The organism is Nocardioides sp. (assembly GCF_030150155.1).
GTDB lineage: Bacteria > Actinomycetota > Actinomycetes > Propionibacteriales > Nocardioidaceae > Nocardioides.
In genome coordinates, this window is the sequence record NZ_JASLGR010000026.1 from 56,700 (window position 1) to 112,420 (window position 55,721).

Consider the following 55,721-nt stretch of genomic DNA (forward strand, 5'->3'; position numbering starts at 1 on the left):
ACGCTGCTCGGCACTGCCGTCCCCGCCGCTGCCTCCCTCGACGCCGCCTCCTGGTTCTGGTCCGACCGCTACCACCGCCACGTCGAGGGCGTCGGTGTGATGCGGGCCGCCGACGCCGAGCACCAGGTGCTGCGCCGCGGCGAGCCGACCGTGGACGAGGGCCCCGGCTTCTCGCTGTGGACCCTCACCCCGACCGACGCCGAGGGCCGGGTCCGGGTGCTCGGCTGCGCGGCGGTCGACGACCCCAACGCCGTCCGTGCCGCCCGGCGCCTGATCGATCGCGGCACCGCCGTCGACCCCGCCCAGCTGGCCGACCCGAACGCCAACCTCCGCGCCCTGCTGCGCGGCTGAGACCGAGAGCACGAGGGAGAGACCCATGACCCACTCCGTGATCGACGAGCCCGACACCGCCTCCGACGGCCGGGCCGGACAGCGTGCCGATCGTGACCTGCACTTCGAGGTCGAGCAGTTCTACTACGAGGAGGCCGAGCTCCTCGACGACGGCCGCTACGTCGACTGGCTCGACCTGCTCGCCGAGGACCTCGACTACTGGATGCCGACCCGGACCAACCGGCTGCGTCGCCAGCAGGGGCTGTCCATCGCCGCCCGCGGCGAGGCGGCGTTCTACGACGAGACCCGTGAGTCCCTGGCCTGGCGGATCCGCCGGTTCGACTCCGGGATGGCCTGGGCCGAGGACCCGCCCTCGCGCACCCGGCACCTGGTCACCAACGTGCGGGTCCGGCACGCCGACCCGGCCCTCAACGAGGGGTTCAGCGCCGACGACCTGGTGGTGAAGTCGAACTTCCTGGTCTACCGCACCCGGCTCCAGCGCGAGGAGAACCTCTTCGCCGGCCAGCGCACCGACGTGCTCCGCCGACTGCCCTCGCCCGAGGGCGCCACCACCGGCCGTCTCCAGGTGGCGCGCCGCGAGATCCTGCTCGACGTCAACGTGCTGGCGTCGAAGAACATCTCGACCTTCTTCTGAGCCCCTCTCCCGAGCTGAACCTCGATCCTGAAAGAGCATCACGTGACCATCACCCAGCACACCGTCGCCACGACGTACGGCGAGGTCGTCCTGCACGACGCCGCTGCCGCCCCCACTGCAGGACCCGATGCCCCGGTGCTGGTGATGCTGCACGGCGGGGGGCCGGGCGCCTCGGGCCTGGCCAACTACGAGCACAACCTGCCGGCCCTGACCCAGGTCTTCCGCGTGATCCTGCCCGACGCCCCCGGCTTCGGCGGCTCGGTGCGGCCGACTCAGGAGCAGCTCGACGCCGAGTCGATCACCCAGATCCACGTCAACGCCACCATCGCCGCGCTCGACGGTCTCGGCGTCGACAGCTTCGTCCTGCTCGGCAACAGCCTCGGCGGCGCCGCCGCGATCGCGATCGCGCAGCAGCACCCCGAGCGCGTCTCCCGCCTCGTCCTGATGGCGCCCGGCGGCGGCTGGCTGCCCTTCGGCCCGACCCCGACCGAGGGCCAGAAGGAGATGTGGAAGTACTACAACGGCGAGGGTCCGACGCTGAAGAAGATGAAGTCCTTCATCGGCGTGATGACCGCGCAGCCGAAGAAGTGGGCCGAGACCGCCCAGGCGCGCTACGAGGCGTCGCTGGAGGAGTCCCACATCGAGTTCTACCACCGGCTCAACGACCACTTCGCGAAGCGTCGCGGGATGGACCCGCTGTGGATGCAGCTGCACAAGATCAAGGCGCCGACGCTGCTGCTGTGGGGCCGCGACGACCGCACCATCACGCTGGAGGGGTCGCAGATGATGCTCAAGTACATCCGCGACGTCCAGCTGCACGTCTTCGGCACCTGCGGGCACTGGGTCCAGCTCGAGCGCCAGGCCGAGTTCGAGCACCTCGTCACCACCTTCGGCGCCCGGTCATGACCGGCTGGCTCGAGGGCGACGTCGCCCTGATCACCGGCGGCGGCTCGGGGCTGGGCCGCAAGGTCGCCGAGCGGTACGTCGCCGAGGGCGCGTCGGTGGTGATCGTCGGGCACGACGCCACCCAGCTCGAGGAGACCATCGCGGCCCAGCCCGACCCGTCGCGGTGGATGGCCGCGGTGGCCGACGTACGCGACACCGAGGCGCTGCACGCCGCGGTGGACGCCTGCGTGGAGCGGTTCGGGAAGCTCGACACGCTGGTCGCCAACGCCGGCATCTGGGACTTCCAGCGCCAGCTCACCCGGCTGTCCGGGGCCGAGCTCGGGGCACTCTTCGACGAGCTGATGAGCATCAACGTCAAGGGCTACCTGCTCTCGGCCGAGGCGGCCTGGCGTGAGCTGGTCAAGACCCGTGGCTCGATCGTGATGACGCTGTCGAACGCCTCCTTCTACGTCAACGGCGGCGGCCCGGTCTACACCGCGGCCAAGCACGCCGCCCTCGGCCTGGTCCGCGAGCTCGCCTACGAGCTGGCGCCCAGCGTCAGGGTCAACGGCGTCGCGCCGGGCGGGATGAACACCGACCTGCGCGGCCCCGCCGCCGTCGGTCTGGAGACCCGCTCGATCGGGGCCTCGTTCGCCAAGAACGCCGGCTCCAAGGCGGTCATCCCGCTGCACGACAGCTCCACCGACCCGGGGGAGTTCGTGGCGCCGTACGTCCTGCTGGCCTCGCGCCAGGCCTCGGTGATCACCGGTGAGGTGATCTCCGCCGATGGTGGCATCGGTGTGCGTGGCTTCGCCTCGCCCGCCGGTGGGGACCATCTGTCCGATCTCGTCAACGCCGACACGGCCGACACGTCAGTCACGGGAGAGAACGCATGACGGTCAACATCAACCCCGCTGCCGCGGTCGCCACCAACGCTCAGTACTTCGGTGACGACCTGGTGCTGCGCTACGAGGGCGGCGACCTGACCTACGCCGAGCTCGACGACCGCGCCGCGCGGCTGGCCACCGTGCTGGCCGAGGGTGGCCTCGGCACCGGTGACCGGGTCGCCTACGTCGGCCTGAACTCGTCGTCGTTCGTGCTCACCATGCTGGCCGCGTTCCGGCTCGGCGCGATCTACGTGCCGGTGAACTTCCGTCTCGCCGGTCCCGAGCTGCAGGCGGTCCTGGAGCGCTCCGGCGCGATCGCCGTGGTGGCCGAGGAGGGGCACCGCGAGCTGATCGACCACGTCGCCGGCCAGACCGCGCTGCGTCGCTTCCTCCTGGTCGACGACGACCCGTCGGTGCCGGCTCCGGCCGAGCACGACGGCTGGGAGGGGACCTCGGGTCTGATCGCGGCCGCCGAGCCGATGGCGACCGTGATCGACCGCGGCTTCGACGACCCCGCCGCGCTGCTCTTCACCTCGGGCACCACCGGTCTGCCGAAGGGCGTCGTGCTGACCCACGGCAACATCTGGTGGAACTCGGTCAACGTCGACACCCGGCTCGACGCGCGTCGTGGCGACGTGACGTACGCCGGCGCCCCGCTGTTCCACATCGGCGCGCTCAACTCCTTCGCGCTGCGGATGATCGTGCGCGGCGGCACCGTGGTGGTGGCCCGCACGTTCGACCCGGAGCGATTCCTGGCCGACCTGGTCGAGTTCAAGGTCAACACCATGTTCGTGGTGCCGGCCATGCTCAACGCGGTGGCCCACGTGCCGCACGTCTTCGAGACCGACTTCAGCGCGCTGCGCTCGGTCGTCGTCGCCGGTGCCCCGGTGCCGCCCGCCCTGATCGCCGAGTTCGCCGCCCACGACGTCCTGCTGCAGCAGGCCTGGGGGCTGACCGAGACCGCGCCGTTCGCCACCCACCTGCCCGCCGAGATGACCCTGACCAAGGTCGGCTCGGCCGGGATCCCGATGCCCTACACCGAGGTCCGCGTGATCGACGCCGCGACCGAGGAGGAGGCCGAGCCGGGTGTGCCGGGCGAGGTGATCGTCCGCGGTCCGAACGTCACCCCGGGCTACTGGAACAACCCCGAGGCGACGGCTGCGGCCTTCGACGAGGCGGGCTGGTTCCACTCCGGTGACATCGGCTACCTCGACACCGACGGCTACCTCTACATCGTCGACCGGCTCAAGGACATGATCATCTCCGGCGGCGAGAACGTGTACCCGGCCGAGGTCGAGCGGGTGCTCTCGGCGATGCCCGGCGTCGCCGACGTGGCCGTGATCGGCACCGCCGACGCGCAGTGGGGCGAGACCGTCGTCGCGGTGGTCGCGCTGACCCCCGACGCCGACGAGCTGACCCTGGAGCACGTCCGGGAGTTCGCCGCCTCCGGGCTGGCCCGCTACAAGCTGCCGCGCCGGCTCAGCATCGTGCCGGCCGTGCCGCGCAACGCCTCGGGCAAGCTCGACAAGGTCGCCATCCGGGGGCTGGTGTCATGACCGGCCGGGACGGCTTCGGTGTGGTGGTGGAGCCGACGTTGGTGGGGCGGCTCGGGTCGACGTACCCGGCGTCGAAGCACGACGTCGAGCTCCGCCTCGACCTGGCAGCCGTCCCCGCCGGTGGGCTGGCGGGGGTGCTGCGGACCGAGTCCGACGCCGTCCTCGCCGCCGACCCGACGATCCGCAAGGTCGTCTTCGCCGCTCCGGCCGGCGACCTGGAGGTGATCGGCGCCGCCGAGCAGGCCGGATTCCGGTACGTCGTCGACGTCGACCTGCCGGGCCTGGAGCTCTCCCTCCTGGTCCGCGAGCCGGGCTGGGTGACGCAGGTCGACATGGACCTGGACCGCGTCCCCACCTGACCGACTTCCGGGTTCACCACCGCCCACTTCCGGGTTCGCCACCGTCGACTTCCGGGTTCGCCACCGCCGACTTCCGGGTTCGCCACCGTCGAGTTCCGGGTTCACCACCCGGCGTCGATCAGAGCGCGAGGGTGCGGGCTCGGCCGCGCCCGACCGGGCGGGCCGTGCTCAGCGCGTGGCTCGCCGAGGACGCGATCTGGCGCAGCAGCGGCTCCAGCCGGGCCTGGTCGAGCCGACCGGCCGGGACGCTGACCGAGATCGCTGCGACGGCGATGCCGTTCGGGCCGAAGACCGGGGCGGCCAGGCAGGCGAGGCCGGGGACGACCTCCTCGTCCTCCCGCGCGATGCCGGTGGAGCGGACCGCGATCAGCTGCTCCTGGAGCCGGTCGTGGTCGGGCACCGTCGCGGTGGTGAACCTGACGATCTGGCGGGCCAGGGTGAGCTCGAGACCGTGCGGGTCGAAGGCGAGCAGGGCCTTGCCGACCGCCGTCGCGTACGCCGGCACCCGACCGCCCACCCGGGTCGGGCTCTTCACGTGCCGGTGCCCGAACAGCTTGGTCAGGTAGACCACGTCGGTGCCGTGCAGCGCGGCGAGGTGGACGGTCTCGTGGGTGGCCTCGTAGAGGTCGGTGACGAACGGGGTGAGCTGGTCGCGGAGCCGATCGTGGTCGGCGGCGTAGACCGAGCGGCCGAGCTCGGCGAGCCGGGTGCCCAGCCGGTAGCTGGTGCCGAGGCGCTCGACGACGCCGTTGCGCTCCAGCATCTGGAGCACCCGGAAGGCGGTCGACTTGGACAGCTGGGCGCGGCGGGCGAGCTCGCTGACGCCCACGCCGGTGGCCGACTGGTCGCCGAAGGCCACCAGCAGGCTGATCGCCTTGTCGACCGCGGCGCGGTCGTCACGGGCGGAGCCGACCTGGTCCGTCGCCGCGGGCCCTGTCGCCTCTGGCGCCCCTGTCCGCTCCGTCGCCGACGAGGGCGCGGAGCGCTCTCGAAGCGCGGTGTCGGACGTCACCGTTCGAGTGTCCGCCCCGCCCCAGGGTCTGTTCAAGGAGACACGAGTCCAACATAATGGACGTCGTGGGAGAGGTGGAGAGGGTCGGGGAGCAGCGCGATGAGTGACCATCAGCAGCTCGTCGCCCGCAACATCAAGCGATTCCGGGCCGAGCGCGGCCTCACCATGTCGGAGCTGGCGCGCTCGGCGGGTCTGTCGAAGCAGACGCTTTCGACCATCGAGGCCGGTGGCGGCAACCCCACGGTGGACACGTTGGCCCTGCTCGCCCGGGCGCTGGACGTCTCGATGCGCCGTCTGCTCACCGAGTGGGGGACACCGGTCTTCGTGCAGCGCCGTGACGATGCCGAATGGGTCGACCATCAGATCTGGACCGAGCGGCTGATGTCGGAGGTCTACGGCTCGGGCTACATCCGCACCCTGCTCACCCGTCTGGAGCGGACCTCGGAGAAGCCGGGCGTGGTCGACAGCCACGTACCCGGCACCCTGCATCACCTGTACGTCGTCACCGGCCGGGTCCGGGTAGGGCCGGTGCGTGAGCCCGTGGACCTCGGTCCGGGCGACTTCGCGCGGTACCCGGCCGACGTGCCGCATGTGCTGGCGGCGCTCACCGAGCGTGCCACCGCTGTGATCGTCAGTTCCGAGCCGCAGCTGCGCCAGACCCGGCCCGGGAGCAGGTAGCCCTTCGAACGCCGAACGGGACGATGGTCGATCGACCACCGTCCCGTTCGATCAGGCTCGGATCGGCTCAGCGCGACACGGCCGTCATGACGCCGAACCCGGCGATGTACTCGCGGATCGGGCGGTAGTACGTCGAGGTGACGTCGTACGGACCAGCGGCGGCGAGCGCGGAGAAGGCCGCCACCCAGGTGCGGACCTCGTGCGAGGAGTTCCCCGCCTCCTCGGTCATCTGGGCCGGGTTCATCGCGTCGATCGGGCTCAGGTCGCCCGAGGCGAGGACCGCCATCAGGGCCTGGTCCCACTCGGGGTTGATGTCCTTGATCGTCGCGGTGCCGGCGGCGAACGCCTTACCGGTGCGGATCACGTTCTGCTGGCGGGCGTCGCGGGCCTCGGCGGTGGGGTGGCGGCCGTTGAGCAGCAGCGCCCGCTGCGGCTCGGTCGCGGTGGCCCACTGCGGCACCGGCGGGTCGTGGGAGAGACCGCCCGAGCCGATCACCAGCACCCGCTCGTCGGGTAGCGTGGCCAGGAAGGAGCCGATCGCCTCGCCGAGCTTGCGCACCCGCGACATCTTCACGAACGGCTTGGCGACGCCGTTGACGAAGACCGGGATGGTCGGCACCGTGTCGATCCCGTCGAAGAGGATCTCCAGCGGCTGGATCGCGCCGTGGTCGACCTCCATCTTCCGGGAGATGGCGATGTCGAGGTCGCGCTCGGCGACCCATTCGGCCATCGCCTCGGAGATCGAGGTGGGCACGTCGAGGGGGCCCTCGGTGGTGTTGTAGTCACCGACCCCTTCGGCCTGGTAGCCGATGCAGAACGGCGGCATCAGGTCGTAGAAGAAGCCGTTGTAGTGGTCCGGAGCGAAGGAGACCACCAGCGTGGGCTGGTAGTCGGCGACGAAGGCACGCGCGGTGGCGAACGCACCGTCGACCTCCGCCTTGATCTCCGGTGCGGGGTCGTTGAACTCCAGCAACGGGCTGTGGGACATCGTGACCAGAGCGAGGGTCATCGCAGGGCACCTGCTTCTCGGACGGCGGCCAGCGTGGCCGAGGACTGCTGGGTCAGCGCCGCGGCGGCGATGAAGTGGTCGGGTCGGAGCACGACCAGGCCGCAGGCGCGGACGTCGAACCAGCGCTTGAGAGCGCCCGAGGTGTCGCCGACGACCGTCACCGGGGCGGCGGAGTCGGCGTACTTCTTCTCGGCCCAGTGGCGCTGGGTCTCGGGCATGAAGGAGACCAGGCGGATCCGGTGGCGCCGGACCAGCTCGAGGTCGTCGGCAGTGAGGTACGCCGTGGGGTCGGTGCCCCAGGTGGCCAGCGTCCACCAGTCGCCGGTGACCTCGTCGAGGAGCACGTCACGGCGCTCGTCGACGTTGACCCGCGGCTGGATGAACTGCAGGCCCACTGGCGAGGTCTCGCCGGCCGAGTCCACGAACGGGGCGAAGCGGGACTTCTTGAAGCCGGCCTCGGCCGTGCCCGGGGTGAGCGTGACCTGGTCGACGACGACGCCGGCGGCGTAGCGCGGCATCGGCTTGAAGCGGAGCTCGGTGAAGTACGACTTCGCCTTCGGCAGCAGGTTGAGCGCCGAGGCGGAGACGTCGCGGACCTTGCCGCCGAAGCGGCCCATCTTCATGATCGTGCCGGCGGCCATGTTGACGTCGATCATGTCGGCGACGTGCTGGTAGCGCTCGGCGGTGTAGGTGTCGAGCAGCGCGTCCTCGGCGTCGCCGGCCAGCACGGCGGTGAGCTTCCAGGCCAGGTTGGTGGCGTCGCGCATCCCGGAGTTCCAGCCCTGGCCGAGCCAGACCGGCATCAGGTGGGCGGCGTCGCCGGCGATGAAGACGTTGCCCTTGCGGAAGCTCGACGCGACCCGGCCGTGGTGGGTGAAGACCCGCTGGTTGATGATCTCCAGGCTGTCGGGGTCGGGCACGAACCGCTCCAGCAGCGAGCGCCGGAAGTCGGCGTCCTCGACCAGCGCGCTGTCCTCGTCGTCGTGCAGCATGAACTCCCAGCGCCGGATCCCCTGCGGCAGTCCGATGGAGACGTACGGGCGACGCGGATCCGCGCCGAGGTAGACGTTGGGGGCCCCGATCGGGTCGTTCTCGACGTCGAAGACGACCCAGCGGGTCGAGGGGGACTTGCCCTCGAACTCGACGCCCATCCACTTGCGGGTCGGCGAGCTACCGCCCTCGCAGCCGACCACGTAGCGCGCGGTGAAGGTCTCGGTGCCGCTCACGGTGCCGTCGGGGGCAACCAGCTCGGCGGTCGCGGTGACGTGGGTGCCGTGGTCGGTCAGGTCGACCACCCGGTGGCCGAAGCGCAGCTCGGTGCCGTCGAACCGGTCCAGGCCGGCGGCCAGCTCGCGGTCGACCAGGGGCTGGATGAAGCCGTGCTTACGCGGGTAGCCGAACTCCTGGGTCTGCGGGTCGTTCGTGGCCAGCACCTGGCCGGTGCCGTTGACCAGGCGTACGACGTGGTGCGGCACGGTGAACTGCTCGATCTCGCTCCACAGGCCGGCGGTGGCCAGGGTGCGGATCGCCTCGTCGTCCAGGCCGACGCCCCGGGGGTAGTCGATCAGCTCGGAGCGGGCCTCCAGCACCAGGGCGCGGTGGCCGCGGGTGCCGATCAGGTTGGCCAGGGTGAGGCCGACCGGGCCGGCACCGATGACGAGGACGTCAGTGTCCAGCGACGTCCGGGTTTCCCCCGCGCGAGTTCCGGGTTCGCCACCGTCGAGTTCCGGGTATGTCACGGTCGCCGTCCTCAGTTGTTCGTCACGAAGTCGACGACGAGCCGGTTGAACTCGTCAGCGTGCTCGATCATCGCCCAGTGGCCGCAGCGGTTGAGCAGCACGAGGCGTGAGTTCGGGATGTCGGCGAGCAGGCGCAGGCTGACCTCGTAGGGGAGCACGCGGTCGTCGCGGCCGTGGATCAGCAGGGTCGGGGCGGTGATCGAGGGGATCAGCGAGCGGTCGACCTTGATCGGGATCGGCGCGCCATGCGGCAGGCCCTCGACGTAGTTGGTCAGGTGGTCGGGGCGTGAGAGCGCGCCCTCGGAGCGGGCGGCGGTGAGCTCGGGGGTGGCGAACCGGGCGTTGTCGTAGGTCATCACCTCGACGAGCGCCTTCATGTTCTCCGGGGTGGCGTCCTTGTAGGCCTTGATCAGGACCTTGAGGCCCTCGCTCGGCGCGCCGGCGGGGGAGAAGAGGCTGGCCGGGCCCTTGCCCAGCGAGGCGCCCATCGTGATCAGGTGCGAGACCCGCTCGGGGTGCAGGGTGGTGAACCAGACGGCGGTGTGGGCGCCCATCGAGTTGCCCACCAGGGCGGCCTTCTCGATGCCGAGGGCGTCGAGGATGGCGAGCAGGTCGGCGGCGTGGTTCATCTCGACGGTCTTGACGGCGTCGGACTCGCCCCAGCCGGGCATGTCGGGGGCGATCACGTGCAGGCCGGCAGCGGCGAGCACCTCGATGTTGCCGGAGAAGTTCGACCAGCCGTGGGCACCGGGGCCCGAACCGTGCAGCAGGACGACGGGGGTCGCACCCTGCTCACCCGCCTCGTAGTACCGGACGTGAACGCCTGAGGGGAGGGTGAGGTCGCGGGTCGCGGCTTCCTTGGTGAGCGCCATCTTCGTCTCCTAGGTGCTGTATTTGCACTACCTCAAGCGATAGTTACACGATGTGACGTAGACCATGCCACCACCGGACCGGGTGAGTGTCAAGTCTTCTGTGCTGTCAGATGGCCCGGAATCCGCACCAGATTCCGGGCGCGGGCGCGGAGGGGCGCGACGCGGCGCGGGCGCGCGAAGGCGCTCCGAGGCGTGGTTGAGCGGATCGGAGGGTGGTGTGCCAGGGTGTCTAGTGCGCAGGGTGCGCCGGGTGCGTCGAGTGCGCCGGGGGTGCCGGCGCGACCTGCGGGCGGATCAGCCCAGCAGACCCGCGAGCCGCTGGGCGGCCTCGGTCAGGGCCGGCACCGCGGCGTCGGCGATCTCCTCGCGGTGGGTGATCAGGTTGAGGCAGGCCCGGGGAAGGCCCTCGGGCAGGTCGATGGGTACGGCGACGCCGTACGCGCCGGGCTCGACCTCGCCGAAGGTGCTGGCGAATCCCTGGGCGCGGGCCTCGGTGACGCGCGGGTCCTCAGCAGGCAGGGCGGGTCCGGCGGCCAGCAGCGCGACCCCGCCGGCGGCCCGCCGGATCGGGTGACGGCCGCCGGTATTGAAGGCGAGGTGGTACTGCGAGGTGGCTGGCGAGACCACCGAGAGGGCGACCGCCTCCTCGCCCTCGGCGATCAAGAGGGTGACGGTGGCGCCGAGCCGCTCGGCCAGGTCGCGCAGGATCGGGTCGGCGGCGACGCGCAGGGTGCTGTGCACGCCGGAGGCCAGTGCGGCCACGCCGCTGCCGATCCGGTAGCGCCCGTCGGGCATCCGCACCAGGAACTTGAAGTCGGCGAGTGTGGTCAGCAGCCGCGAGGCGATGGTGCGGTGCACGTCGAGCTGGGTCGCGATCTCGCCGATCGCTGCGCCCTCGGGTGCCAGGGCGACGAGCTGGAGGGCACGCAGTCCGCGCGCCAGTGTCTGGGCCCCGGGGGCGGGTCGTGCCTCGCTCATGGGGGCTCAGCGTAGACCGCTCGTCGCACCAGCCGGTCGGCGTACCGAATTGTTGCTGTCGAGGGGGTTGACAGTTCTGTGTCGCAGAACACACTCTTGCCCAAGCAAAAATCGCACTTTGTAGTGCGTTATTTACACACCGAGAGTTGAGCAATGGACCTGACCGAGGCGATCCGCCGCAATCCGATGAACCGCTACCAGTGGCTGATCGTCGGCCTCTGCATCGTGCTGACGATGATCGACGGCTACGAGATCCTGATCTCGTCGTACACCCTTCCGGCACTGACCGAGCACTGGAGCCTGGACAAGGGTCAACAGGGGCTGGTCGCCTCGATCGGTACCCTCGGCATCGGCGTCGGTGCTGTCGGCCTGAGCCCGCTCGCCGACCGGATCGGTCGTCGCCCGCTCACCCTGGCCGCCCTCGTCGTGATCGTGGTCGCGATGACGCTGGGCGGTCTGGCGCAGAGCTTCGACGGCTTCCTCGCCTTCCGCTTCTTCGCCGGCCTCGGCCTCGGCGCGATCATCGCGTCGATCTCCGTGCTGGTCTCGGAGTACGCCAACGCCGACCGGCGCGGTCTCGTGATGGGCGTCTACGGCATCGGCCTGCCGCTCGGTGCCGCGCTGGGCGGCTTCCTGTCCAGCACCCTGATCGACGCGTTCAGCTGGCGCGGGCCGTTCTTCTTCTCCGCGATCCTCACCGCCGTCGTCGCCGTGGTGGCCTTCGTCGCGCTGCCCGAGTCGGTCAGCTTCCTGGTGCAGCGTCGCCGCAGCGGTGACCTCGCCACCTACAACCGGATCGCCGCCCGGATGGGCGTCGCGGCCGCCGCCGAGCTGCCCGCGCCGCCGGCCCGCATCCAGGAGGGCGGCTTCGTCCGCCAGGTCTTCTCTGGCGCGATGCTGCCGCGGACCCTGCTGCTGTGGATCTCCTACGCCACCCTGATCGCGGCGTTCTACTTCGCCAACGGCCTGACCGCCAAGCTCGTCACCGAGACCACCGGCAACCCCGACTTCGGCATCCGCGCCCAGGCGATGGTCGCCGCCGGCGGCATCCTCGGCGCGCTCGCCTTCGGCCTGCTCGCCCGCCGGATCCCGGCCCGCCTGGTCACCGGCATGATCATGGCCTTCGGCGTGATCGTCTTCTTCGCCTTCGCGGCGTTCTTCACCGACAAGACGATGGTGCTGATCCTCGCCGTCCTGGTCGGCTTCGCCGTCAACGGTGGCGTCGCCGCCTACTACGGCATCAGCCCGTCGATCTACCCGGTCGCCATCCGCGCCGCCGCGGTCGGCCTGATGATGGGCGTCGGCCGGATCGTCGCCTTCTTCGCCCCCAACATCGCCACCTTCCTCCAGGAGCACGGCTTCACCCCCGAGGACCTCTATCGGCTGTACGGCGGTGTGCTGGTCGTCTCCGCGATCGCGGTGACGGCCCTCCACCTCACGTACCGGGGCTCCAAGGACGCGATGGACACCGAGGCCGAGGCTGCTGAGGCCGCCAGTGCTGCCGTCGAGGTGCCCGCGCGCTGAACGCTGTGCGGAACTGAGCACTGAGGCTCGAGTGCGGACTCGAGCAGCGGGCGGTCAGACGCGACGCCGGGCCAGCGTGGAGCCCAGTGCCGCCGAGACCGCCCGCAGGGCCGTCACCTGGGTCTCGGGGCGGAAGCGGCCCACCGGCCCGGTGACCGAGATCGCGGCGACCGGGCTGCTGCCGTCGGGCTCGAAGACCGGCGAGGCCACGCAGAGCAGGCCGGCGGTGGACTCCTCGCGCTCGAAGGCGACCCCGGTCTCGAGCACCCGATCCAGCTGCTGGCGCAGCACGCCGGGGGCGATGATCGTGTGCGGCGTGCGGCGCTCCAGGGGCTTGCTCAGGACCTCCGCGCGCAGCTCCGGGGTGGCGTGGGCGAGCAGCACCTTGCCCAGGGCGGTGCAGTGCATCGGCATCCGGCCGCCGGTGCGCGAGGGGGTGCGGGCCTGGCGGTGGCCGCCGATCTTGGCGATGTAGACGACCTCCTCGCCCTCGCGCACCCCGAGGTGGACGGTCTCGTGGGTGCGCTCGTAGAGGTCCTGCAGGAACGGCATCGCGACCTCCAGCAGGGTCCGCTCCGCCGAGGCGCGCAGGCCCAGCTCGAAGAGCCCGCCCGAGAGCCGGTAGCCCTGCGCGGTCTTGTCCATCAAGCGGTGCTCGACCAGGTCGCCCGCGATCCGGTGCACGGTGCCCTTCGGCAGGCCCGTACGCCGGACCAGCTCGGCCAGGGGCAGCACCCGGTCATGGGCGCTGAACGCCCGCAGGATCGCCACCGCCTTGCCGAGGACCGTGTCCAGAGCCGCCGTACTCATGAAATCAGCGTACCGGTGAGTGGAACATCGGCGTGGTCGCGGCCACATCGACGGGGGACAGTTGGCACTATGACCGAGACCCTCACGAGCAGCGTCAGCGCTGACGCCATCGCGCAGGCTGCCGAGCGCCTGCGCACCGCGGCCGAGACCGGGGTCGCCACCTCGCCGGTGCGCGACCTCATCGGGCGCGACGACATCGCGGCCGCCTACGCGGTCCAGAACGCCAACATCGCGCTCCAGCTGGAGGCGGGCCGGGTCGTCGTCGGCCGCAAGATCGGCCTCACCTCCGACGCGGTCCAGAAGCAGATCGGTGTGGCCACCCCCGACTTCGGCTGGCTCACCGACGACATGGCCTTCACCGACGGTGACGACATCCCGTTCGACAAGGTGCTCCAGCCCAAGGCCGAGGCCGAGGTCGCCTTCGTGCTCAAGGCCGACCTCGCCGAGGGCGACCTGGACTACGACCAGGTCAAGGAGGCGATCGACTACGGCGTCGCCGCCATCGAGGTCTGCGGCAGCCGCGTCGCCAACTGGGACATCAGCTTCGGTGACACCGTCGCCGACAACGCCTCGGCCGGCGTCTACGTGCTCGGCACCGAGCGCAAGACGCTCGACGAGTTCACCCCGGTCGACGTCGAGATGACGATGAGCATCGGTGGCGAGCAGGTCTCCACCGGCAACGGCGCCGCCTGCCTCGGCGACCCGGTCAACGCCGTGGTCTGGCTGGCCAAGTACGCCCGCGACTTCGGCGAGCCGCTCCGTGCCGGCCAGGTCCTGCTCTCCGGCGCGCTCGGCCCGATGGCGCCGATCACTCCCGGCGCCACGGTCGAGGTCTCGATCACCGGTCTCGGCACGGTCGCGGCCACCTTCCCGGCCTGAGACTCGCCCCGAGCGACTCGCAAGCCTCCTCAACCCTCTGCATAAGGACTGAAACCCATGACTGGAAAGACCAAGGTCGCCATCATCGGGTCGGGCAACATCGGCACCGACCTGATGATCAAGGTGATGCGCACCTCCGAGAACCTCGAGATGGGCGCGATGGTCGGCATCGACCCCAACTCCGACGGCCTCGCCCGCGCGGCCCGCTTCGGCTTCGCGACCACCCACGAGGGTGTCGACGGCCTGATGGCGCTGCCGAACTTCGACGAGATCGAGATCGTCTTCGACGCCACCTCGGCCGGCGCGCACAAGTACAACGCCGGCAAGCTCGAGCCGCTCGGCAAGATCATGATCGACCTGACCCCGGCGGCCATCGGCCCCTACGTCATCCCGGCGGTCAACATCGAGGAGCACCTCGACAAGTCGAACGTCAACATGGTCACCTGCGGTGGCCAGGCCACCATTCCGATCGTCGCCGCGATCTCCCGCGTCGTCCCGGTCGAGTACGCCGAGATCGTCGCCTCCATCGCGTCGCTGTCGGCCGGCCCGGGCACCCGCGCCAACATCGACGAGTTCACCGAGACCACCTCGGCCGCCATCACCGCCGTCGGTGGTGCCAAGCGCGGCAAGGCGATCATCATCCTCAACCCGGCCGAGCCGCCGCTGATCATGCGCGACACCGTGTTCGCCCTGGTCAACCTCGGTGGCGCCGACGCCGCCTCGCTCGAGGCCGAGATCAAGGCCTCGGTCGACAAGATGGTCGCCGACGTGTCGGCGTACGTCCCGGGCTACCGGCTCAAGCAGCAGGTCCAGATCTTCCCGATCGACGACGACCAGCCGGTCGAGACGCTGCTCACCGAGGGCGCCGAGCGCCCGACCCACCAGGTGTCGGTCTTCCTCGAGGTCGAGGGTGCCGCGCACTACCTTCCGGCGTACGCCGGCAACCTCGACATCATGACCTCGGCCGGCCTCCAGGTCGCCGAGCGCATCGCACAGAAGAAGGCGAACGCATGAGCACCCCGATCTTCGTCCAGGACGTCACCCTCCGCGACGGCATGCACGCCGTCCGCCACCGGATCAGCCCGGCCGACGTCAAGCGCATCGTCTCGGCCCTCGACGAGGCCGGTGTCGACGCCATCGAGGTCGCCCACGGCGACGGTCTCGCGGGTGGCTCGGTCAACTACGGTCCCGGCTCCAACACCGACTGGGAGTGGATCGAGGCCGCCGCGAGCGTGATCAAGAACGCTCGCCTCACCACCCTGCTGCTGCCCGGTGTGGGCACGATCCACGAGCTCAAGCACGCCTACGACCTGGGTGTTCGCTCGGTCCGGATCGCGACCCACTGCACCGAGGCCGACGTGTCGGCCCAGCACATCCAGGCCGCGCGTGAGCTCGGCATGGACGTCTCCGGCTTCCTGATGCTCTCGCACATGGCCGCCCCGGAGAAGCTGGCCGAGCAGGCCAAGCTGATGGAGTCCTACGGCGCCCACTGCGTCTACGTCACCGACTCCGGCGGCCGCCTGACGATGAACGACGTCGCTGCCCGGGTGCGTGCCTACCGCGACGCCCTCGACCCGCAGACCGAGATCGGCATCCACGCCCACGAGAACCTCTCGATGTCGGTGGCCAACTCGGTCGTCGCCGTCGAGAACGGTGTCTACCGCGTCGACGCCTCGCTCGCCGGTCACGGTGCCGGTGCGGGCAACTGCCCGATCGAGCCCTTCATTGCGGTCGCCAACCTCAGCGACTTCAAGCACAACTGCGACCTGTTCAAGCTGCAGGACGCTGCCGACGACATCGTGCGCCCGCTCCAGGACCGTCCGGTCCGGGTGGACCGCGAGACGCTGACGCTGGGCTACGCCGGGGTCTACTCCTCGTTCCTGCGCCACGCCGAGAACGCCTCGAAGCGGTACGGCGTCGACGTCCGCGACATCCTGATGGAGTGCGGCGAGCGTCGTCTGGTCGGTGGCCAGGAGGACATGATCATCGACATCGCCCTCAACCTGGTCGCTGCCCGCGAGGCCGCCTCCGCCTGAGGGTGACCCGGGGTCGGTGACCCCGTGAGCCTGGTGAGCCGGGGAAGGCAGCCGCTGTTGCGGTTGCCGTCCCCGGCTCGCTGTCATTTCAGGGTCACGTCCGTGGCTCGCGCGGGCGATGCGCGGGACCGTGCCGCTCGCACAGGATGTGCAATAAAGTTTGCGAAGCCCCTGGTTGTGGAAGGTTTATTTACCTAGAGTCGACGTATGCCGAAGAAGCCAGTGTCGCCTCGCCCTGAGGTGAGCGATGCGGTCCGTGCGCTGGGGGCGATGATCCGTCGCGCCCGGATCGAGCGCGGACTGACCGCCGAGGAGTTCGCCGGGAGACTGGCCGTGTCGCGGCCGACCCTGGCTGCCATCGAGCGAGGGGAGCCGACGGTGGCCATCGGCACGACCTTGAACGCCGCGGCGCTGCTGGGGATCCCGCTGTTCTCCACCACCGACCCGGTCGAGGTCGCCCGGCTGCGTCGCTCCGCCGAGCGCGATCTCGGCCTGATCCCGTCGCGCGTCGACGTCACGGAGGCGAGCCGCGATGACAGCGACTTCTGAGGGGCAGGATCGTGTCTTCGTGTGGACGTGGCTCGCTGGCGCGCCGGTCGGTGCCACCTTCGGGTACGCGCCGTCCCTGCGGCGCGCACCCGAGGGAGGCTAGAGCGGCAGCGGCCGCTTCGGCAGTACGACGGCCAGGACCGTCGCCACGGCGGTGAAGCCGATCGCCCACCAGAACGCTTCCTGGAACCCTGCGGCGATGTCGCTCGGACCGGAGGCGGAGGCCATCGAGCCCGACAGGATCGTCGCCAGGACCGCCGTACCGAAGGAGCCACCGAGCTGCTGGGTGACGCGGGTCAGGATGCTGGCGTCGGGCATCTCGTGGCGCTCCAGGCCGTTGTAGGCCACCGCCATGATCGGGGTCATCACCATGCCCAGGCCGAAGCCGCGGACCAGCAGGACGGCCATCAGGAGCCACTGGGCGGTGTCGCCGTCGGAGAACGCGAACGGGATGGTGCCGACCATCGCGATCGCGAAGCCGACCATCGCGACCATCCGCGGGCCGATGGTGTCGGTCCAGTGTCCGCCGATCCGGCGGGACAGCAGGGTGCCGACGCCCTGGGGGACCAGCAGCAGGCCGGCGCGCAGCGGGGTGGCGCCGTCGAGGGTCTGGAAGAAGAGCGGCATCAGGAACATCGAGCCGTAGAGCACGAAGCCCATCAGGAACATCAGCGCGCCGCCGACGGCCAGCGGGCGGTGCCGGAAGAGCTTGACGTCGATCAGGGCGCGGTCGCCGCGCGAGATCGCCCACGGCACGAAGGCGGCCAGCAGGATCGCGCCGACCAGGAGGAACGGCCACACGTCGGTGCGGCTCAGGCCGCCGTCCTCGCTGACGTTGGCCAGGCCGTAGATCACGCCGACGGTGCCCGGTGCCATCAGGCAGAAGCCCAGCCAGTCGAAGGCGCGGCCGGTGCCGGGGGCGGGTCGGTCGTGGTTGAGCACCTTGATCGCGGCGGTGACGCCGACGATGACGAACGGGATGTTGACCAGGAAGAGCCAGTGCCACGACCCGAAGTGCAGGATCACGCCACCGAGGACGGGGCCGAGGATCGGGCCGAGCGAGATCGGCAGGCCGATCACGGCCATCACCCTGCCCAGCGGCTGGCCCTGGGAGGCCTGCATCAGCAGGGTGATCATCAGCGGCATCATCACGCCGCCGCCGAGGCCCTGGACGACGCGGAAGGCGACCAGGCTGGGGGTGTCCCAGGCGCAGGCGCACAGCACGGAGCCGAGGCCGAAGAGGATCTGGGCCCAGATCCACAGGTGCTTGCCGCCCAGGCGGGACTGGAGCCAGCCGGTGGCGGGGATGGCGACGAACATCGCCAGCAGGTAGCCGGTCGAGACCCACTGGATCTGGCTGACACCGGAGTTCAGCTCGCGGCCGAGGTCGCGGATGGCGACGGAGACGATGGTGGAGTCGAAGATGACGGCGATACCGCCGGCGATGATCGCGAAGGCGGTGCGCAGAAGATGGGGGTCCAGTCCGGAGGAGCTGGACGGGCCTGCCGCGTCGGCAGGAGCGGGAGAGGTCGCTGTCACGTTGATAGGGTACATATATGTCTCTTAAGGGAGAGGCGGGGTCCAAGGTCGACACCCGTCGTCGCGGCGAGGCCCTGGAGGCCGCGCTGCTCGACGCCGCCTGGGCCGAGCTGACCGAGCACGGGTACGTCGGCTTCGGCATGGACCGCGTCGCCAAACGCGCCTCGACCTCGCGTGCGGTGCTCTACCGCCGCTGGGACGACAAGTACGCGCTGGTGCTCGACACCCTGCGCTGGAGGCGCGCCCAGGTGGCGTTCGCCGCCCCCGACACCGGCAGCCTGCGCGGCGACATGCTCGCGATGCTGGATCTGGCGGGCGAGGTCGGCTTCGACATGGTGCGGATGCTCACCATCGGGATGGCCGCCTCGGTCGAGACCGGCGTCCCGCTGGCGCAGTTCCGGGCCGACCTGCTGCGCGACTCGACCAAGCGGATCCGGCCGATCCTGGAACGTGCCGTGGCTCGTGGCGAGATCGACCCGGACCGGCTCACACCCCGGATCGCCACGCTGCCGATGGACCTGCTGCGCCACCACGCCCTGATGACCGGTGAGATCCCGGACGCGGCGAGCATGGAGGAGATCCTGGACACCATCTACCTGCCGCTGGTGGGGTTCGCCCCGGAGTACTGAACCGGAGCGCTGAGCCGAGGCGCAGAAGCGAGGGGCCGAGGTTCGCGGCCCGGGTGTTTGGTGCCGCGGGGCTAGTGTCGGCGACAAGGACCAGTTCGGAGGAACGGCAGGTGGCCGGACACCACGCGAACGTCCTCGGGGGTGGAGCATGGGACTGACCGGTTCGCTGTTGCCGTGGGTCGTGGGGCTGGTCCTCGTCGTCCTGCTCGTCCTGATCGTGTGGGGCCGGCCGCGGTGGCGCTCGGAGATTGCCCAAGGGGCGACCCGTGGCCTGCTGGCGATGCTGCTGGCCGTCGTGGTGCTGATGCAGGTCGGCATCGCGGTCAACAACAAGTACGTCTGGTACTCCAGCTGGGGCGACCTGGTCGGCAACCACAGCTCGTACACCACGATCACCGGCGGCGGGAACGCGCCGGAGCCGACCAAGGTGGCCGGCGCCGGCATCCCGGCCCCGACGGCCGCGGCGAACTACGCACTGCCGGCGGCCGGCCAGCAGGAGCAGATCTACACCGTCAAGGACGAGGCCTCGAACCAGAACATGGAGGTCGAGGTGCACCTGCCGGCGGGCTACGACCCCACCTCGACCCGGAAGTACCCGATCCTGCTGGGTCTGCACGGCTACCCGAGCTCGCCGCACGGCTTCATGGCGACCTCGATCGTGAGCTCCGTCGACAAGGCGATCGCCAGCCACAAGATGGGTCCGGCGATCGTGGTGGTGCCGCAGATCAACAACCCGACCAGTCGCGACACCGAGTGCCTCAACGGCCCGGCGGGGACGCCGCAGACCGAGACCTGGCTGAGCAAGGAGCTGCCGCAGTGGATCGTCAACCACGTCCACGCCTCCGACGTGCGCACCGGCTGGGCGGCGATCGGCTACTCCTTCGGCGGCTGGTGCGCGGCGTTCCTGACGATGAGTCACCCCGACGTCTACGGCGCGGGGATCTCGTTCTCGGGGTACTTCGTGCCGTCGTACGAGGGCTCCTTCCACCCGTACACCACGGCGCAGCTGCAGCGCTGGAACCTGATCACGATGGCCAAGGAGAAGCGGCCGCCGGTGAAGGTCTGGCTCTTCGCCTCCAAGCAGGACTCGATCGCCTGGCCGACCTCACGCGACTTCATCGCCGCGGCGAAGGCCCCGACCGAGGTGAAGGCGGCCGTGATCTCGGTCGGCGGGCACCGCAACTCCGTCTGGGAGCCGCTCGTGCCCGATGCCCTCAGCTGGCTGGCGGCAGGGCTTCCTGGCTTCGCGGCGTGAGCTCCTCGGCACCCGAGAGCGACACCACGCAGGCGGCCACCACGGCGGCGGCGATCGCTGCCGCCGTGGGCACGCCCCAGCCGGGCCGGACCCGATCGCCGAGCGCGGCCAGGCCGACCACCGACGGCACCACCAGCTCGACCGCCCACAGCCAGGCGGTGGCCTCGTTGACGGCGTGCGGGCCGGTCTCCAGCGAGCGGGCGAACATCACCGCACCGATCAGGTTGAGGGCCAGCAGCAGCCAGACCAGGGGATCGGTCAGCAGGTGGGCAGCGCCACTGCCGTGCACGGCACGGGCCGCCACCGCCGCCCCCGAGTAGGCCAGCCCGGCCAGGGCCGCACAACGGGCCGTCCCCGGGGAGCGGTACGCCCACGCCGACGCCACCGCGACCACGAGCAGGCCGACGCCGAGCAGCGGGGTCAGCGCCCCCGGCACCGCCCCCACCCGACCGGTCTCGGCGGCCAGCGCCACCAGGCCGGTCGCGACCAGCAGCACCGCCACCCCGCCCCACACCCTGGTGCCGGGCCGGGTGCCCAGCACCACGGTGCCGAGCAGCACCGTCACGCACAGCGAGGCCGCTAGCGCGGTCTGCACCAGCAGGATCGGCAGGTGGCGCATCGCCAGCACGCTCAGCAGCCAGCCGCCCAGGTCGCAGGCGGTGCCGAGCAGGTACCAGGGCTGGACGAGGACCCGTAGGCCGCTGGTCCGGGCCGCACCGATCGCCTGCGCCACCGCGGCGACCCCGAGCAGCAGCGACGCGGCCGCCAGCATCCCCAGCGCCAGCGGCGTGCTCACGCGCTCTCCGCGGGGCCGTCTCCGGACGCCGTACTCGCGGCGCCGCCCCGCCGTCGGGTGAACTCCAGACGGCCCTCGGCACGGGCCATCGCCAGGGCCTGGGTGAGCACCTCGTCGGTGGCGCCCCAGACCAGGTAGCGCGGCTCCCAGCGCGGCCGGTACTTGGCGTTGAACCGCTCCAGCGACCCGACCTGGGAGTAGCGCGCCACCAGGTCGAGCAGGTAGCGGCTGACCTTGCCCTTGAGTCCCGGCGGCGGGTCGTCCAGGGTCCGGCGCATCACCGCGAAGTTGAGGCCGAGGCCGGCCGCGCCCTGCGGCGCGATGTGCTCCAGGGTGCGCACGATCAGGTAGTCCGTCAGCCCGTTGGGTACGTCGTCACCGGTGTCGCGCCGCATCACGTCGAGGGACCACCCGGGAAGCAGGGTGGCCGGGGTCCACTGGATGAAGCCGAGCACCCGGTCCTCGGCGTCGAACGCGACGGCCATCAGCAGCCCGGTGTCACGCGGGTCGAAGAGCCGCGACAGCGTCATCGAGAAGCCCCGCTCGGCCTCGCCCTGGCGCGAGCGCCCGGCCATCGCCAGCACCGACTCGACCAGGGCGGGGGAGGCGTGCGCGGGGTCGATGAACTCGACCCTGACCCCGGCCCGGGCGACCCGATTGACGGCCTGGCGCAGGCCCTTGTTGGCCGAGCCCTCCAGGGTGAACGACGGCACGTCGACGATCGCCTCGTCGCCGTAGTACCAGGCCCGCAGCCCCGAGCGCTGGTAGACCTCCAGCCAGGGCGAGGAGCCGGCCAGGACGGCGACGCCCCAGCCGCGGTCGCTGGCGAACTCGAGGAAGTCGGCCCAGACCTGGAAGCGCTCCTCGGGCGGCCCGACCGGATCGGGGGAGACCAGGCAGACCGGTCCGCGGACGGCGTACGCGACGAACGAGCGGCCCGAGAAGAACCACTCCCGGTCGTCGCGCAGCGCGAAGTAGGCCAGCGTGTCGCCGCCGGTGGTGTCGAGCAGGTGCCGGGCTGTCTCCAGGTCGGCCTCGTGCTGGTTGGGCTGGTTCGCGGTGCGCCAGCGCGAGAGCACCCACCAGAGCAGCAGCAGCGCGACCGCGACCCCGAACTCGATCAGGAGCGGCGTCGGGATCGTGGTCGGCCTGCCGATCAGGTGGCTGCGTCCGAGCCGGTGGGCGGCCAGATGGCGCGTCTCGCCCTGGTGCTCGTAGCGCACGAGGAACGAGACCGCGGTGGGGATGACCAGGGCCACCAGGCCGACCAGGCCGCCCCACTTCAGGCTCCAGACCAGCTGCCCGCGGGTCGGCATCACCCGGAACGCGTTGGCCGAGACCAGCAGCCACAGGGCGACCACGGCGCTGACCGTGGCGACCTCGGCGTCGAGGCCCTTGAGCAGGTTGAGGCCGAGCGAGACCGCCAGCAGGGACACCGTGGAGACCCAGGCGACCCACTGGCCGTGGCGCAGGCCGCGGGCGGTGATCAGGAGGGCGGCGCCGACGAAGAGGGTCGCGCCGGTGGCGATGTGCAGCGCCTGGAAGGGCAGGAACTCCAGCAGGAACTCCAGTCGGCGGTGGATCGGCCGGGTCAGGGCCGAGGCCATCGTCAATGCCCCGGCCGCCAGCGCCAGCCAGCTGGCCCAGCGCCGGGTGCGCTGGTTGGTGCGGACCCGCCGCAGCTGCCGGTCGGTGTCGCGGTCATGACCCGACACTGTCATCGTCGCCACGCCTGTGCCTCCCCCGAGTGGGACCGCGGTGTCCTCCGCGACGTCCACCTGTGACTGTAGGAGCCTGATGGCTAGAAGTGGTGGACGATCGACACGATGTTCACACTGTTGTCAGGAACTCATCCCGGCTCACATTAAGGTTGCGCACGTGGGATTCGTAGGGTCGGTCGATCGGGCGCAGCGGCGCTTTCCGCCGATCGGGTTTCCCCTCGGGGTGATCTACAAGTTCTTCGACGACCAGGGCAACTACCTGGCGGCCGTCGTGACGTACTACGCCTTCATCGCGATCTTCCCGCTGATGCTGCTCGCCACCTCGATCCTCGGCTTCTTCCTGCAGGGCAACCCGAAGCTCCAGGAGGAGCTGCTCAACTCCGCGCTGAGCCAGTTCCCGATCATCGGTGACCAGCTCGGCCGCCCGGAGTCCATCCAGGGCTCGACCGGCGGTGTGGTGGCCGGTTCGCTGGCGGCCGTCTACGGTGCGATGGGCCTGGGCCAGGCGATCCAGAACACCCTCAACACCGCCTGGTCGGTGCCGCGCAACAGCCGGCCCAACCCGATCCTGCTGCGGCTGCGCAGCCTGATCTTCCTCGGCACCGCCGGCCTGGCGGTGCTGGCGATCTCCGTGGTCTCCACCCTGGGAGCCAACACCCAGGTCTTCGGGCCGCACATCGACGCCAACCTGCGCTGGCTGATCGTGCTCGCCACCGTGCTGCTGGTCGGCACCATGCTGACCCTGCTCTTCCGCCTCGGCACCGCCCGCAACCACCCGTTGCGCTCGGCCGCACCGGGTGCGTTCACGATGGCGGTGCTGTGGCAGATCCTGCAGTGGGGCGGGACGGTCTACGTCGACAAGGTGATCAACGGCGCCTCGGGGATGAACCAGACCTTCGCCACGGTTCTGGGTCTGATCGCGTTCATCTACGTCGCTGCGGTGATGGGCGTGCTCTCGATCGAGGTCAACGTCGTGATCGTGCGGCACCTGTGGCCGCGTGCGCTGCTGACCCCGTTCACCGACGCGGTGGACCTGACCGATGCTGATCGCCGCGCCTACGCGTCGTACGCGCTGATGAATCGGCACAAGGGCTTCCAGACCGTGGCGGTCAGCTTCGACGGCCGTGACGGGGACACCCACGAGATCGTGATGGACCCCAGCTGGGCGCGGAAGCCGAACCGTCGCCGTGACCAGAGCGACCCCTTCCTGAACCCGCAGGAGGCCGAGTCCACCGACCCGCACGCGGTCCGCGAGCGGCGCTTCAACGACACCTTCTGAGGCGTACGCCGCAGGCCCCGCCACGGTGGCCGCGACACGCCTCCGCATCCGGGGTTCGGCAACGTCGTGCCGGGGCATTCCCGGGGGTAGAGTTGACTGCTCGGTCGGCGCGGTTGCCGGCCCGTGGTGATGGGGACAGTGAGACGTCGTTGAACGACCAGAGCGATCAGTCGCAGACCGATTCCGCTGCTGTGGCACAGCGTGAGATCGCGGCCGAGCAGGCCTTCGTCGATCGGGTGTACCGCCAGCTCGTGACCTCGGCCCAGGCCGCCAAGGCGCTGGAGTCCGAGGGGCACGCCCGTGGCCGTCTGGGCCACGAGGGTGGCCTGGTCGAGCGCGACGCGATGCTCTTCCAGGCGGCCAAGCGGATCGCCCAGCTCGACGCCGCCCACGAGGGCCTGGTCTTCGGCCGGCTCGACCTCGACGCCGACCTCGACCCCGAGCCGCGCTACATCGGCCGGATCGGGCTGCGTGACGACAACCGCGACTCGCTGCTGATCGACTGGCGTGCCCCGGCCTCGGCCGTCTTCTACCAGGCCACCGCTGCCGCGCCCCAGGGCGTCGTACGTCGTCGGGTGCTGCGCTCGAAGGCCCGTGACGTGATCGGGGTGGAGGACGAGCTGCTCGACGCCGAGGCGTACGCCGGGCGCGAGGAGGAGCTGCCGATCGTGGGCGAGGGCGCCCTGATGGCGCAGCTGTCCCGGGCCCGTGACCGCACCATGCACTCCATCGTGGCGACCATCCAGGCCGAGCAGGACCAGGCGATCCGCGCGCCGGGCAAGGGCGTCGTGACGATCTCCGGTGGTCCCGGTGTCGGCAAGACCGTGGTCGCGCTGCACCGCGCGGCGTACCTGCTCTACAACGACCGTCGGCGTTACGAGGCCGGCGGTGTCCTGATCGTCGGTCCGTCCGGCGTCTTCATGAACTACATCGGCCGGGTGCTGCCCAGCCTCGGCGAGACGGCCGTGGCGCTGCGCTCGCTGGGTGAGGTCGTCGACGGGGTGAAGGCCTCGCGGCAGGACGACCCCGCGGTGGCGGCGGTCAAGGGCGCCGCCCGGATGGCCGAGGTGCTGCGGCGCGCCGCACGCCAGGCCGTGCCGGGGGCCGCGCGCGAGTACAAGGTCTTCTACCGCGACAACGTCCTCACCCTGGACCGCAACCGCCTCGGCGACCTGCGTCGTCAGCTGCTCAGCCAGGGCCGGCGCAACCGACAGCTGCCGCGGGTGGCGCAGACCCTGCTGGACGCGCTGTGGCGCCAGGTCCGCTCCGAGCGTGGCCGTGAGCGTGGCCGCGACGCGTTCGAGGACGACATCGTCTCCGACGACAAGTTCCTCGCCTTCGTCGCCGACTGGTGGCCGCCGCTGGACGCCGCCACCGTGCTCGGCTGGCTGCGCGACCCCGACTTCCTGGCCCGGGTCAGCGACGGCGTCCTCTCGGCCGAGGACCAGAGCCTGCTGCTCAAGTCCTGGACCGGCGGTGCCACCGACCCGAGCGTGCAGGACGTGCCGCTGATCGACGAGCTGCGCTACGCCCTGGGCGATCTGCCGGAGAAGCCCGAGGACTCCCGCGACATCGACCCCGAGCTGGGGATCAACGTCACCGAGCTGCTCACCGCCTCCGACCGCGAGTACGCCACCGGCCCGTCCTGGCGTCCGCCGACGAACCGGATCGAGGACGACCCGTACGCCCACGTCCTGATCGACGAGGCCCAGGACCTGACCCCGATGCAGTGGCGGATGGTCGGGCGGCGCGGTCGGACCGCGTCGTGGACCATCGTCGGTGACCCGGCGCAGTCCTCGTGGCCGGTCCCCGCCGAGTCCGACGCGGCCCGGGCCGAGGCGCTGGAGGGCAAGCAGGTGCACGCCTTCCACCTGGCCACCAACTACCGGAACTCCTCGGAGATCTACGAGTACGCCGCTGCCTACGCCGCCCGCGTCGGCCTCGACGCCGACCTGCCCCGCGCGGTCCGCTCCACCGGCGTCGAGCCGGTCGAGATCACCGGCCGGGCCGACGGCGCCGCGCTGGAGGCGGCGGTGCGGGCCGAGGTGGTCCGCCTGGCCGGCGAGGTCGGCGGCACCGTCGGCATCGTGGTCCCGGTCTCGCGTCGCTCCGAGGTCAACACCTGGCTCGCGGGCTGGCCCGAGGTCGCCGACGACGCACCGCACGCCCGCGCCGCAGCCGCCGACTCGTCGGGCTCGGCCTCGGCCGAGGACCGGGTCGTGGTGCTGACCGGACTGGACACCAAGGGGCTCGAGTTCGACGCCATCGTGGTGGTCCGTCCGCAGGAGATCGAGGACGAGTCGCCGACCGGTCGGGCGACGCTGTACGTCGTCCTGACCCGGGCCACTCAGCTGCTCACCACCATCTCCTGAACGAGGACCTGAACGCGGGGGAAAACTGATCGACACCGCTCGTTAGGGTTGTCCCATGACTGAGACGCCCCGTTCTGCCGCTGATGCCATCGAGGCCATCCGGGAGCACGAGGCGTGGGCCCTGATCCGGCGTTCGACGCGGGCCGGGGAGCGCGAGTCGATCGGTGCCGTGGGCGGTCGCCGGTGGATCGCCGAGTCGCTGCTCGACATCCCGCTGGAGTCCGGCGTCCCGGCTGCGGGGCACGTCGCCGACCGGCTGGTCGCGGTCCCGTTCCGGCAGATCACCGAGCGCGGCTTCGAGGCCCACGACGACGGCACCCCGCTGGTCGTGGTCGACATCGAGACCGAGTTCGAGCTGAGCGTGGCCGAGGTGCTTGCGGCCCTGCCCGACGACGAGATCGGCTTCACCGACCGGGGCGGCTTCGGTACCTCCGACGAGGCCTACGAGAAGGTCGTCGAGCAGATCATCAACGACGAGATCGGCGAGGGCCAGGGCGCCAACCTGGTGATCGGGCGGCACTACCGGGCCGTCGTCGCTGACTGGAGCGCCGAGAAGGCGCTGACCGTCTTCCGACGTCTGCTCGAGCGCGAGCGCGGGGCCTACTGGACGTTCTGCTTCTTCACCGGTGACCGCTACCTGATCGGTGCCACCCCCGAGCGCCACGTCTCCATGTACGGCGGCGACGTCCGGATGAACCCGATCTCGGGCACCTTCCGGCTGCCGCGTGAGCTCGACGCGACCACGGCCGAGGAGGCCGCCGCGCTGCTCAAGCCGCAGCTCCTGGACTTCCTCAAGGACGAGAAGGAGATCTACGAGCTCTACATGGTCGTCGACGAAGAGCTCAAGATGATGTGCGAGATCTGCAACGAGGGCGGCCAGGTGCTCGGGCCGTTCCTCAAGCCGATGTCGCGCCTGATCCACACCGAGTACCTGCTCGCCGGCCGTTCCTCGCGGGACCCGCGCGAGGTGCTGCGCGACACCATGTACGCCGCCACCGTGACGGGTTCGCCGGTGGAGAACGCCTGCCGCCTGATCAAGGAGTACGAGACCGAGGGGCGGGGCTACTACGCCGCAGCCCTGGCGATCTTCGGCCGCGACGCCGCCGGTGCGCCGGTGCTGGACAGCCCGATCACGCTGCGGACCGCCGACGTGTCGATCGACGGTCACCTCAAGGTCTCGGCCGGTGCGACGCTGGTGCGTGACTCCGACCCGGCGTACGAGGTCGCCGAGACGCACACCAAGGCCGCCGGCATCCTCGGCGCCTTCGGTCTGGTGCCGCCGGCTCCGGCCGCCAACCAGCTCGGTGTCCCCGAGGTCGTCACCGACGAGGACGTGCTGCTCGAGCTCAACCGACGCAACCGGCGGCTCTCCTCGTTCTGGCTCAACGACCAGGGCGAGGGCGACGGCGTCGACGACCTTGACAAGGCACCCGACCCGGCCCTGACCGGCAAGCACGTCGTGATCCTGGACGGCGAGGACGACTTCGCCAAGATGATCCGGCACATCCTCGGTGTCTTCGGGATGACCTCGACGCTGGTGCGGCACGAGGACTACACGCCCGAGGCGTTCGACGGTGCCGACCTGGTCGTGGTCGGGCCCGGCCCGGGCGACCCGCGCGACGACGCCGACCCGAAGATGGCGCAGCTGCGCTCGGCGGTGGGCCACCTGCTGGCCACCGAGCGTCCCTTCCTCGCCGTCTGCCTCGGGCACCAGGCGCTGTGCCACCAGCTCGGCATCGACCTGGCGGTCAAGGACATCGTCTTCCAGGGCACGCAGTCGGCGGTGCCGTTCACCCTCGGTGGGCGGACGCGCACCGAGCGGGTCGGGTTCTACAACACGTTCGTCGGGCGGGTCGGCGAGGCCGGTCTGCCCGAGGGCGTGAGTGTCGACGTCGACCCGACGTACGGCGACATCCATGCTGTCCACGGGCCGCACTTCCAGGGCATCCAGTTCCACGCCGAGTCGATCCTCACCGAGCGCGGCTTCGACCTGCTGCACGAGCTGGTGCGCACTCTTCTGGACTGACCTGGACCACCGCTCTGGAACGATCCAAGTGGCATCCATTACGGTTGACTCATGGTGTCGTCCGACGAATCAGTGCAGCCGCATGTCATCGTGCTTTTCGGTGCGACGGGCGACCTCGCCCGACGCAAGCTCCTGCCCGGTCTGCTCCGCCTGCACGAGGCCGGCCTGCTGACCAGTGCCCGGATCATCGGCACGTCCCTCGACGAGCTGGACAACGACGCGTTCCTCAAGCTGGCCCGCCAGGCCTGCGAGGAGTTCGGCAAGGGTGAGATCACCGACGCGCGCTGGGCGCCGTTCGAGGCGATGCTCTCCTACGTCCCGACCACCAAGGGCGCCCCGGCGCTGAAGAAGCTGGTCGACACCAAGCGCGCCGACCTGGCCAAGGCCGAGGGCGTCCCGGTCGACGAGGTCCGGCTGCTGCACTACTTCTCGGTGCCGCCCAAGGCCGCGCTGGTCGTGATCAAGGAGCTCGCCGAGGCGGACCTGGTCAAGGACGCCCGGATCATCATGGAGAAGCCGTTCGGCACCGACCTCGCGAGCGCCAAGGCGCTCAACGCGGCCGTGCACGAGGTCTTCGACGAGGAGCAGATCTTCCGGATCGACCACTTCTTGGGCAAGGAGCCGGCGCAGAACATCCTCGCGTTCCGGTTCGCCAACGGTCTGTTCGAGCCAATCTGGAACCGCAACTTCATCGACCACATCCAGATCGACGTCCCCGAGACGCTCGGCCTGGAGGGACGCACCGCGTTCTACGAGTCGACCGGTGCCTACCGTGACATGGTCGTCACCCACCTGATGCAGATCCTCGCCTTCGTCGCGATGGAGCCGCCGACGTCGCTGGCCCCCGGCCCGATCTCGGACGAGAAGAACAAGGTCTTCCGGTCGATGCGCCCGATCGACCCGATGAACAACGTCGTCCGGGGCCAGTACACCGGCTACCGCGGCAAGGAGGAGGTCGCCGACGACTCCGACACCGAGACCTTCGTCGCCCTCAAGGTGATCATCGACAACTGGCGGTGGAGCGGGGTGCCGTTCTTCCTGCGCACCGGCAAGAAGATGGCCGAAGGGGCGCGGATCATCTCGATCGCGTTCAAGGAGCCCCCGCTGACGATGTTCCCGGCGGGCTCCAACGCCGGTACCCAGGGGCCCGACCACCTCACCTTCGACCTGGCCGACCAGTCGAAGATGAGCCTGTCGTTCTACGGCAAGCGTCCCGGCACCGGGATGAAGCTGGAGAAGCTCTCGATGCAGTTCGCCACCGAGGACACCACCTCCTCGTCGGGCGTGCTGGAGGCGTACGAGCGACTCATCTTCGACGCCATGCGCGGCGACCACACCCTCTTCACCACCGCCGAGGGCATCGAGACGCTTTGGGAGGTCTCCCAGCCGCTGCTCGACAACCCGCCGCCGGTGCGGCTCTACGCTCCCGGGTCCTGGGGCCCCAACGCCATCCACCAGCTGATCGCGCCGCACACCTGGCGGCTGCCGTTCGAGCGGGCCTGGCGGGAGAAGGGCACCTCGCGTCGCTGAGGGATGCCGGGGTGGGAAACCCGGATCTCGACGGTGGGTAAGCCGGATCTCGACGGTGGGTAAGCCGGATCTCGACGGTGGGAAACCCGGAAGTCGGCGAATTCAGTCTGCGTGGGGCGCGCTCTCAGCGCGGGCTCAGTCCGTCATGGCAGGCTGTGACTCGTGAATCCCGCATCCGCTAAGTCCCGTGTCCTGGTCGTCGACGACGACAAGGCTGTGCGCGAGTCCCTGCGTCGCTCGTTGGAGTTCAACGGCTACGACGTGGTCCTCGCGGAGGACGGTGCGGAGGCGCTCGCGGTCATCGGCGCGGCCAAGGCCGATGTCGTCGTGATGGACGTGATGATGCCGCGGCTCAACGGCCTGGAGGCGACCAGGGCGCTGCGTGCAGCCGGCAACGACGTACCGATCATCGTGCTGACCGCGCTGGACGCCGTCGGCGACCGGGTCGACGGCCTCGATGCCGGTGCCGACGACTACCTGACCAAGCCGTTCGCGCTGCCCGAGCTGCTCGCGCGGCTGCGCGCCCTGCTGCGTCGCGCCGTCCCGATCGCCGACGGTGACGACGAGGAGGTCCTGGAGTTCGCCGACCTCACCATGAACACCACCACCCGCGAGGTGAGCCGCGCCGGTCGGGCGATCGAGCTGACCCGCACCGAGTTCACCCTGCTGGAGATGTTCCTGCGCCGTCCGCGCCGCGTGCTCGACCGCAGCTTCATCCTCGAAGAGGTCTGGGGCTACGACTTCCCGACGACGGCCAACTCGCTCGAGGTCTACGTCGGCTACCTGCGCCGCAAGACCGAGACCGAGGGTGAGACGCGCCTGATCCACACCGTGCGCGGTGTGGGCTACGTGCTCAAGGAAGCCTGAGACCGGTGACGGTCGCCTCCGTCCTCGAGGAGCGCTGGCACTACCGACGCTCGTTGGCGAGCCGGGTCACGATCCTGACCACGGTGGCGGTGGCCTTCGTCGTGGCCGCCCTCTCGATCGTCGTGTACGTCGTGCTGCGCGTGCAGCTCTCGAACAACCTGGACGACTCCCTGCGCCAGCGTGCCGACAGTGCCGCCGCCTCGCCTGCGCTCCAGGAGCTCACCGGGCAGCTGCTGATCCCCACCGCGGCGCTCGGCGCCGCCGACATCCGGATCGCGTTCCTCTACAACAACAACAACATCTATGTGCCGGACCGGTCGGGGAGCTTCCCCGACCTCGGGGCGCAGGAGCTGGCGGTCTCGAAGGGGCAGGCCGACTCCTCGATCCGCACCGTCGGCACCGGTGATGACGAGTACCGCGTCGTCGCGGTCCGGACCGTACAGCCCGGCCAGGCACTGGTCCTGGCCCAGTCGCTGAGCCCGCAGAACCGGATGCTGCACCGGCTGGGGATCGTGATGTTCCTGGTCTGCCTGATCGGGGTCGGCGTGGCGTGCGTCCTGGGGTGGCTGGTCGCCGCCAACGGCCTGCGCCCGGTCCGCCGTCTGACGGGTTCGGTCGAGGAGATCGCCCGGACCGAGGACCTCACCCCGATCCCGGTCGAGGGCGACGACGAGATCGCCCGGCTGGCCACCGCGTTCAACGGCCTGCTGGTCTCGCTGGCCGCCTCCCGCGACCGGCAGCGTCAGCTGATCGCCGACGCCGGTCACGAGCTGCGCACCCCGCTGACGTCGATGCGGACCAACATCGACCTGCTCACCCAGGCCGACCTCGCCGCGAATGCGGGCGGCGGCGGGATCACCCTGGCGCCCGCCCAGCGGGAGGAGCTGCTGACCGACGTCCGGGCGCAGATGGAGGAGCTCACCACCCTGATCGGTGACCTCGTCGCGCTGGCCCGCGAGGAGGAGAAGCCGGTCGAGGTCGGACCGGTGGCCCTGCACGAGGTGCTCGACCACGCGGTCTCGCGGGTCCGGCTGCGCGCCCCGTCGCTGGTCTTCGACGTCCGCGCCGAGCCGTGGTGGGTGGTCGGCGACGCCTCCGGTCTGGAGCGGGCGCTGACCAACCTGCTCGACAACGCCGCGAAGTTCAGTCCGACCGCCGGAACGGTCCACGTCAGGCTGGTCGACGGCACCGTCACCGTCGACGACGAGGGCCCCGGCATCGCCGACGCGGACCTGCCGCACGTCTTCGAGCGGTTCTACCGCTCGGCGGAGTCGCGGGCCATGCCCGGCTCGGGCCTGGGGCTGTCGATCGTGAAGCAGACCGCGGACCGCCACGGCGGTCAGGTCTCGGCCAGCCGCAACCACGAGGGCGGCGCTCGGGTGACGTTCACCGTGCCCGGTGCGACGTCACCGGTCCCGGAAGGGGCTCCCGCCTGACAGGATGGGACCTATGACCTGGTTCGACACTCCTGCCGAGGCGTCCTCCCGTCTGTCGGCGACCGGCTACCTCGCCGACGACGCGATCGCGCTGACGGCGTACCTCGCCGGAGCCCTGGAGAAGCCGATCCTGGTCGAGGGCCCTGCCGGCGTCGGCAAGACCGAGCTGGCCAAGGCGGTCGCCGCGGCCACCGGCGCAGAGCTGATCCGGCTGCAGTGCTACGAGGGGCTCGACGAGACCCGGGCGCTGTACGAGTGGAACTACAAGAAGCAGCTGCTCCGGATCCAGGCCGCCGGCAACCAGTCCTGGGAGTCGATGCACGACGACATCTTCGGCGAGGACTTCCTGCTCACCCGGCCGCTGCTGACAGCGATCCGGCGCGAGCAGCCGACCGTGCTGCTGATCGACGAGGTCGACAAGACCGACGTCGAGGTCGAGGGCCTGCTGCTGGAGATCCTGAGCGACTTCCAGGTCACCATCCCCGAGCTCGGCACGATCACCGCCACCCGGCGACCGTTCGTGCTGCTCACCTCCAACGCCAGCCGCGAGCTCTCCGAGGCGGTCAAGCGCCGCTGCCTGTACCTGCACATCGACTACCCCGACGTGGAGCGGGAGAAGGCGATCATCACCGCGCGCGTGCCCGGCCTCTCCGACCGCGTCGCCACCCAGCTGGTCCAGGTGATCGCCCGGCTGCGCGACCTGGAGCTGAAGAAGTCGCCCAGCATCGCCGAGAGCATCGACTGGGCGCGCACCCTGATCGCGCTGCAGATCGCCAACCTCGACGAGGCGGTGATCGACCAGACCCTCGGGGTGGTGCTCAAGCACAGCTCCGACGTCGCTCGCGCCACCCGCGAGCTCAAGCTCGGCAAGCCCGACCGGGCCCTGACCAAGTGGAACTGACGGTCCGACCGACCCGCCGGGACTGAGCCGATGTCACTGCTGGATCGCCACCTCGCCTTCCTCGAGGCCCTCCGGGCCGCGGGGCTGCCGGTCTCGCTCGCCGAGGACCTCGACGCGGTCGCGGCCCTCGGCCTGGTCGGGTGGGGCGACCGAGGTCAGGTCCACGACCTGTACGCCGCCACCCTGATCAAACGGGCCAGCCAGCGGCCCACCTTCGAGGAGCTGTTCGAGCTCTACTTCCCGCGGATGGTCGGCAGCGGGAGCACGGGGTCCGTGCTCGGTCCCGACGACGACACCGACGCCGCTGCCGAGCGCTCGGGAGAGGCGGGGGACGGCCCCGGCGAGGGGCTGGGCGGCCCGGCGGTGGAGCGGTTCCGCGACGCGGTCGTCGAGGTGCTGACCGAGGGCGACACCGACCAGATGCGGCAGTCGGCGGTGGAGGCGATGGGCCAGCTCGGTGCGATGCCGGGCCGCGGGCCCGGGATGAGCAGCTGGTCGGCGTACTCGGCGCTGCGACGGCTCAATCCGGGGGAGATCGAGCGGCGGCTGATCGAGGCGTTGAGCGCTGAGGGCTGGCCCACGGAGCAGGCCCGCACCCTGGCGACCCGGCGGGTGCGCGAGTTCCAGGCGATGGTCGAGGCCGACGCCCGACGGCGGATCGCCGAGGAGAAGGGCCCCGAGCATCTGGCCAAGGTGACCGTGCGGCCCACCATCGACAAGCTCAACTTCCTGCACGCCCGCAAGGCCGACGTCGAGGAGCTGCGCCGCCAGCTGTACCCGCTGGCCCGCAAGCTCGCCACCAAGATGAACAAGCAGCAGGCCGGGCGCCGTCGTGGGCCGCTGGACATGCGCCGCACGATGCGTGAGTCGATGTCGTACGGCGGTGTGCCGGTCGTGACCCGGCACCGGCCCAAGCGGCCCCACCGCAACGAGCTCGTGGTGCTGTGCGACGTGAGCGGATCGGTGTCGCACTTCGCCACGTTCACGCTGCTGCTGGTGATCGCGCTGCGCGAGCAGTTCTCCAACGTCCGGGCGTTCATGTTCGTCGACGACATCGTCGAGGTCACCGACCAGATGCGACCGGGCGCGGACCTGGTCGACACCATGACCGAGCTGACCGGGGCTGCGACGTACGCGGCGACGGTCGGGCGGACCAACTACGGCAGGGCGTTCGGGAAGTTCGCCGAGAAGTTCGGTGACGCCGTCGGCCCGAAGACCGCGTTCCTGGTGCTCGGCGACGCCCGCTCGAACTACGCCGACCTCAACCTGGGCACGCTGCGCGAGCTTGCCGGCCGGGCGCGGCACGCCTGGTGGCTCAACCCCGAGGCCGAGATCCAGTGGGACGTCGGCGACTCGGCGGCCTCGCCGTACGGGTCGGTGGTGCCGATGGTGGAGTGCCGCAACCTGGAGCAGCTGACCGAGTTCGTGCACCACCTGGCCTGACCGGCCTCGCCGACGGTCCGCGGCGGCCTGCTGCTTAGAGCTCGATCTCGTAGTGCATGTAGCCGGTGTCGGTGGCGATCTGGTCGTAGAGCCGACGGGCGGTCTCGTTGGTCCGCATGGTGTGCCAGTAGACCTTGCCCGAGCCCCGGGTCCGGGCGTCCTCGGTGACGAACCCGATCAGGGCCCGGCCGACCCCACCACGGCGTACGTCCGAAGCGACGAAGAGGTCCTCCAGGTAGACGTGATCGCTCAGGCTCCACGTGCCCGGGTGCCACAGCCAGTTCACGAAGCCGACCGCGCGGCCCTCGTCGTCGCGTGCGATCGCGCCCTGCATCCGCTCCCCGGCGACGAGGCGGGCGAAGGTCTCCTCGGTGATCGCCTCGGTGAGCTCGGTCTCGTAGAAGGTCAGGTACCCCTGCCACAGGGCGTTCCAGTCGTCGTGGTCGGCGGTGGTGAGGCGGGTGACGGTGACCATGCGGCACACCCTAGGGCCGGCGCGATGTTACTCGTCGGTTGCAGTCTGATGACGGTGGCGGATTCCCGCTCGTCGTCGGGTCCGCAAACGGACAGCGAACGTTAAGGTTCACCCATGAACAAGCGCCCTGTCCTCGCCGGCCTCAGCGCCGCCGCTCTCGCCCTGACGCTGGCCGCGTGCGGCTCGTCGTCTGACTCCTCCGGCTCCAAGGCCTCCGACTCTCCGTCGAGCGGGTCGACGGGCGCCACCGTCACGACGATCTCGAGCGGCAAGCTCACGGTCTGCTCCGACGTGCCCTACGCCCCCTTCGAGACCGAGGACTCCTCCTCGCCGTCGGGCTTCTCCGGCTTCGACATCGACGTGATCCAGAAGATCGCCGACGGGATGGGCCTCAAGCTCGCCGTCGTGCCGACCTCGTTCGCGCCGATCCAGTCCGGTGTCGCGCTCAACTCCTCGCAGTGCGACGTGGCTGCCAGCGCCATCACGATCAACGACGAGCGCAAGCAGAAGATCGACTTCTCCGACCCGTACTTCGACTCCGAGCAGTCCCTGCTGGTGCCGGACAACTCCTCGATCAAGACGATCGACGACCTCGCGGGCAAGAACGTCGGTGTGCAGGACTCCACCACCGGCCAGACCTACACCACCGAGCACGCCCCCCAGGCCAAGGTGATCGCCTTCCCCGACGACGGCAAGATGTTCCAGGCACTCAAGGCCGGCTCGGTCGACGCGCTGCTCCAGGACATCGGCGTCAACGCCCTGCACCAGAAGGCGGGCGGCTACAAGATCGTCCAGACCTACGACACCAAGGAGCAGTACGGCTTCGCGATCAAGAAGGGCAACACCACCCTCCTCGACGCCGTGAACTCGGGCCTGGAGAAGCTTCGTGCCGATGGTGAGTACAAGACCATCTACACGAAGTACTTCGGCAGCTGACCCTCGAACGCAGACGTGAAGGACGCGTTCTCCTGATGTTGAGATCGACCCGGCGCCGGCTCACCCACCTGCCGCTCTACGCGGTGCTGGTGGGTGTGCTGGCGCTGATTGTGTTCAAGACCGACTGGCATGCGATCAGCTCGAACTTCTTCGCCCGCGAAGGGTTCGGGCGGCCGTGGAAGGGCGAGTGGGGCACCTGGCCGGACCTGATCAAGACCGGTGCCTGGAACACGATCAAGTACACCGCGATCGCCTTCGTCGGCGGTCTGGCGCTGGCCACCGTGCTGGCGATGATGCGGATCTCGCCGCTGCGCCCGTACCGCTGGATCGGTACCGCCATCGTGGAGTTCTTCCGCGGCCTGCCGGTGATCGTGGTCGTGCTGACGCTGGCCTTCGGTGTGCCGATCGCGTTCAGCTGGCAATGGCCCGGCGGCGCGATCCAGGCCGGTCTGGTCGCTCTGATCCTGGTGGGCGGGGCCTACATGGCCGAGACCCTGCGCGCCGGCATCCAGGCGGTGCCCAAGGGGCAGACCGAGGCGGCCCGCTCGCTGGGGATGGGCCCGACCCGGACGATGGTCACGATCGTGCTGCCGCAGGCGTTCCGGATCGTCATCCCGCCGCTGACCAACGAGTTCGTGCTCCTGCTCAAGGACACCTCGCTGCTCTTCGTCGCCGGCATGATGATCAACCAGCGCGAGCTGGCCACGATGGCCAACGCGATGACGGTCAACGGCCCCACCGCGGGCACGTCGACCAGCTTCACGCAGGCGGCGATCCTGTACCTGATCATCACCCTGCCGCTGACCCAGCTGGTGGCCTGGATGGAACGACGACAGCAGAGGTCACGATGAGCGAGAACCCCCAGGAGCAGACGGAGCCGTCGACCGCTCCGGCCTCGGAGTCGTCCACGGCATCGGCTCGGGCGTCGGCCCCGGCGTCGTCCACGGAGTCGCCGACCGCGGCGATCGAGATCCGCGGGCTGCACAAGTCCTTCGGCAAGAACGAGGTGCTCAAGGGCATCGACTTCGAGGTGGGCGCCGGTCAGGTGGTCTGCGTGATCGGGCCGTCCGGCTCGGGCAAGTCGACCCTGCTGCGCTGCGTCAACCGGCTTGAGGAGCCCGACTCCGGTGAGGTCCTGGTCGAGGGAGTCGACATCTGCGACGCCGAGACGGACCTGGACGCCGTACGCGCTCGGATCGGGATGGTCTTCCAGCAGTTCAACCTCTTCCCGCACATGACGGTGCTGCGCAACCTCGTCGTCGCCCAGCGTCAGGTGCTGGGGCGCACGAGGTCGGAGGCGATCAAGGTCGCCCGCGCCAACCTGGAGAAGGTCGGCCTGGCGGAGAAGGAGTCGGCCTTCCCCGCACACCTGTCCGGCGGCCAGCAGCAGCGGGTCGCGATCGCCCGGGCGCTGTCGATGAACCCGGACATGATGCTCTTCGACGAGCCCACCTCGGCGCTGGACCCCGAGCTCGTCGGTGACGTGCTCGCGGTGATGAAGACGCTCGCCTCGGAGGGCATGACGATGATGGTCGTCACCCACGAGATGGGCTTCGCCCGCGAGGTCGGCGACAAGCTGGTCTTCATGGACGGCGGCGTGATCGTCGAGCAGGGCGACCCGCGTGAGGTGCTGGCCAACCCCCAGCACGAGCGCACCCAGGCCTTCTTGTCGAAGGTCCTCTAGGCAGTCCCGTTCGTGCAGCGACGCGGCTCGACGCGCCGAAAGGTAGGGCGTGTCGAGCCGTTCTGCTGCACGAACGGTCATCGCCCGGTACCGACTGGCACCGCCAGAAGTCGACAGCTCGACGCTCTTCGGTAGCGTCGAGTCATGCTTGCCGCCTTCTCCATCGCACCGTCCGGATCCAGCGCCGAGGACGGCTCGGTCGCCGAGGCCGTCGCCGCCGCCGTGCAGGTGGTCAAGGAGTCCGGCCTGGACTGGGAGCTCACCTCGATGTTCACCACCATCGAGGGCACTTGGGTAAGCGGGGACATGGGAACTTCTGAGTACGCCGGAAAGGTCGCCGCCTGATGTTGGTCGCGTTTTCTGTCGCCCCGTTGGGCGGCGCAAGTGAGGATGGTTCGGTCACTGAGGCCGTGGCCGCCGCCGTGAAGGTCGTGCGGGAGTCTGGTCTGCCGAACCGCACTGATCCGATGTTCACCACTCTGGAGGGAACCTGGGATCAATGCTTCGACGTGATCCGGCGTGCGACGGAGGCCGTAGCGCCGTATGCGTCTCGTGTGTCGCTGGTCGTGAAGGCCGATATTCGCCCGGGGTTCGAGGGTGAACTCGACGCGAAGGTAGCGCGAGTGGATTCCCTGCTGAATGGGCAGTAGGTGGTGACGTCGTTGACTCCCACCGGTGGTGACCGGATGGTGGTGCGCCCGCCATTTTGGGGTCGTGTGCCCCTGGTGGGCGTCGCGGCGGTTGGCCTCCTCTTGGTCGCTGCGGCGGTGGCATCGGATGACGTATGGGAGTTGGTTGTCACTGGTGGGTGCGGTCTGGTGTTCGCCGGAGTGGGGATCTCGGCGGCCTCGTCCAGAGCAACCCTCGACCGACGTGGCCTCCGGTATCGCCACGGACTCAGGTCGGAGTGGGTTGAGGCCGCTGACATCGTCTCGGTCGCTACTGCTTCGGGTGAGGGTGCGTACTACGAGAGAGTCGCTCTGGTGGTCGTCCGCCGAGACGACTCGCGGATTCGGCTGACCGCGCTGCAGCGCCCCGCTACGACGCGAGGTCGCGCAGAGTTGGAGCGGCAGGCGGCTCGGGCGTCGGCGGCTCTTGGATTGGCCTGAGGCCTCGACCACCGAGGGGGAGTGGGACGAGGTGATGGACGTGATCAAGCGCGCCACCGAGGCAGTCCTGGCCGTCTCCCCGCGGGTCAGTCTGGTGCTCAAGGCCGACATCCGGCCGGGCTACACCGGTCAGCTGAGCGCGAAGGTGGAGCGGGTCACGCGGCTGCTCGACTGATCACCCACGTCGTCGTCTCGTCGCTGCGTCCCCCCAGAAACTCCCGTACGCCGGCCACGGCCCGCCGCACTGACGGATCGGTCGACTCCTCGGCGGTCCTGGCCCCGGCGACGTAGTGCCCCAGCCCGTGTGCGGCCAGCGGGGTGGTGAGGCGGTCGCCGCCGTGAAGGTCGACGTGAGTCCGCCTGCTCAGCCGCATCGATCCGGTACTTACGGCGGTCGAAGGCGCCTGGGACGAGTGCTTTGACGTCGTGCGGTAGGCGACAGAGGCCATCGGGTCGTACGCGTCCCTGTGTCCCTCGTGGGGAAAGCGGACATTCGGCCTGGGTTTGAGGGTGAACTCGATGCGAAGGTCGCCCGGGTGGAGGGGATCTTAGAGCGCTGACGCGACGAAAGCGTGCGTTTTTGCAAAGAACGCGTGCGTGAGACGCGTGTGGAAAGCGAAAATGTCTAGTCCGCCTGTGTTGTGGATGATTTTATCGATCCCAGCGTGACTAGGGCAAATGAGGCATTGGCTGCCTGTGGACAACGGTGGGGAAAACCACTTCGAATCACATCGGCGTAACTCGCCTGGGTAGAATCGCTTACAGAAGACAACAGACCCCACGGCCGAGAAATCCTTGACCGGAGTCGGGGGAAGTCGTCGGCCTTGGGGTCTGTGGAACACCAAACTTGCCGGTCGGGTGTGGTACGGACAATACAAGGCGAGTTGTGTGATGTGAACGCCGGGGTCCCCTGGAGTGTCGGATCGCAGCGACGGCCGGGTGTCTTCGGGAAGGTCTCGTTATGACTGATTATCGGATTGTCTGTACCGAGCAGACCAACTGTCAGCGCGGCGGTCACATTGTGGGCGTGGGCACTGGCGGGGACCAGGGTTGGGACCGTCGTTGGACTGTCGCCCAGGTTTGGGCCGCCATGCGAAACGGCGACCAGTTCTACACTTTCGGCGGCGGGAAGTGGGCGCGGGTGGAGGCATACAACTGCGGGTGCCAGCAGGGCTCCCTTAGGTCTACTGCCGATGCCACTCTTGCGAACAATTTGGACAGGCTGAACCTCTGCCGGATCTGACGACTGCGTCCTTCCCCTGCTCGGTTCGGGTAGGGGAAGGACGCCCCTCGGGGTCTCCTCGGCATCCGTGCGGAAGCGCTCGATACCCTGAGTAGAGACGGCGGGGAGGCCCTGTGGGGTGGACTCTCGCCAACGCCGGGTCGTGGGTAGTTTGACCTCGTGGGTGCCCTCGTTGCGCTTTTAATTGCATCGACGGTGGTCGGGCGGAGCGTACCCACCACGCTCCGACCTGTGCGAATGGCACGACGTGGTCAGCCGTCTACGCGTCGCAGCGCGAAGGTGGAGCGGGTCACGCGGCTGCTCGACTGATCACCCAGGTCGTCGTCTCGTCGCTGCGTCCCCCCAGAAACTCCCGTACGCCGGCCACGGCCCGCCGCACTGACGGATCGGTCGACTCCTCGGCGGTCCTGGCCCCGGCGACGTAGTGCCCCAGCCCGTGGGCGGCCAGCGGGGTGGTGAGGCCGTCGCCGAACCGCAGTGTGGTCTGCGGCGCGCTGCCGCGGGCCCCGGGGGTGGAGCGTCCGGGGGTGCCGTCGAGGCCGGGGACGGGGTCGCCGGTGTGCTCCAGGGCGATCAGGCCGGTGGTCGGTGGGGGAGGGCGGTCGCCGATCGGGGAGCCGGCGGTGACCACCTGGCTGATCGTGAACGGCCCCCGGTGGCGGGCCATCTCGGCGGCCACCATGCCGCCCTGGCTGTGGCCGACGAGGAGGACGGGGTCGCGCGGCCCGACGCCGGCCGCCGTCATCGCCTCGACGATCCCGGCCTCGTAGGTGGTCGGGGCACCGAGACGGATCGAGGCGTTTGCCGGCCAGCTGCGCACGGCGCCGCGGTCGAACGCGTCGGTCCCGGGGAGGTAGACCACGAACCGCCGTCGGCCGTCGGCGCCGGTGATGGCCTGGATCTGGATGGTCCCGTCCGGCATCCGGTTCACCGTGTCGAGGCGGAGCAGCAGGTCGCTGAGCCGGTGCGGTCCGGTCTCGCCCCGCACGGTCCCGGTCAGGGCGAGCGAGGGCACCCCCTCGGTGCCGGCATAGGTGCCGAGCAGGGCGCGGCCGGGCGCTCCTGCGTCCAGGGCCTGGATCGCCGCGCCGGCGACACTCTCGGCGAGCGGAAGCCCGGCCGCGACCGCGTCGTCGGCGGCCAGCATCAGTTGCTGGGCGCTGATCAGGGCGGCGGCGGTGGCCCGGAGCGCGACGGCCTGGGCGATCAGTCCGGTCGGTCCCACGGTCGCGAACCCCAGCGCCGCCAGCGCGGCCGTCGCCGATCCGGGCGAGAGCGCGTAGGTCGCCGTCACGGCGGCCTCGGCGAGCTGGTGTCGCGCGGCGCGGCGCAGCAGGTCGTCGCTGAGGTGGTCGAGTCGTGCGGTCATCGTCCGCACCTCCCACTGCGCGATCAGGTAGTCCGACGTCGGTCCGAGGTCGGCCATCACGGCACCAGCGCGTGGGCCAGGTGACCGATCCCGCTGACGACGTCCCCGGCGACCGAGGCCACCTGCTGGGCCGCGGTCAGGGTGGCGGCGCACGAGACGCTGTGCTGCTCCAGGGCGATGGCGGCCGCCTCGAGCTGCCGCGCGCCGAGCAGCAGCATCCGGACGTGTCCGGCCGCGGCACGCTCGAACGCCTCGGCGGTGGCACCGCTCCACGTCGATGCCGCGACCCGGGCACGTAGGGCGTGGGCCTCGGTGCGGCAGTGCTCGGCCGACGTACGCAGGGAGTGGACGTGGTGGTCGAGATCGACCAGGTCGGCGGGGCTCATCCGAGCACGATCCCCCGGTGCGGGGTCGGGCGCACCTGCCGTCGGGCGCGCTGTGGATAACGGGCGCGATCCACTGGCCTCTACGTTTCTCGTGGAAATGATTTCCGGCGGAAAGAGTATGCTGGAGTGATGCCGACCGAGGACCTTCCCCACATCCAGCGCACGTCGATGGCCTACCTGACGGCGACCGTGGCGCGACGGGTCCTGGTGCGCCTGACCGAGGTGATGGCGGCCGAGGGCCTGACCCGCAACCACTTCACCCTGCTCTCGGCCCTGGCCGAGTTCGGGCCGGTGTCGCAGAGCGAGCTCGCCCGCCGCACCGGCCTCAACGCCGGCCACCTGGTCGGCTTCCTCGATGACCTGGAGGGGATCGGCGCCCTGCAGCGGCGGCCCGACCCCGCCGACCGGCGGCGCAACGCGGTCGAGCTGACCGCTCAGGGCGACGAGCTGGTCGCCCGAGCCACGGCGGCGGAGCGGCACAACGAGGAGGTCGCCTTCGGTGCGCTGTCGGCGAGCGAGCAGGAGACCCTGCGCGCCCTGCTGACCAAGGTCCTCGACCACCCCGTCGCGTCCGAGAAGACCCCCGAGTGAACCGACACCTTCGCCTGATCGGGCGCGCCATCGTCGCCGTCGCCCCGCCGAGCCCGGCCGGTGGGGTCGCGCTCCGGGCGAGCTTCTGCATGGCCGTGCCCCTGATCGCGCTCTTCGCCACCGACCACCTGGAGTGGGCGCTGTACGCCGGCTTCGGCGCGTTCGCCGCCGTCTACGGGCGCCACGCCACCTACGCGCACCGGCTCTGGAGCCAGCTCGTCGCCGGTGGCGTGCTGGTCACCGTGATGCTGATCGGCACCCTGGTCTCCTTCCTCGACGCGCCCGCGCCGGTGCGGATCGTGGTGCTCGCCCTGGTCGCGACCGGCGTCAACCTGATCTCCGTCGCGATGGCGTGGGCGCCGCCGGGGCCGATCTTCGCCGTCTTCGCCTGCGGGGCCTGCCTGTCGATCCCCGCCGCCGGATCGGCGTTCCCGGCCGTGGTCGCGATCGGCGGCGGGACGGTCCTGCTGACCGCGGTGGTCACCGTCGCCCTGGCGTGCCGACGTGTGCCGTGGCGCCGGGCGACCGCGTTCGAGCTGACCTGGGCGGCGACGCCGTACGGCGCACGGCGCTCGGTCCTGATGGGCGCCTCGGCCCTGATCGCGGGGTTCGCCGCCCACCTGGTGGTGCACGAGCGCTGGTACTGGGCGAGCATCGCCGCAGTGGCCGCCGTCACCGGCACCGACACCCACTCCCGACTGGCCCGGGGCGCGCAGCGCTTCCTGGGCACCGCGGGTGGCGTCGTACTCGCCGCAGCGCTCTTCTCCCTCGACGGACCACCGGTGCTGCTGCTCGGCGTCGCGATCGTGTGCCAGGGCGTGATCGAGCTGATCGTGCTGCGCAACTACGCGATCGCGATGACCCTGATCACCCTGGTCGCGCTGTCGATGGTGCAGCTCTCCGCGCCCGGCCCGACCGGCGCCCTGGTCGGCGACCGGCTGCTGGAGACCCTGATCGGGGTAGCCGTCGGGATGGTCCTCAGCCTCGGTCTCGGGCTGGTCGTGCGGCGCCGCGCCGCCTGAGCCGGATCTCAGCCGATGTACGTCGCCAACGCGTCCAGTCCGCCGGCGATCTCGGCCGGGTCGCCGGCGAAGGAGAGCCGCACGAACCGGTGACCCTCGGCGGTGTCGAAGTCGACACCGGGGGCGACGGCGACGCCGGTGTCGGCGAGCAGCCGGTGCGACCAGGCCATCGTGTCGTCGGTCAGGTGGCCGACGTCGGCCCAGACGTAGAACGCCCCGTCGGCCGGGGCCAGTCGGGTGATCCCCATGCCGTGCAGCCGCTCCAGCATCACCAGCCGGTTGGCCGCGTAGCGCGCCACATGGCCGTCGAGCTCGGCCCGGGACTCCGCGGTGAACGCCTGCACCGCCGCCCGCTGGCCCAGCGTCGGCGGGCAGATCGTGAAGTTGCCGGTCAGCACCTCCACCGAGCGGCGCAGGTGGGCCGGCGCCAGCATCCAGCCCAGCCGCCAGCCGGTCATGGAGAAGTACTTCGAGAAGGAGCCGAAGACGACCGGGCGGCGCGAGGTGCCCCAGGCGGTCCGGGAGAGCCGCTCGCCGCCGGTGGAGTACTCCAGGCCGTGGTAGATCTCGTCGCTGATCAGCTGGACGCCGTGCTCCTCGCACCACGCCGTCAGGGTGGCGAGCTCCTCGGGCATCAGCATCGTGCCGGTCGGGTTCGCCGCCGAGGCCAGCAGCAGCCCCTTGAGGCCCGGGACCGTGGCGAGCTGCTCGACGGTCGGCTGGAAGCGCGTCTCGGGGCCGGTCTCCAGCTCCACGACGGTGCAGCCCAGCGCGGCCAGGACGTTGCGGTAGCAGGCGTAGTTGGGCCGGGCCATCGCCACCACGTCGCCGGGCTCGAACGCGGCCAGGAAGGCCAGCAGGAAGCCGCCGGAGGCTCCGGTGGTGACCACCACGTCGTCGGGGTCGACCGTGACGTCGTACCAGCGCCCGTAGTGACCGGCGATCGCCTCACGCAGCTCGGGGATCCCGACCGCGGGGGTGTAGCCCAGCGGGTCGCCGGCCTCCAGCAGCCGGACCGCCTCGGCGCGCACCGGCACCGGGGCACCGGTGGCGGGCTGGCCCGAGTGCAGCGCGAAGACCGGAGCACCGGTCGCAGCCCGCCGCGTCGCCGCCTCGATCATGTCCATCACATGGAACGGCGGCACGTTCGCGCGCTGTGCGGCTGCCCACCGCTCGGCCATCTGCATAAGGCAGACCCTAAAGCGACCGATAGGATTGAGCCCCGCCACCCCACGAAAGCGGTGAGATGACCTTCGACGTCGAACAGCTCGACCACTTCGTGCTGATCGGGTCAGCGGTCACGCTCTTCGCGATCCTGGCGGTGCGCTTCTCCTCGCGCACGGGGCTGCCGACGCTGCTGGTCTACCTCCTGATGGGGGTCCTGCTCGGCGAGGCAGTGATCGGGATCGACTTCTCCGACGCCGCGCTCGCGCACGCCCTGGGCTTCGCCGCGCTGGCCCTGATCCTGGCCGAAGGCGGTCTCACCACCGCCTGGCACGAGGTCAGATCCTCGATGCGGCTGGGCGCGACACTGGCGCTGCTCGGCGTCGCGATCACCGTCACCGTGGTCGCCGTCGCCAGCCACTACCTGCTCGACCTGAACTGGCAGCTCGCCGTGCTGCTGGGTGCGGTGACCGCCCCGACCGACGCCGCCGCGGTCTTCTCCGTACTGCGGGTGGTGCCGCTGCCACGGCGGATCACCGGCCCACTTGAGGCCGAGTCGGGGCTCAACGATGCCCCCACGGTCGTGCTGGTCACCCTGATCTCGACCGGCGCCGTGCACGAGCACCCGCTGTGGATGGTCGGCGGGATCATCGTCTACGAGCTCGCGGTCGGCACCGTGATCGGTCTGGCCGTCGGCTTCGGCGGGGCCTGGCTGATGCGCCGGGTCGCCCTGCCCGCCTCGGGCCTCTACCCGCTGGCCGTGCTGGCGCTCACCTTCCTCGCCTACGGCGGGGGCGCGGCCGTCCACGCCTCCGGATTCGCCGCCGTGTACGTCGCCGCCCTCGTGCTCGGCAACGCCGACCTGCCGCACCGGGGCGCCACCCGCTCCTTCGCCGAGGGCCTGGCCTGGCTGGCCCAGATCGGCCTCTTCATCATGCTCGGACTGCTCGCCTCGCCCGGCCGTCTGACCTGGAACGTCGTCGGCCTGGCCCTGGTCGCCGGACTGATCCTCACCTTCGTCGCCCGGCCGCTCTCCGTGCTCGCCTCCACCGCACTGAAACGGATGTCGTGGGCCGACCGGGCCTTCCTCTCCTGGGCGGGTCTGCGCGGAGCGGTGCCGGTCGTGCTGATGACGATCCCGCTCGCCGAGGGCGTGCCGGGGTCGCTGCGGCTCTTCGACATCGTCTTCGTGATGGTCGTGGTCTACACACTGCTGACCGCGCCCTCGCTGCCGTGGGTGGCGCGGCTGCTCGGCGTCGCCACCCCGACCGACCCCCGTGCCCTGGAACTCGAGGTAGCGCCCCTGGAACGGCTCGCCGCCGACCTGGTCCAGATCGCCATCACCCCGGAGTCACGGATGCACGGCGTCGAGGTCGGCGAGCTCCGGCTTCCCCAGGGCGCCTCGGTCTCTCTGGTGGTGCGCGAGGGGAAGATCATGGTCCCCGAACGGCGTACGGCGTTGCGGCACGGCGACGAGCTGCTGATCGTCACCCCACGCTCGCAACGGGAGGCCACCGAACGTCGGTTGCGCCAGGTCAGCCGATACGGGCGCCTGGCCCGCTGGGTCGCCGATCGGCCTCGACCGACCGGCTGAGCGTTACGACAGCGGCGAGCAGATCGTGGTCTCGGTGGTCGCGGTGACCTGCGCCTTGCCGGTGCCCACGGTGCCGAACTTGTCGCCCACGACGACGACCACGCCGACCTCGGTGACCGACTTCTGCACCACCTTCGCCCCGGGCAGGCGGGAGGCGACCAGCTTCACCGCCGGGCTGGCCGGGTCGTCGGTCCAGATCTGGACGTTGGCCACGGCGGTCTTGGCGACGGAGGCCGAGGTGCCGGCGTGGAAGCCCTGGTCGGTGAAGGCGGTCAGGGTGCGGCTGGCCAGTCCGGAGCGCTTGCCGGCGTTGAGCACGCTGACCGTCACCATCTCCGGCGTGACCGTCTCACCCTTGTGGATGGAGGTCTCCGAGCAGACCGTCTTCTCCGTCAGCGACGGGAACGGCTTCGTCATCGTGTGCCACCCCCACGTCGCCGCGAGGACCAGGCAGACCAGCAGGACGCCGATGGTGAGCGCCGTACGCGCGAACGAGGACATGCTGCTCATGGAGTCGTACGTTAGCCGGAAGGCCGCTCAGAGGGAGTGGACCCGGGCGTGCAGGACGTGGCGCTGCTGGAGCGCCGCGCGCAGGGCGCGATGCAGGCCGTCCTCCAGGTAGAGGTCGCCCTGCCACTCCACGACGTGGGCGAACAGGTCGCCGTAGAACGTCGAGTCGTCGTCGAGCAGGCTGGTCAGGTGCAGCGTGTCCTTGGTGGTCACGAGCTCGTCGAGCCGGACCTGGCGCGGGGGGATCTCGGCCCACTCTTTGAGGGTGAGGCCGTGGGCCGGATAGGGCCGTTCCTCGCCGACGCGCTTGAAGATCACGGTTCGACTGTAACAACGCCTGGTTGCCGCGCTTAGGCTCTGCACATGACTGACGCGCCGGTGTCGTTGCCCGACAACCCGATCTACCAGGCCGTCTCGGCCGGATATGTCTTCGATGGTGCCGCTCTCGAGCTCGGCGGACTGATGGTCGATGCGACCACCCTGACCGACGTGCACGTGAAGATCCCGATCGGGATGCTGAACCGGCACGGCCTGGTCGCGGGTGCGACCGGGACCGGCAAGACCAAGACGATCCAGCTGATGATGGAGCAGCTGTCGGCTGCCGGTGTGCCGGTCTTCGCCGCCGACATCAAGGGCGACCTGACCGGTCTGGCCTCGCCCGGCGTGGCGGGGGACAAGATCACCGCGCGGGCGGCGACGGTCGGCCAGACCTGGGAGGCCAAGGCCTTCCCGGTGGAGTACTTCGCGCTCGGCGGCGTCGGCACCGGCGTGCCGATCCGGGTCAGCGTCGAGGCCTTCGGCGCGACCCTGCTGGCCAAGGTGCTGGGGCTCAACGACACCCAGGAGTCCTCGCTCGGGCTGGTCTTCCACTACGCCAAGAACGCCTCCCTCAAGCTGGTCGACCTCGGCGACCTGCGCGCCGTCCTGCAGTTCCTCACCTCTGCCGATGGCAAGGCCGAGCTGGCCGGTCTCGGCGGGCTCTCGGCCGCCACGGTCGGGGTGATCCTGCGCGAGCTGATCGCCTTCGCCGACCAGGGGGCCGACCAGTTCTTCGGCGAGCCTGCGTTCGACTCCGCCGACCTGCTGCGCACGGACGGGGGCGGGCAGGGGCTGATCTCGCTGCTGGAGCTGCCCAACCTCACCGACCGTCCGGCGATCTTCTCCACGTTCCTGATGTGGCTGCTGACCGACCTGTTCCGCAAGCTCCCCGAGGTCGGCGACCCCGACAAGCCGAAGCTGGTCTTCTTCTTCGACGAGGCGCACCTGCTCTTCACCGACGCCTCCAAGGACTTCCTCGCCACCATCACCCAGACCGTCCGCCTGATCCGGTCCAAGGGCGTCGGCGTCTTCTTCATCTCCCAGTCGCCGACCGACATCCACGAGGACGTCCTGGCCCAGCTCGGCTCGCGGATCCAGCACCAGCTCCGGGTCAACACGCCCAACGACGCCAAGGCGCTCAAGTCGACGGTCAACACCTATCCCACGTCGTCGTACGCCGACCTCGGCGCGGTGATCACCACGCTCGGGATCGGCGAGGCGATCGTGACGGTGATGAACGAGCGGGGTGCGCCGACGCCGGTCGCATGGACCCGGATGCGCGCCCCCGAGTCGCTGATGGCCGCCACGGATGCGGCCGCGGTGGCCGCGACGGTCTCGGCCTCGACCCTGAACGCGAAGTACTCCGCAGTCTCCGACCTGCCCTCGGCGGCCGATGACCTGAGTGCGAAGGCGGAGCAGAAGCAGGCGGAGGCGGGTTCGGCAGGCGGCGCGGCGGGATCGGGTTCGGCAGGTTCGGGATCGGGCTCGGGGTCGGCGGGTGGGTCGGCTCCGGCCGGCGGCGCCTCGGCGCCCAAGGCCGCGCCGAAGAAGAGCGCGAAGAAGGAGAAGTCGATGATCGAGGAGGTGGTCAACTCGACCACCTTCCGCCAGGTAGCGCGCACCGCCGCGCGGGAGGCGATGAAGCAGCTCTTCGGTCGCAAGCGCTGACTTCCGGGTTCGCCACGCGCGAGATCCGGGTTCGCCACGCTCGACTTCCGGGTTCGCCACGCTCGACTTCCGGGTTCACCACGGGTGAGATCCGGGTTAGCCACGAGGCAGATGTGGGCAAGCCGGATCTCGAACGTGAGTAACCCGGATCTCGGCGGTGGTGAACCCGGATCTCGGGCTAGGGGAGGGCGGCGAGGAACGGCTCGCCCTCGATCAGGCCCCAGCCGGGGCGTCCGAGCGGGACCGCTGCTGCCCGGCGCCGGTCGAAGACCGAGTCGAACGGGTCGGTGAGGCGCAGCTCGATGCGGGTGCTCAGCAGGTCCCGCACCGCCGGCCGTACGTCGGCCCAGCGATGCGCCGCCAGGATGAGCCGGACCCGGGGCTCGCCGATCACGGCCCGTACCAGCGCGTCCTCCAACGCTGGACGCTCCTGACGTAGCCGGCCCCAATCGTCTGCCAGCACGACCATGACCTCACCGGACCCGCCCAGGTCCTCCCAGGGCGGGGTGTCTGCGAGTGCATCGGCGCGGTGGCAGCGCAGCCCGGGGATCGCTGCCTGCTCGATGCCCGCGGTGAGGGCGTCCAGCAGCGTGCTCTTCCCGCTACCGGGGCGCCCCACCACTGCGACGTGCCCGGCGGTGGGGTCCAGGGTGAGCACCCGCTGGCGGACGGGATCGTCGGCCAGGCCGAGGGGGATCAGCCTCGCGGCGCTCGGTTCGCCCGGCCTTGGCGTTGCAGCCGGCCCCGCCGACCCGATCAGCCCTCCCCGCCCCGTCGGCCCCGCCGCCCCGATCAGCCCCGCCAGCACCCCCACCCGCACCGACGACTCCGGCGCTGGGCGCCAGACCGGGGTTACCGGGGGCGCGCCCTGCGCGGTGATCGCCTCGACGGCGTCGGCGCGGAACGCCGCGGTCGCCGGCGCGATCCGGAAGCGCCGGGTCTCACCCGGACCGGTGCGCAGCAGCGCCCAGCCGGGCTCGCGGGGGAGGTGGGCGGCCCCGGCGTCCCCGATCGCGGTTCGGGACTCGGCCTCGGTGAAGGTGCGGAGCGCCAGCCGCCACGACAGGTGGGCGTCAAGCTCGCGGAGCCGACCCTCCTCGAGGCGCTGGCTCGCCAGGACGAGATGGAGGCCGAGGGAGCGGCCTACTCGGCCGGTCCTGACCAGCACGTCGAGCACGTCGGGGTGGGCGGTGAGCAGCTCGCTGAACTCGTCGATCACGACCACGAGAGCGCCGAGCCCCGCGGTACCCCCTGACGGTCCCACGCCGAACAGCCCCACCCCCGACCGCACCACCCGCTGCCGCCGATCCAGCTCCGCCTCCAGAGCGGCCACCATCCGGCGTACCGCGGCATCGTCCTCGGCCAGGTTGGTGACCAGCCCGGCGCAGTGTGGCAGCGCGGCGAGGTCGGCCAGGGCCGTGCCGCCCTTGAAGTCGATCAGCAGCAGCCCGAGGTCGGTGGGCCGGTGGCGCAGCGCCAAGGAGAGCACGATCGCCTGGAGCAGCTCGGACTTGCCCGACCCGGTAGCCCCGACGATCACTCCGTGCGGTCCGACCCCGCCGGCGGCGGCCTCGCGCAGGTCCAGCCAGACCCCGGCGGCCAGCTCGGCGCACAGGTCGGGCTCGGTCCACGCGACCGTGGCCTGACGCTCGCCGGGCGGATCGGCCGACGTGGTCAGCCGGGCCAGGGCGCGGGCGGCGAGGACCAGCCCGACCGGATCGGTGCCGGGCGGGGCTGCGGGCTCGGTCCACTCGGGGGAGGGGAGCAGGGCGGCGAGCTGGTCGGCGTACGCCCGGCGGGCCTCGACGACGGCCCGGAGTCGACGGTGGCGCTGCTGATCGAGGGCGAGGAGGCTACCGGCGAGGGTCGCGCCGATCATCGTGACGGCGACCAGGGCGTGCCCGGTCGCGGCGCTGAGCACGCCGATCGAGACCAGGCTGCCGGCCAACGGCAGCAGCTGCGCCAGCCAGCCGGCGTCGCGCGGTGGCAGCGCGGGCGGGGCGGGCAGCGTCGGCATGGCGCCCACTGTGACCGGTCCAGGCCCGCGACGCGACCCCCGTCGCCTCGTCCTGTGGATAACTCAGATCGGTGGTTTGCGGCGCGCGATTCGGGGAAGAGATCGCCTCGGACGACGCAGATCGGAGGAGAACATGACAGTCCCCATCACCGGCCAGGTGGCCGGAGCGCTCGATCGCGCCGCCATGCTCACGCTCGCCGCCCACGCCGACCTCGAGGCGCAGCTGGGCCGGCTCGGCCAGGACGTCGCCGCGACGTCGGGGCGGTGGGAGGGTGCCGGGGCGCGTGCCTTCGCCGCGGCGTACGACGCCTGGGCCACGCAGCAGCGCAGCGTGCTCGCCACCCTGGTCTGGTTCCACGACCAGCTCCGCGCGATCGAGGCCCTGAACGGCTCGACCGACACCGCGCTGGCGGCCGGGTTCGGGGTGCGCCATGACTGATCGGATCCTGGTCGACCACGCCGCGCTCACCGAGGCCGCGACGGCGCTGGGCCGGGCGGTCGCGGCGACCGAGGCCCGGCTGGCCCAGCTCGACCACGACCTCGGCCCGCTCCAGACCGAGTGGTTCGGCAGTGCGCAGCAGGCCTGGGTAGTGGCGCACGGTCGGTGGCGGACGGCCGCTGGCGAGATGCATCGGGTGTTGGCCGAGCTCGGTAGCCGGCTCGCGGCGGCTCAGGAGGCCTACCGGGACGCCGACCTCGCCGGTGCACGGGCGTTCGACTGATGGAGGTGATCGACAGGCCGGCGCAGGTGGCTGCGGTGGTCGCGGCCGAGTCGGCGTGGATGCCCGCGTGGCAGCGGATCGTCGTCGCCGCGCTCCTCGGTTCGGTGCCCGGCCTGATCCTGCTCGCGCTCGTCCCGCCCCCGGGGGCCGCGCTGATCGCCGTCGGGTCCGCCCTCGGCTCCCGGGCCGCGCCGAGCGGGGCCGCCCGCGCTCTGCGGGGGGACGTCGAGCCGAGAAGCGTGCGCCGGGTGCGGGGCGTGCTGGTGACGGCGTACGTCGTCACTGGGCTGCTCGTCGTCGCCGCGATCCCCCGCGCCTGGCCGGATCCGGCGGCCGTGGCTGCGGCGGTCCTCGCGCTCGGGCTGGTCCTCACCCAGCACCGCCCCGAGGTGCGCAGCCCGCACCTTGGCGTGGCGTGGGAGGCGTGCGAGGCGGTGGCCGCGGTCGCGGTGGTGCCGGTCGTCGTGCTCGCGACCCGCGGGTGGTGGCAGTGACCCCGCGCGAGCAGTTGATGGTGGCGTCGTGGGAGGCCGAGCGGATGCGCGCGGCCCTGCTCAGCGGTGATGCCGAGGCGCGGGTCGAGGGTCCGCGACTGGGCCGTCTGCTGAGCGTCGGCGTGCTGCTGGGAGGGGTGGTGGTGGCGGTCCTCCTGCTGGGCTGACCGTTGTGAGAAATGACAATTCAATACCAGGATGCTGCCGAATCGAACGGTGACCGGTGGTGCACCTCTCGTCCAGAGTGACAACTCACGGCGCTGTTTCGAGGCGTCGACGGAGCAGGAGGTCGAGATGGCGACGTACGAGCCCAGCGGCACGGTGCGTGCTGCGTCGGTGGCGCAGTGGCACGACAAGAAGAGGTACCTGTGGCTGATCGGCCTGGTGGTGCCCTCGCTCGTCTTCGTCGCGATCGGGCTGGCGCAGTGGACCGATCTCGGGGTGTTCTACTGGTTCGGGCCGATCGTGCTCTTCGTGATCGTGCCGACCCTCGACCTCGTCGTCGGCCGTGACGGCGCCAACCCGCCCGACGACATCATCGAGGCGCTGGAGAACGACCGGTACTACCGCTACATCACCTTCGCGTTCCTGCCGATCCAGTACGCCGGCTTCCTCCTCGCGATGTACCTCGTCGCGCGCGGCGACCTGTCCGTCTGGGACAAGGTCGGTCTCTCGATCACCGTCGGCACCGTCGGCGGGGTCGGGATCAACACCGCCCACGAGCTCGGCCACAAGAAGGAGTCGCACGAGCGCTGGCTCTCCAAGATCGCGCTGGCGCAGAGCTTCTACGGGCACTTCTACCTGGAGCACAACCGCGGCCACCACGTCCGCGTCGCCACCCCCGAGGACCCCGCCAGCAGCCGGATGGGGGAGAGCTTCTACGCGTTCTGGCCGCGCACGGTCTCGGGGTCGCTGCGCTCGGCGTGGAACCTGGAGAAGCGCCGCTACCAGCGCAAGGACACCCATCCGTTCCACCTCGGTAACGACGTGCTCAACGCCTGGCTGATGTCGATCGTGCTGTGGGGCGCGGTGATCGCGTGGCTCGGCGTCGGCGTGATCCCATACCTCCTGCTCCAGGCCGTCTTCGGCTTCTCGCTGCTCGAGGTGGTCAACTTCATGGAGCACTACGGGATGCTGCGGGCCAAGGTCGGGACCGGGGACCGGCAGCGCTACGAGCGGGTCGACCCGAGTCACTCCTGGAACTCCAACAACATCGCCACCAACGTGCTGCTCTACCACCTGCAGCGGCACAGCGATCACCACGCGAACCCGACCCGGCGCTACCAGGCGCTGCGCGGCTACGCGGAGAGCCCGGTGCTGCCCACGGGCTATGCGGGCATGATCGTGATCTCGTTGGTGCCGCCGCTCTACCGCCGCGTGATGGACAAGCGGGTGATCGCGCACTTCGACGGCGACCTGAGCCGGGCCAACCTCCAGCCGAGCAAGCGGGAGCGGCTGCTGCGGCGCTACCCGGTGCCGGTGGCCGGCGGGGTCGGCTCGGGGGATCGGGCGGATCTGTCGCGTCGAGCCGAGGTGGACGACGTACGCGCGGCGCGGTGCCCGGGGTGCGGGTACGTCTACGAGGTCGACGAGGGCAACGAGGCCGAGGGCTTCGCCGCCGGAACCGCCTGGCGCGACATCCCGAACGACTGGTGCTGCCCCGACTGCGGGGTGCGCGAGAAGGTCGACTTCATCGCCCTCACGGAGTCGCTGCGATGAGCCGGATCGCTGCCGACCTCGGCACCTGCGAGGGGATCGGCATGTGCGAGGCCCAGGCGCACCAGTACTTCCGGGTCAGCGACGACGACCTGGTCGAGGTGCTTGCCGAGGAGGTTCCCGAGGCGGACCGGGTCCTGGTCCATCGGGCGGTGGAGAGCTGCCCGGTGTTCGCCCTGAAGCTCCTCGACTGACTTCCGGTTTCACCACCGCCGAGATCCGGGTTCGCCACCGCCGACTTCCGGGTTTCCCACGGCCGACTTCCGGGTTATTCACCATCGAGATCCGGGTTGCCCCCTTTGCTGGGAGGCAACCCGGATCTCGCGCGTGGTGAACCCGGAATTCGGCGTCAGAGGAAGGTGCCGGCGTACTCCAGGGCGAGCACCAGGTCCCCGATCCGGTGCTGCACCGGACGGCCGAGCAGGCGTTCGACCTGAGCCATCCGGTAGCGCACCGTGTTCTTGTGCAGGCCCAGCACGGTCGCGACCTGGTCGGCACTGCCGGGGGTGGTGATGACCGTAAGCGCGGTCTGACGCAGGTGGGCGTGCTCCGGGTCGGCCAGCGGTCCGAGCACCCGCCGGGTGAACCGTTCGGCACTGGCGGGGGAGGCGTGCAGCGCGATGAGCGCTGCGACCTCGTCGTACGTCGTCACCGCACTGCCCCGCGCCAGCGCGGCCGGCACCGCGGCCCGGGCCTCCTGGTGTGCCAGCACGAACCCGTCCACGCCGGGGTGCGGGCCTGCCACGGTGACGCGGATAGACGGGGCCTCCACCAGGAGGTCACCCTCGGGGTCCACCTTCACCGGCACCCAGCACCAGATCTCCCGCCCACTGGGCCGCACCACCAGTGGTGCGCGGGAGCCGAGCTGGGCGGCGACCTTGTGGGCCGTCGGCTCGAGGGCGGTCAGGGCGTCGGAGGTGAGGGCGGTCAGGACCAGGGCGACGTGGGTGCCGGTCACGGGGTAGCCCCCGAGGGTGGCGGAGAGCTCGCGTGGCTCGTGCGCGTCGCCGGCCTCTCCGGTCAGCAGGGCCTGGACGGCCTCGAAGCGCTGGGCGTCGCCGCGGCGTTCGATCCGGGCGGCCTCCTCCTGGTGGAGGCGGAGGGACTCCTCGACGCTGGCGTCGAGCCAGTCGCCGGCCTGGGTCCAGAAGATCACCAGGATCGCCTCGTGGTCGAGGCTGTCGGGGGCGGCCTGGACGACCTCGGTGGCGTAGGTCCACGAGGCGCGTTGGGCGGCGCGGTAGATCGAGAACAGCGAGGTCAGGCCGAGGTGGCGACGGGCCAGCTCGTGGGCCAGGTCGACCGCTGCGGGCACGAGGCTGAAGGTGGTCCCGCCGCTGAGGACGTCGAGGAAGGCCTGCCAGTGCTGGCTGATCGCGGTGCGGATCAGGGTGGCGAGGTCGGCGTCGTCGGCGATCTCGGGGACCTCGGCGGCGATCGCGGTCCAGGTGCGGTCGACCCAGGCGTCGATGTGGTCGGGGGCGCGCTCGGCGGTGATGAACCCCGTGACCCAGGTGTCCAGTGCAGCCTCCAGCTCGTCCACCGGGACACCCTTGCACGTCGAGCCGCTCGGCGTCAGGGGGTTGCCCACCAGCGTGGGCGCTGCGCATCGGAACCCTCACGAGCGCGAATTGCGTTCGAATCAGCGAAACCTCTTGCGCATTGCGAAAGACAGGGGTTAGGTTTCTGCGCATTGCGGATGGTGTGACCACCGTCACATCGCATGATCGACTTTCAACCCACACCCCAGGAGGGCACCGTGGCCACTCTCGACGACATCCTCACCCGGATGGGTCTGCCCGACGCCGACAGCATCGAGGCCGGCCTCGATCACGGCCAGACGCTGCCGGTCCAGCTCTACGGCGACCCGGAGGTCTACGCACTGGAGCAGGAGAAGATCTTCGCCCGTTCCTGGAGCTACGCGTGCCACGAGTCCCAGGTGGGCAAGCCCGGCCAGTACGCCGTCACCCGGGCCGGCAACGTCCCGATCATCGTCACCCACGGCCGCGACGGCCAGCTGCGCGGCTTCGTCAACGTCTGCAAGCACCGGCTCCACTCGATCGCGGAGACCAACGGCTCCAAGCCGCTGCTGCAGTGCCCGTACCACGGCTGGACCTACGGCCTCGACGGCCAGCTCAAGACCGCGCCGCG

General features: G+C 70.5%; 54 protein-coding genes and 2 pseudogenes (2 of these 56 cut by a window edge). 39 read left to right on the top strand and 17 right to left on the bottom strand.

The genetic code is table 11. From position 1 onward, the window contains the following. The 6 genes in view from Q1V88_RS06850 to Q1V88_RS06875 are tightly spaced (at most 42 nt apart) and all read left to right on the top strand, a layout consistent with a single transcriptional unit that may run on beyond the window. On the top strand, positions 1–351 hold the final stretch of the coding sequence (locus tag Q1V88_RS06850; RefSeq protein WP_300679694.1) for an FAD-dependent oxidoreductase. Its footprint begins 948 nt before the window's first position; 351 of the gene's 1,299 nt are visible here — the last part of the coding sequence; its start codon lies beyond the left edge, outside the window; its stop codon occupies positions 349–351. A gap of 25 nt (positions 352–376) precedes the next feature. Then, complete coding sequence (locus Q1V88_RS06855; RefSeq protein ID WP_300679696.1) at positions 377–985, top strand: 3-phenylpropionate/cinnamic acid dioxygenase subunit beta; 609 nt, start codon at positions 377–379, stop codon at positions 983–985. A 42-nt stretch (positions 986–1,027) separates the two neighbouring features. After that, positions 1,028–1,891, top strand: coding sequence for an alpha/beta fold hydrolase (locus Q1V88_RS06860; RefSeq protein ID WP_300679699.1), 864 nt, complete (start codon positions 1,028–1,030; stop codon positions 1,889–1,891). Beyond that, the gene (locus Q1V88_RS06865) at positions 1,888–2,766 is read left to right on the top strand and encodes an SDR family NAD(P)-dependent oxidoreductase (protein WP_300679701.1); all 879 of its coding nucleotides are present in this window, start codon (positions 1,888–1,890) and stop codon (positions 2,764–2,766) included. The genes Q1V88_RS06860 and Q1V88_RS06865 overlap by 4 nt, the downstream gene beginning before the upstream one ends. Next, positions 2,763–4,313, top strand: a complete 1,551-nt coding sequence (locus tag Q1V88_RS06870) for an AMP-binding protein (protein ID WP_300679703.1) — start codon at positions 2,763–2,765, stop codon at positions 4,311–4,313. The genes Q1V88_RS06865 and Q1V88_RS06870 overlap by 4 nt, the downstream gene beginning before the upstream one ends. Further along, positions 4,310–4,672, top strand: coding sequence for a hypothetical protein (locus tag Q1V88_RS06875; RefSeq protein ID WP_300679706.1), 363 nt, complete (start codon positions 4,310–4,312; stop codon positions 4,670–4,672). The genes Q1V88_RS06870 and Q1V88_RS06875 overlap by 4 nt, the downstream gene beginning before the upstream one ends. Positions 4,673–4,790: 118 nt before the next feature. Here Q1V88_RS06875 and Q1V88_RS06880 read toward each other — a convergent pair whose 3' ends face one another. After that, the gene (locus Q1V88_RS06880; RefSeq protein WP_300679707.1) at positions 4,791–5,684 is read right to left on the bottom strand and encodes an IclR family transcriptional regulator; all 894 of its coding nucleotides are present in this window, start codon (positions 5,682–5,684) and stop codon (positions 4,791–4,793) included. 99 nt (positions 5,685–5,783) lie between these two features. On the opposite strand from Q1V88_RS06880, the gene Q1V88_RS06885 reads away from it, so the two are divergent. Further along, positions 5,784–6,362 carry an XRE family transcriptional regulator gene (locus Q1V88_RS06885; protein WP_300679709.1) on the top strand — a complete coding sequence of 193 codons (579 nt, stop codon included), beginning with the start codon at positions 5,784–5,786 and terminating at the stop codon, positions 6,360–6,362. A 67-nt stretch (positions 6,363–6,429) separates the two neighbouring features. Here Q1V88_RS06885 and Q1V88_RS06890 read toward each other — a convergent pair whose 3' ends face one another. The 4 genes from Q1V88_RS06890 to Q1V88_RS06905 all read right to left on the bottom strand — a co-directional run bounded on the left by Q1V88_RS06890 (position 6,430) and on the right by Q1V88_RS06905 (position 10,960). Next, positions 6,430–7,371 (bottom strand): 3-carboxyethylcatechol 2,3-dioxygenase, encoded by a 942-nt coding sequence (locus tag Q1V88_RS06890; RefSeq protein WP_300679711.1) that lies wholly within the window; start codon positions 7,369–7,371, stop codon positions 6,430–6,432. Next, entirely contained in the window at positions 7,368–9,110 is a 1,743-nt protein-coding gene (locus Q1V88_RS06895) for a bifunctional 3-(3-hydroxy-phenyl)propionate/3-hydroxycinnamic acid hydroxylase (protein WP_300679713.1), read from the bottom strand. The genes Q1V88_RS06890 and Q1V88_RS06895 overlap by 4 nt, the downstream gene beginning before the upstream one ends. A gap of 11 nt (positions 9,111–9,121) precedes the next feature. Continuing rightward, positions 9,122–9,982, bottom strand: coding sequence for an alpha/beta hydrolase (locus tag Q1V88_RS06900; RefSeq protein WP_300679715.1), 861 nt, complete (start codon positions 9,980–9,982; stop codon positions 9,122–9,124). Positions 9,983–10,276: 294 nt separating this feature from the next. Beyond that, positions 10,277–10,960: a helix-turn-helix domain-containing protein gene (locus Q1V88_RS06905; protein WP_300679718.1), complete on the bottom strand. Its 684-nt coding sequence runs from the start codon at positions 10,958–10,960 to the stop codon at positions 10,277–10,279. Positions 10,961–11,113: 153 nt separating this feature from the next. Between Q1V88_RS06905 and Q1V88_RS06910 the strand changes: the two genes are divergently transcribed. After that, a complete protein-coding gene (locus Q1V88_RS06910; RefSeq protein WP_300679721.1) occupies positions 11,114–12,484 on the top strand; it encodes an MFS transporter in 1,371 nt (456 codons plus the stop codon). A 54-nt stretch (positions 12,485–12,538) separates the two neighbouring features. Here Q1V88_RS06910 and Q1V88_RS06915 read toward each other — a convergent pair whose 3' ends face one another. After that, positions 12,539–13,294, bottom strand: coding sequence for an IclR family transcriptional regulator (locus tag Q1V88_RS06915; RefSeq protein ID WP_300679724.1), 756 nt, complete (start codon positions 13,292–13,294; stop codon positions 12,539–12,541). A 69-nt stretch (positions 13,295–13,363) separates the two neighbouring features. On the opposite strand from Q1V88_RS06915, the gene Q1V88_RS06920 reads away from it, so the two are divergent. The 4 genes from Q1V88_RS06920 (at position 13,364) to Q1V88_RS06935 (ending at position 16,758) form a co-directional block, all read left to right on the top strand. After that, positions 13,364–14,173, top strand: a complete 810-nt coding sequence (locus tag Q1V88_RS06920) for a fumarylacetoacetate hydrolase family protein (RefSeq protein WP_300679727.1) — start codon at positions 13,364–13,366, stop codon at positions 14,171–14,173. 57 nt (positions 14,174–14,230) lie between these two features. Next, positions 14,231–15,187 (top strand): acetaldehyde dehydrogenase (acetylating), encoded by a 957-nt coding sequence (locus Q1V88_RS06925; protein WP_300679728.1) that lies wholly within the window; start codon positions 14,231–14,233, stop codon positions 15,185–15,187. Then, positions 15,184–16,209, top strand: a complete 1,026-nt coding sequence (dmpG, locus tag Q1V88_RS06930; RefSeq protein ID WP_300679731.1) for a 4-hydroxy-2-oxovalerate aldolase — start codon at positions 15,184–15,186, stop codon at positions 16,207–16,209. Before Q1V88_RS06925 ends, dmpG begins: the two co-directional genes overlap by 4 nt. 207 nt (positions 16,210–16,416) lie before the next feature. Continuing rightward, positions 16,417–16,758, top strand: coding sequence for a helix-turn-helix domain-containing protein (locus tag Q1V88_RS06935; protein WP_300679733.1), 342 nt, complete (start codon positions 16,417–16,419; stop codon positions 16,756–16,758). Between the two features lie 99 nt (positions 16,759–16,857). Here Q1V88_RS06935 and Q1V88_RS06940 read toward each other — a convergent pair whose 3' ends face one another. Next, entirely contained in the window at positions 16,858–18,297 is a 1,440-nt protein-coding gene (locus Q1V88_RS06940; protein WP_300679736.1) for an MDR family MFS transporter, read from the bottom strand. A gap of 17 nt (positions 18,298–18,314) precedes the next feature. On the opposite strand from Q1V88_RS06940, the gene Q1V88_RS06945 reads away from it, so the two are divergent. Both Q1V88_RS06945 and Q1V88_RS06950 read left to right on the top strand, forming a co-directional pair. Further along, on the top strand, positions 18,315–18,926 hold the full coding sequence (locus tag Q1V88_RS06945) for a TetR/AcrR family transcriptional regulator (RefSeq protein ID WP_300679739.1): 612 nt from the start codon (positions 18,315–18,317) through the stop codon (positions 18,924–18,926). Between the two features lie 148 nt (positions 18,927–19,074). Beyond that, on the top strand, positions 19,075–20,181 hold the full coding sequence (locus tag Q1V88_RS06950; RefSeq protein WP_300679742.1) for an alpha/beta hydrolase-fold protein: 1,107 nt from the start codon (positions 19,075–19,077) through the stop codon (positions 20,179–20,181). Here Q1V88_RS06950 and Q1V88_RS06955 read toward each other — a convergent pair. Beyond that, positions 20,141–20,977, bottom strand: a complete 837-nt coding sequence (locus Q1V88_RS06955) for a hypothetical protein (RefSeq protein WP_300679745.1) — start codon at positions 20,975–20,977, stop codon at positions 20,141–20,143. The genes Q1V88_RS06950 and Q1V88_RS06955 overlap by 41 nt on opposite strands. Then, entirely contained in the window at positions 20,974–22,698 is a 1,725-nt protein-coding gene (locus tag Q1V88_RS06960) for a phosphatidylglycerol lysyltransferase domain-containing protein (RefSeq protein WP_300679952.1), read from the bottom strand. Before Q1V88_RS06960 ends, Q1V88_RS06955 begins: the two co-directional genes overlap by 4 nt. 157 nt (positions 22,699–22,855) lie before the next feature. Here Q1V88_RS06960 and Q1V88_RS06965 point away from each other — a divergent pair, with 157 nt between their 5' ends. The 8 genes from Q1V88_RS06965 (at position 22,856) to Q1V88_RS07000 (ending at position 34,552) form a co-directional block, all read left to right on the top strand. Next, the gene (locus Q1V88_RS06965) at positions 22,856–23,977 is read left to right on the top strand and encodes a YihY/virulence factor BrkB family protein (protein WP_300679748.1); all 1,122 of its coding nucleotides are present in this window, start codon (positions 22,856–22,858) and stop codon (positions 23,975–23,977) included. 191 nt (positions 23,978–24,168) lie between these two features. After that, the gene (locus Q1V88_RS06970) at positions 24,169–26,349 is read left to right on the top strand and encodes a UvrD-helicase domain-containing protein (protein WP_300679751.1); all 2,181 of its coding nucleotides are present in this window, start codon (positions 24,169–24,171) and stop codon (positions 26,347–26,349) included. Between the two features lie 55 nt (positions 26,350–26,404). Continuing rightward, the gene (locus Q1V88_RS06975) at positions 26,405–28,375 is read left to right on the top strand and encodes an anthranilate synthase family protein (protein WP_300679754.1); all 1,971 of its coding nucleotides are present in this window, start codon (positions 26,405–26,407) and stop codon (positions 28,373–28,375) included. Between the two features lie 51 nt (positions 28,376–28,426). Next, entirely contained in the window at positions 28,427–29,905 is a 1,479-nt protein-coding gene (zwf, locus tag Q1V88_RS06980; RefSeq protein WP_300679756.1) for a glucose-6-phosphate dehydrogenase, read from the top strand. Positions 29,906–30,067: 162 nt separating this feature from the next. After that, positions 30,068–30,772 (top strand): response regulator transcription factor, encoded by a 705-nt coding sequence (locus tag Q1V88_RS06985; RefSeq protein ID WP_300679760.1) that lies wholly within the window; start codon positions 30,068–30,070, stop codon positions 30,770–30,772. Positions 30,773–30,777: 5 nt separating this feature from the next. Further along, entirely contained in the window at positions 30,778–32,208 is a 1,431-nt protein-coding gene (locus tag Q1V88_RS06990) for a HAMP domain-containing sensor histidine kinase (protein ID WP_300679763.1), read from the top strand. 4 nt (positions 32,209–32,212) lie between these two features. Next, positions 32,213–33,109, top strand: a complete 897-nt coding sequence (locus Q1V88_RS06995) for a MoxR family ATPase (RefSeq protein ID WP_300679766.1) — start codon at positions 32,213–32,215, stop codon at positions 33,107–33,109. Between the two features lie 30 nt (positions 33,110–33,139). Next, positions 33,140–34,552: a VWA domain-containing protein gene (locus Q1V88_RS07000; protein ID WP_300679768.1), complete on the top strand. Its 1,413-nt coding sequence runs from the start codon at positions 33,140–33,142 to the stop codon at positions 34,550–34,552. 34 nt (positions 34,553–34,586) lie between these two features. Here the strand turns inward: Q1V88_RS07000 and Q1V88_RS07005 are convergent, their stop codons facing one another. Then, a complete protein-coding gene (locus Q1V88_RS07005) occupies positions 34,587–35,027 on the bottom strand; it encodes a GNAT family N-acetyltransferase (protein ID WP_300679772.1) in 441 nt (146 codons plus the stop codon). A gap of 114 nt (positions 35,028–35,141) precedes the next feature. Between Q1V88_RS07005 and Q1V88_RS07010 the strand changes: the two genes are divergently transcribed. The 6 genes and pseudogenes from Q1V88_RS07010 to Q1V88_RS07035 all read left to right on the top strand — a co-directional run. Beyond that, on the top strand, positions 35,142–35,963 hold the full coding sequence (locus Q1V88_RS07010; RefSeq protein ID WP_300679774.1) for a transporter substrate-binding domain-containing protein: 822 nt from the start codon (positions 35,142–35,144) through the stop codon (positions 35,961–35,963). A 35-nt stretch (positions 35,964–35,998) separates the two neighbouring features. Continuing rightward, a complete protein-coding gene (locus tag Q1V88_RS07015; protein ID WP_300679778.1) occupies positions 35,999–36,814 on the top strand; it encodes an amino acid ABC transporter permease in 816 nt (271 codons plus the stop codon). Further along, on the top strand, positions 36,811–37,647 hold the full coding sequence (locus tag Q1V88_RS07020; protein ID WP_300679781.1) for an amino acid ABC transporter ATP-binding protein: 837 nt from the start codon (positions 36,811–36,813) through the stop codon (positions 37,645–37,647). Before Q1V88_RS07015 ends, Q1V88_RS07020 begins: the two co-directional genes overlap by 4 nt. A 144-nt stretch (positions 37,648–37,791) precedes the next feature. Then, positions 37,792–37,941 (top strand): annotated as a pseudogene (locus Q1V88_RS07025) (thiamine-binding protein); the annotation flags it as partial. 50 nt (positions 37,942–37,991) lie between these two features. Continuing rightward, a complete protein-coding gene (locus Q1V88_RS07030; protein WP_300679784.1) occupies positions 37,992–38,297 on the top strand; it encodes a thiamine-binding protein in 306 nt (101 codons plus the stop codon). A 472-nt stretch (positions 38,298–38,769) separates the two neighbouring features. Further along, positions 38,770–38,931: pseudogene (locus Q1V88_RS07035) on the top strand (thiamine-binding protein); the annotation flags it as partial. A gap of 1,357 nt (positions 38,932–40,288) precedes the next feature. Here Q1V88_RS07035 and Q1V88_RS07040 read toward each other — a convergent pair. Both Q1V88_RS07040 and Q1V88_RS07045 read right to left on the bottom strand, forming a co-directional pair. Continuing rightward, positions 40,289–41,425, bottom strand: coding sequence for a hypothetical protein (locus Q1V88_RS07040; protein WP_300679786.1), 1,137 nt, complete (start codon positions 41,423–41,425; stop codon positions 40,289–40,291). After that, on the bottom strand, positions 41,425–41,754 hold the full coding sequence (locus Q1V88_RS07045; protein ID WP_300679789.1) for a hypothetical protein: 330 nt from the start codon (positions 41,752–41,754) through the stop codon (positions 41,425–41,427). The genes Q1V88_RS07040 and Q1V88_RS07045 overlap by 1 nt, the downstream gene beginning before the upstream one ends. 129 nt (positions 41,755–41,883) lie before the next feature. Here Q1V88_RS07045 and Q1V88_RS07050 point away from each other — a divergent pair, with 129 nt between their 5' ends. Continuing rightward, a complete protein-coding gene (locus Q1V88_RS07050) occupies positions 41,884–42,345 on the top strand; it encodes a MarR family winged helix-turn-helix transcriptional regulator (RefSeq protein ID WP_300679792.1) in 462 nt (153 codons plus the stop codon). Continuing rightward, the gene (locus Q1V88_RS07055) at positions 42,342–43,367 is read left to right on the top strand and encodes an FUSC family protein (protein WP_300679794.1); all 1,026 of its coding nucleotides are present in this window, start codon (positions 42,342–42,344) and stop codon (positions 43,365–43,367) included. Before Q1V88_RS07050 ends, Q1V88_RS07055 begins: the two co-directional genes overlap by 4 nt. Positions 43,368–43,375: 8 nt before the next feature. Here the strand turns inward: Q1V88_RS07055 and Q1V88_RS07060 are convergent, their stop codons facing one another. After that, a complete protein-coding gene (locus Q1V88_RS07060) occupies positions 43,376–44,554 on the bottom strand; it encodes an aminotransferase class I/II-fold pyridoxal phosphate-dependent enzyme (protein ID WP_300679795.1) in 1,179 nt (392 codons plus the stop codon). Positions 44,555–44,613: 59 nt separating this feature from the next. On the opposite strand from Q1V88_RS07060, the gene Q1V88_RS07065 reads away from it, so the two are divergent. Then, positions 44,614–46,125: a potassium/proton antiporter gene (locus Q1V88_RS07065; protein WP_300679798.1), complete on the top strand. Its 1,512-nt coding sequence runs from the start codon at positions 44,614–44,616 to the stop codon at positions 46,123–46,125. A 3-nt stretch (positions 46,126–46,128) separates the two neighbouring features. Here Q1V88_RS07065 and Q1V88_RS07070 read toward each other — a convergent pair whose 3' ends face one another. After that, a complete protein-coding gene (locus Q1V88_RS07070; RefSeq protein ID WP_300679801.1) occupies positions 46,129–46,635 on the bottom strand; it encodes a LytR C-terminal domain-containing protein in 507 nt (168 codons plus the stop codon). Between the two features lie 27 nt (positions 46,636–46,662). After that, a complete protein-coding gene (locus tag Q1V88_RS07075) occupies positions 46,663–46,953 on the bottom strand; it encodes a type II toxin-antitoxin system VapB family antitoxin (protein WP_300679804.1) in 291 nt (96 codons plus the stop codon). A 45-nt stretch (positions 46,954–46,998) separates the two neighbouring features. Between Q1V88_RS07075 and Q1V88_RS07080 the strand changes: the two genes are divergently transcribed. Beyond that, the gene (locus tag Q1V88_RS07080) at positions 46,999–48,621 is read left to right on the top strand and encodes a helicase HerA-like domain-containing protein (protein WP_300679807.1); all 1,623 of its coding nucleotides are present in this window, start codon (positions 46,999–47,001) and stop codon (positions 48,619–48,621) included. Positions 48,622–48,799: 178 nt separating this feature from the next. Here Q1V88_RS07080 and Q1V88_RS07085 read toward each other — a convergent pair whose 3' ends face one another. Continuing rightward, a complete protein-coding gene (locus Q1V88_RS07085) occupies positions 48,800–50,638 on the bottom strand; it encodes an FtsK/SpoIIIE domain-containing protein (protein WP_300679810.1) in 1,839 nt (612 codons plus the stop codon). Positions 50,639–50,771: 133 nt separating this feature from the next. On the opposite strand from Q1V88_RS07085, the gene Q1V88_RS07090 reads away from it, so the two are divergent. The 6 genes from Q1V88_RS07090 (at position 50,772) to Q1V88_RS07115 (ending at position 53,764) form a co-directional block, all read left to right on the top strand. Beyond that, positions 50,772–51,077 carry a WXG100 family type VII secretion target gene (locus tag Q1V88_RS07090; RefSeq protein ID WP_300679813.1) on the top strand — a complete coding sequence of 102 codons (306 nt, stop codon included), beginning with the start codon at positions 50,772–50,774 and terminating at the stop codon, positions 51,075–51,077. Continuing rightward, positions 51,070–51,360, top strand: coding sequence for a WXG100 family type VII secretion target (locus tag Q1V88_RS07095; RefSeq protein ID WP_300679816.1), 291 nt, complete (start codon positions 51,070–51,072; stop codon positions 51,358–51,360). The genes Q1V88_RS07090 and Q1V88_RS07095 overlap by 8 nt, the downstream gene beginning before the upstream one ends. Positions 51,361–51,365: 5 nt before the next feature. Next, positions 51,366–51,854: a hypothetical protein gene (locus Q1V88_RS07100; RefSeq protein ID WP_300679819.1), complete on the top strand. Its 489-nt coding sequence runs from the start codon at positions 51,366–51,368 to the stop codon at positions 51,852–51,854. Continuing rightward, entirely contained in the window at positions 51,845–52,021 is a 177-nt protein-coding gene (locus tag Q1V88_RS07105) for a hypothetical protein (RefSeq protein WP_300679821.1), read from the top strand. Before Q1V88_RS07100 ends, Q1V88_RS07105 begins: the two co-directional genes overlap by 10 nt. Before the next feature lie 127 nt (positions 52,022–52,148). Continuing rightward, positions 52,149–53,573 (top strand): fatty acid desaturase, encoded by a 1,425-nt coding sequence (locus Q1V88_RS07110; RefSeq protein ID WP_300679823.1) that lies wholly within the window; start codon positions 52,149–52,151, stop codon positions 53,571–53,573. Then, positions 53,570–53,764 carry a ferredoxin gene (locus Q1V88_RS07115; protein ID WP_300679825.1) on the top strand — a complete coding sequence of 65 codons (195 nt, stop codon included), beginning with the start codon at positions 53,570–53,572 and terminating at the stop codon, positions 53,762–53,764. The genes Q1V88_RS07110 and Q1V88_RS07115 overlap by 4 nt, the downstream gene beginning before the upstream one ends. 155 nt (positions 53,765–53,919) lie before the next feature. Here the strand turns inward: Q1V88_RS07115 and Q1V88_RS07120 are convergent, their stop codons facing one another. Next, complete coding sequence (locus Q1V88_RS07120; RefSeq protein WP_300679826.1) at positions 53,920–55,113, bottom strand: helix-turn-helix domain-containing protein; 1,194 nt, start codon at positions 55,111–55,113, stop codon at positions 53,920–53,922. A 216-nt stretch (positions 55,114–55,329) separates the two neighbouring features. On the opposite strand from Q1V88_RS07120, the gene Q1V88_RS07125 reads away from it, so the two are divergent. Then, positions 55,330–55,721: the 5' end (the start) of an aromatic ring-hydroxylating dioxygenase subunit alpha gene (locus Q1V88_RS07125; protein WP_300679828.1), read on the top strand. The gene runs 715 nt beyond the window's last position; 392 of the gene's 1,107 nt are visible here — the first part of the coding sequence; the start codon lies at positions 55,330–55,332; its stop codon lies off the right edge, out of view.

Bases quoted from the DNA above. Each gene is read 5' to 3' on its own strand.
- Q1V88_RS06855 (WP_300679696.1), top strand. From the start codon at position 377: ATGACCCACTCCGTGATCGACGAGCCCGACACCGCCTCCGACGGCCGG.
- Q1V88_RS06865 (WP_300679701.1), top strand. From the start codon at position 1,888: ATGACCGGCTGGCTCGAGGGCGACGTCGCCCTGATCACCGGCGGCGGC.
- Q1V88_RS06870 (WP_300679703.1), top strand. From the start codon at position 2,763: ATGACGGTCAACATCAACCCCGCTGCCGCGGTCGCCACCAACGCTCAG.
- Q1V88_RS06875 (WP_300679706.1), top strand. From the start codon at position 4,310: ATGACCGGCCGGGACGGCTTCGGTGTGGTGGTGGAGCCGACGTTGGTG.
- Q1V88_RS06885 (WP_300679709.1), top strand. From the start codon at position 5,784: ATGAGTGACCATCAGCAGCTCGTCGCCCGCAACATCAAGCGATTCCGG.
- Q1V88_RS06890 (WP_300679711.1), bottom strand. From the start codon at position 7,371: ATGACCCTCGCTCTGGTCACGATGTCCCACAGCCCGTTGCTGGAGTTC.
- Q1V88_RS06900 (WP_300679715.1), bottom strand. From the start codon at position 9,982: ATGGCGCTCACCAAGGAAGCCGCGACCCGCGACCTCACCCTCCCCTCA.
- Q1V88_RS06905 (WP_300679718.1), bottom strand. From the start codon at position 10,960: ATGAGCGAGGCACGACCCGCCCCCGGGGCCCAGACACTGGCGCGCGGA.
- Q1V88_RS06910 (WP_300679721.1), top strand. From the start codon at position 11,114: ATGGACCTGACCGAGGCGATCCGCCGCAATCCGATGAACCGCTACCAG.
- Q1V88_RS06915 (WP_300679724.1), bottom strand. From the start codon at position 13,294: ATGAGTACGGCGGCTCTGGACACGGTCCTCGGCAAGGCGGTGGCGATC.
- Q1V88_RS06920 (WP_300679727.1), top strand. From the start codon at position 13,364: ATGACCGAGACCCTCACGAGCAGCGTCAGCGCTGACGCCATCGCGCAG.
- Q1V88_RS06925 (WP_300679728.1), top strand. From the start codon at position 14,231: ATGACTGGAAAGACCAAGGTCGCCATCATCGGGTCGGGCAACATCGGC.
- dmpG (WP_300679731.1), top strand. From the start codon at position 15,184: ATGAGCACCCCGATCTTCGTCCAGGACGTCACCCTCCGCGACGGCATG.
- Q1V88_RS06935 (WP_300679733.1), top strand. From the start codon at position 16,417: ATGCCGAAGAAGCCAGTGTCGCCTCGCCCTGAGGTGAGCGATGCGGTC.
- Q1V88_RS06945 (WP_300679739.1), top strand. From the start codon at position 18,315: ATGTCTCTTAAGGGAGAGGCGGGGTCCAAGGTCGACACCCGTCGTCGC.
- Q1V88_RS06950 (WP_300679742.1), top strand. From the start codon at position 19,075: ATGGGACTGACCGGTTCGCTGTTGCCGTGGGTCGTGGGGCTGGTCCTC.
- Q1V88_RS06960 (WP_300679952.1), bottom strand. From the start codon at position 22,698: ATGACAGTGTCGGGTCATGACCGCGACACCGACCGGCAGCTGCGGCGG.
- Q1V88_RS06975 (WP_300679754.1), top strand. From the start codon at position 26,405: ATGACTGAGACGCCCCGTTCTGCCGCTGATGCCATCGAGGCCATCCGG.
- zwf (WP_300679756.1), top strand. From the start codon at position 28,427: ATGGTGTCGTCCGACGAATCAGTGCAGCCGCATGTCATCGTGCTTTTC.
- Q1V88_RS06995 (WP_300679766.1), top strand. From the start codon at position 32,213: ATGGGACCTATGACCTGGTTCGACACTCCTGCCGAGGCGTCCTCCCGT.
- Q1V88_RS07000 (WP_300679768.1), top strand. From the start codon at position 33,140: ATGTCACTGCTGGATCGCCACCTCGCCTTCCTCGAGGCCCTCCGGGCC.
- Q1V88_RS07005 (WP_300679772.1), bottom strand. From the start codon at position 35,027: ATGGTCACCGTCACCCGCCTCACCACCGCCGACCACGACGACTGGAAC.
- Q1V88_RS07010 (WP_300679774.1), top strand. From the start codon at position 35,142: ATGAACAAGCGCCCTGTCCTCGCCGGCCTCAGCGCCGCCGCTCTCGCC.
- Q1V88_RS07015 (WP_300679778.1), top strand. From the start codon at position 35,999: ATGTTGAGATCGACCCGGCGCCGGCTCACCCACCTGCCGCTCTACGCG.
- Q1V88_RS07020 (WP_300679781.1), top strand. From the start codon at position 36,811: ATGAGCGAGAACCCCCAGGAGCAGACGGAGCCGTCGACCGCTCCGGCC.
- Q1V88_RS07030 (WP_300679784.1), top strand. From the start codon at position 37,992: ATGTTGGTCGCGTTTTCTGTCGCCCCGTTGGGCGGCGCAAGTGAGGAT.
- Q1V88_RS07040 (WP_300679786.1), bottom strand. From the start codon at position 41,425: ATGGCCGACCTCGGACCGACGTCGGACTACCTGATCGCGCAGTGGGAG.
- Q1V88_RS07045 (WP_300679789.1), bottom strand. From the start codon at position 41,754: ATGAGCCCCGCCGACCTGGTCGATCTCGACCACCACGTCCACTCCCTG.
- Q1V88_RS07050 (WP_300679792.1), top strand. From the start codon at position 41,884: ATGCCGACCGAGGACCTTCCCCACATCCAGCGCACGTCGATGGCCTAC.
- Q1V88_RS07060 (WP_300679795.1), bottom strand. From the start codon at position 44,554: ATGCAGATGGCCGAGCGGTGGGCAGCCGCACAGCGCGCGAACGTGCCG.
- Q1V88_RS07065 (WP_300679798.1), top strand. From the start codon at position 44,614: ATGACCTTCGACGTCGAACAGCTCGACCACTTCGTGCTGATCGGGTCA.
- Q1V88_RS07070 (WP_300679801.1), bottom strand. From the start codon at position 46,635: ATGAGCAGCATGTCCTCGTTCGCGCGTACGGCGCTCACCATCGGCGTC.
- Q1V88_RS07080 (WP_300679807.1), top strand. From the start codon at position 46,999: ATGACTGACGCGCCGGTGTCGTTGCCCGACAACCCGATCTACCAGGCC.
- Q1V88_RS07085 (WP_300679810.1), bottom strand. From the start codon at position 50,638: ATGCCGACGCTGCCCGCCCCGCCCGCGCTGCCACCGCGCGACGCCGGC.
- Q1V88_RS07090 (WP_300679813.1), top strand. From the start codon at position 50,772: ATGACAGTCCCCATCACCGGCCAGGTGGCCGGAGCGCTCGATCGCGCC.
- Q1V88_RS07095 (WP_300679816.1), top strand. From the start codon at position 51,070: ATGACTGATCGGATCCTGGTCGACCACGCCGCGCTCACCGAGGCCGCG.
- Q1V88_RS07110 (WP_300679823.1), top strand. From the start codon at position 52,149: ATGGCGACGTACGAGCCCAGCGGCACGGTGCGTGCTGCGTCGGTGGCG.
- Q1V88_RS07115 (WP_300679825.1), top strand. From the start codon at position 53,570: ATGAGCCGGATCGCTGCCGACCTCGGCACCTGCGAGGGGATCGGCATG.